This is a genomic window from Amycolatopsis antarctica (genome assembly GCF_002262875.1).
GTDB classification, from domain to species: domain Bacteria; phylum Actinomycetota; class Actinomycetes; order Mycobacteriales; family Pseudonocardiaceae; genus Amycolatopsis; species Amycolatopsis antarctica.
In genome coordinates this window covers 1-57,031 of the sequence record NZ_NKYE01000015.1, presented here as the reverse complement: position 1 = coordinate 57,031, position 57,031 = coordinate 1, and the positions used below count along the sequence as shown (strand labels likewise).

General features: G+C 71.8%; 54 protein-coding genes and 1 tRNA gene (1 of these 55 cut by a window edge). 36 read left to right on the top strand and 19 right to left on the bottom strand.

What is annotated here, in order from left to right; genetic code table 11:
* A protein-coding gene (locus CFN78_RS21685; RefSeq protein WP_133116414.1) for a hypothetical protein crosses the window boundary here: on the top strand, window positions 1-2 show a 2-nt sliver of it. Its footprint begins 439 nt before the window's first position; just 2 of its 441 coding nucleotides fall inside the window; its start codon lies beyond the left edge, outside the window; only part of the stop codon is in view: it crosses the left edge, with 2 bases visible at window positions 1-2.
* 157 nt (window positions 3-159) lie between these two features.
* Here the strand turns inward: CFN78_RS21685 and CFN78_RS21680 are convergent.
* From CFN78_RS21680 to CFN78_RS21665, 4 genes are all read right to left on the bottom strand, one after another.
* A tRNA-Pro gene (locus CFN78_RS21680) sits at window positions 160-233 on the bottom strand.
* Between the two features lie 82 nt (window positions 234-315).
* Window positions 316-1,266, bottom strand: a complete 951-nt coding sequence (locus tag CFN78_RS21675) for an LLM class F420-dependent oxidoreductase (RefSeq protein WP_094864802.1) — start codon at window positions 1,264-1,266, stop codon at window positions 316-318.
* Window positions 1,267-1,289: 23 nt separating this feature from the next.
* Window positions 1,290-3,386 carry a S9 family peptidase gene (locus CFN78_RS21670; protein ID WP_094864700.1) on the bottom strand — a complete coding sequence of 699 codons (2,097 nt, stop codon included), beginning with the start codon at window positions 3,384-3,386 and terminating at the stop codon, window positions 1,290-1,292.
* A 21-nt stretch (window positions 3,387-3,407) separates the two neighbouring features.
* Entirely contained in the window at window positions 3,408-4,274 is an 867-nt protein-coding gene (locus CFN78_RS21665; RefSeq protein WP_094864801.1) for a PPK2 family polyphosphate kinase, read from the bottom strand.
* Between the two features lie 152 nt (window positions 4,275-4,426).
* Between CFN78_RS21665 and rocD the strand changes: the two genes are divergently transcribed.
* On the top strand, window positions 4,427-5,656 hold the full coding sequence (gene rocD / locus CFN78_RS21660) for an ornithine--oxo-acid transaminase (protein WP_094864699.1): 1,230 nt from the start codon (window positions 4,427-4,429) through the stop codon (window positions 5,654-5,656).
* Between the two features lie 244 nt (window positions 5,657-5,900).
* On the opposite strand, the gene CFN78_RS21655 is transcribed toward rocD, so the two are convergent.
* From CFN78_RS21655 to CFN78_RS21645, 3 genes are read right to left on the bottom strand one after another with little or no spacing between them, the layout of a single operon-like run.
* On the bottom strand, window positions 5,901-6,806 hold the full coding sequence (locus tag CFN78_RS21655; RefSeq protein WP_094864800.1) for an NAD(P)/FAD-dependent oxidoreductase: 906 nt from the start codon (window positions 6,804-6,806) through the stop codon (window positions 5,901-5,903).
* Entirely contained in the window at window positions 6,803-7,807 is a 1,005-nt protein-coding gene (locus tag CFN78_RS21650; protein WP_165777656.1) for a quinone oxidoreductase family protein, read from the bottom strand. Before CFN78_RS21650 ends, CFN78_RS21655 begins: the two co-directional genes overlap by 4 nt.
* Window positions 7,808-7,812: 5 nt before the next feature.
* Window positions 7,813-9,435: an ABC-F family ATP-binding cassette domain-containing protein gene (locus CFN78_RS21645; RefSeq protein ID WP_094864697.1), complete on the bottom strand. Its 1,623-nt coding sequence runs from the start codon at window positions 9,433-9,435 to the stop codon at window positions 7,813-7,815.
* A gap of 104 nt (window positions 9,436-9,539) precedes the next feature.
* Here CFN78_RS21645 and CFN78_RS28595 point away from each other — a divergent pair, with 104 nt between their 5' ends.
* Window positions 9,540-10,202 (top strand): phosphatase PAP2 family protein, encoded by a 663-nt coding sequence (locus CFN78_RS28595; RefSeq protein ID WP_133116413.1) that lies wholly within the window; start codon window positions 9,540-9,542, stop codon window positions 10,200-10,202.
* Here CFN78_RS28595 and zapE read toward each other — a convergent pair.
* Window positions 10,153-11,190 carry a cell division protein ZapE gene (gene zapE / locus CFN78_RS21635; RefSeq protein WP_094864695.1) on the bottom strand — a complete coding sequence of 346 codons (1,038 nt, stop codon included), beginning with the start codon at window positions 11,188-11,190 and terminating at the stop codon, window positions 10,153-10,155. The two genes, CFN78_RS28595 and zapE, sit on opposite strands and share 50 nt — an antisense overlap.
* 91 nt (window positions 11,191-11,281) lie before the next feature.
* Here zapE and CFN78_RS21630 point away from each other — a divergent pair, with 91 nt between their 5' ends.
* The 12 genes from CFN78_RS21630 (at window position 11,282) to CFN78_RS21575 (ending at window position 19,108) form a co-directional block, all read left to right on the top strand.
* A complete protein-coding gene (locus CFN78_RS21630; RefSeq protein WP_094864694.1) occupies window positions 11,282-12,058 on the top strand; it encodes a pyrimidine reductase family protein in 777 nt (258 codons plus the stop codon).
* Entirely contained in the window at window positions 12,055-12,639 is a 585-nt protein-coding gene (locus CFN78_RS21625) for an RNA polymerase sigma factor (RefSeq protein WP_094864693.1), read from the top strand. The genes CFN78_RS21630 and CFN78_RS21625 overlap by 4 nt, the downstream gene beginning before the upstream one ends.
* The gene (locus tag CFN78_RS21620; protein WP_094864692.1) at window positions 12,636-13,106 is read left to right on the top strand and encodes a hypothetical protein; all 471 of its coding nucleotides are present in this window, start codon (window positions 12,636-12,638) and stop codon (window positions 13,104-13,106) included. The genes CFN78_RS21625 and CFN78_RS21620 overlap by 4 nt, the downstream gene beginning before the upstream one ends.
* A 213-nt stretch (window positions 13,107-13,319) precedes the next feature.
* On the top strand, window positions 13,320-13,787 hold the full coding sequence (locus tag CFN78_RS21615; RefSeq protein WP_094864691.1) for an Asp23/Gls24 family envelope stress response protein: 468 nt from the start codon (window positions 13,320-13,322) through the stop codon (window positions 13,785-13,787).
* Between the two features lie 84 nt (window positions 13,788-13,871).
* Entirely contained in the window at window positions 13,872-14,243 is a 372-nt protein-coding gene (locus CFN78_RS21610) for a hypothetical protein (RefSeq protein WP_094864690.1), read from the top strand.
* Window positions 14,240-14,569: a hypothetical protein gene (locus tag CFN78_RS21605; protein WP_094864689.1), complete on the top strand. Its 330-nt coding sequence runs from the start codon at window positions 14,240-14,242 to the stop codon at window positions 14,567-14,569. The genes CFN78_RS21610 and CFN78_RS21605 overlap by 4 nt, the downstream gene beginning before the upstream one ends.
* Before the next feature lie 84 nt (window positions 14,570-14,653).
* Complete coding sequence (locus CFN78_RS21600; protein ID WP_094864688.1) at window positions 14,654-14,830, top strand: hypothetical protein; 177 nt, start codon at window positions 14,654-14,656, stop codon at window positions 14,828-14,830.
* Window positions 14,827-15,198 carry an Asp23/Gls24 family envelope stress response protein gene (locus CFN78_RS21595; protein ID WP_165777655.1) on the top strand — a complete coding sequence of 124 codons (372 nt, stop codon included), beginning with the start codon at window positions 14,827-14,829 and terminating at the stop codon, window positions 15,196-15,198. Before CFN78_RS21600 ends, CFN78_RS21595 begins: the two co-directional genes overlap by 4 nt.
* A 24-nt stretch (window positions 15,199-15,222) precedes the next feature.
* A complete protein-coding gene (locus CFN78_RS21590) occupies window positions 15,223-15,759 on the top strand; it encodes a DUF6286 domain-containing protein (RefSeq protein ID WP_094864687.1) in 537 nt (178 codons plus the stop codon).
* A complete protein-coding gene (locus tag CFN78_RS21585) occupies window positions 15,756-16,355 on the top strand; it encodes an Asp23/Gls24 family envelope stress response protein (protein ID WP_094864686.1) in 600 nt (199 codons plus the stop codon). The genes CFN78_RS21590 and CFN78_RS21585 overlap by 4 nt, the downstream gene beginning before the upstream one ends.
* Window positions 16,356-16,375: 20 nt before the next feature.
* Window positions 16,376-17,452, top strand: a complete 1,077-nt coding sequence (locus CFN78_RS21580) for an ATP-dependent DNA ligase (protein WP_094864685.1) — start codon at window positions 16,376-16,378, stop codon at window positions 17,450-17,452.
* A 96-nt stretch (window positions 17,453-17,548) separates the two neighbouring features.
* Window positions 17,549-19,108 (top strand): alpha/beta hydrolase, encoded by a 1,560-nt coding sequence (locus CFN78_RS21575; RefSeq protein WP_240519609.1) that lies wholly within the window; start codon window positions 17,549-17,551, stop codon window positions 19,106-19,108.
* 35 nt (window positions 19,109-19,143) lie between these two features.
* On the opposite strand, the gene CFN78_RS21570 is transcribed toward CFN78_RS21575, so the two are convergent.
* From CFN78_RS21570 to CFN78_RS21560, 3 genes are all read right to left on the bottom strand, one after another.
* A complete protein-coding gene (locus tag CFN78_RS21570) occupies window positions 19,144-20,019 on the bottom strand; it encodes an endonuclease/exonuclease/phosphatase family protein (RefSeq protein WP_094864684.1) in 876 nt (291 codons plus the stop codon).
* A gap of 195 nt (window positions 20,020-20,214) precedes the next feature.
* Window positions 20,215-21,228 (bottom strand): non-homologous end-joining DNA ligase, encoded by a 1,014-nt coding sequence (ligD, locus tag CFN78_RS21565; RefSeq protein ID WP_094864797.1) that lies wholly within the window; start codon window positions 21,226-21,228, stop codon window positions 20,215-20,217.
* Window positions 21,229-21,248: 20 nt separating this feature from the next.
* Window positions 21,249-21,830: a GNAT family N-acetyltransferase gene (locus CFN78_RS21560; RefSeq protein ID WP_094864683.1), complete on the bottom strand. Its 582-nt coding sequence runs from the start codon at window positions 21,828-21,830 to the stop codon at window positions 21,249-21,251.
* Window positions 21,831-21,909: 79 nt separating this feature from the next.
* Here CFN78_RS21560 and CFN78_RS21555 point away from each other — a divergent pair, with 79 nt between their 5' ends.
* The 7 genes from CFN78_RS21555 to CFN78_RS21525 all read left to right on the top strand — a co-directional run bounded on the left by CFN78_RS21555 (window position 21,910) and on the right by CFN78_RS21525 (window position 27,421).
* A complete protein-coding gene (locus CFN78_RS21555; RefSeq protein WP_420807914.1) occupies window positions 21,910-22,608 on the top strand; it encodes a TVP38/TMEM64 family protein in 699 nt (232 codons plus the stop codon).
* A gap of 119 nt (window positions 22,609-22,727) precedes the next feature.
* Window positions 22,728-24,344 carry a serine/threonine-protein kinase gene (locus CFN78_RS21550; protein WP_094864682.1) on the top strand — a complete coding sequence of 539 codons (1,617 nt, stop codon included), beginning with the start codon at window positions 22,728-22,730 and terminating at the stop codon, window positions 24,342-24,344.
* A 72-nt stretch (window positions 24,345-24,416) separates the two neighbouring features.
* Complete coding sequence (locus CFN78_RS21545) at window positions 24,417-24,722, top strand: hypothetical protein (RefSeq protein WP_094864681.1); 306 nt, start codon at window positions 24,417-24,419, stop codon at window positions 24,720-24,722.
* 22 nt (window positions 24,723-24,744) lie between these two features.
* On the top strand, window positions 24,745-25,167 hold the full coding sequence (msrB, locus tag CFN78_RS21540) for a peptide-methionine (R)-S-oxide reductase MsrB (protein WP_094864795.1): 423 nt from the start codon (window positions 24,745-24,747) through the stop codon (window positions 25,165-25,167).
* Between the two features lie 88 nt (window positions 25,168-25,255).
* Window positions 25,256-26,248 carry a TIGR04222 domain-containing membrane protein gene (locus tag CFN78_RS29920; protein WP_240519607.1) on the top strand — a complete coding sequence of 331 codons (993 nt, stop codon included), beginning with the start codon at window positions 25,256-25,258 and terminating at the stop codon, window positions 26,246-26,248.
* Window positions 26,241-27,056 carry an MbnB/TglH/ChrH family RiPP precursor modification enzyme gene (locus CFN78_RS21530; RefSeq protein WP_240519606.1) on the top strand — a complete coding sequence of 272 codons (816 nt, stop codon included), beginning with the start codon at window positions 26,241-26,243 and terminating at the stop codon, window positions 27,054-27,056. The genes CFN78_RS29920 and CFN78_RS21530 overlap by 8 nt, the downstream gene beginning before the upstream one ends.
* The gene (locus CFN78_RS21525; RefSeq protein WP_094864678.1) at window positions 27,053-27,421 is read left to right on the top strand and encodes an SCO6045 C-terminal-like domain-containing protein; all 369 of its coding nucleotides are present in this window, start codon (window positions 27,053-27,055) and stop codon (window positions 27,419-27,421) included. Before CFN78_RS21530 ends, CFN78_RS21525 begins: the two co-directional genes overlap by 4 nt.
* 292 nt (window positions 27,422-27,713) lie before the next feature.
* Here CFN78_RS21525 and hemQ read toward each other — a convergent pair whose 3' ends face one another.
* From hemQ to hemE, 3 genes are all read right to left on the bottom strand, one after another.
* Entirely contained in the window at window positions 27,714-28,406 is a 693-nt protein-coding gene (gene hemQ / locus CFN78_RS21520; RefSeq protein ID WP_094864677.1) for a hydrogen peroxide-dependent heme synthase, read from the bottom strand.
* 78 nt (window positions 28,407-28,484) lie between these two features.
* The gene (hemG, locus tag CFN78_RS21515) at window positions 28,485-29,891 is read right to left on the bottom strand and encodes a protoporphyrinogen oxidase (RefSeq protein WP_094864794.1); all 1,407 of its coding nucleotides are present in this window, start codon (window positions 29,889-29,891) and stop codon (window positions 28,485-28,487) included.
* Entirely contained in the window at window positions 29,891-30,982 is a 1,092-nt protein-coding gene (hemE, locus tag CFN78_RS21510) for a uroporphyrinogen decarboxylase (protein ID WP_094864793.1), read from the bottom strand. Before hemE ends, hemG begins: the two co-directional genes overlap by 1 nt.
* 129 nt (window positions 30,983-31,111) lie before the next feature.
* Between hemE and CFN78_RS21505 the strand changes: the two genes are divergently transcribed.
* From CFN78_RS21505 to CFN78_RS21490, 4 genes are all read left to right on the top strand, one after another.
* On the top strand, window positions 31,112-31,675 hold the full coding sequence (locus tag CFN78_RS21505; RefSeq protein WP_165777654.1) for a DUF3000 domain-containing protein: 564 nt from the start codon (window positions 31,112-31,114) through the stop codon (window positions 31,673-31,675).
* A gap of 71 nt (window positions 31,676-31,746) precedes the next feature.
* Window positions 31,747-32,457, top strand: coding sequence for a type 1 glutamine amidotransferase family protein (locus CFN78_RS21500; protein WP_205660606.1), 711 nt, complete (start codon window positions 31,747-31,749; stop codon window positions 32,455-32,457).
* A 295-nt stretch (window positions 32,458-32,752) separates the two neighbouring features.
* Complete coding sequence (locus CFN78_RS21495; RefSeq protein WP_094864676.1) at window positions 32,753-33,469, top strand: response regulator; 717 nt, start codon at window positions 32,753-32,755, stop codon at window positions 33,467-33,469.
* A 157-nt stretch (window positions 33,470-33,626) separates the two neighbouring features.
* On the top strand, window positions 33,627-34,820 hold the full coding sequence (locus CFN78_RS21490) for a ribonuclease D (protein WP_094864790.1): 1,194 nt from the start codon (window positions 33,627-33,629) through the stop codon (window positions 34,818-34,820).
* Between the two features lie 177 nt (window positions 34,821-34,997).
* Here CFN78_RS21490 and CFN78_RS21485 read toward each other — a convergent pair whose 3' ends face one another.
* The 4 genes from CFN78_RS21485 to CFN78_RS21470 form a co-directional block, all read right to left on the bottom strand.
* Window positions 34,998-35,822 (bottom strand): aldo/keto reductase, encoded by an 825-nt coding sequence (locus tag CFN78_RS21485; RefSeq protein WP_205660605.1) that lies wholly within the window; start codon window positions 35,820-35,822, stop codon window positions 34,998-35,000.
* 21 nt (window positions 35,823-35,843) lie between these two features.
* Window positions 35,844-36,989, bottom strand: coding sequence for a sensor histidine kinase (locus CFN78_RS21480; RefSeq protein ID WP_094864674.1), 1,146 nt, complete (start codon window positions 36,987-36,989; stop codon window positions 35,844-35,846).
* 70 nt (window positions 36,990-37,059) lie between these two features.
* Window positions 37,060-37,731 carry a response regulator transcription factor gene (locus CFN78_RS21475; RefSeq protein WP_165777653.1) on the bottom strand — a complete coding sequence of 224 codons (672 nt, stop codon included), beginning with the start codon at window positions 37,729-37,731 and terminating at the stop codon, window positions 37,060-37,062.
* A complete protein-coding gene (locus CFN78_RS21470; RefSeq protein ID WP_094864673.1) occupies window positions 37,691-39,286 on the bottom strand; it encodes a PucR family transcriptional regulator in 1,596 nt (531 codons plus the stop codon). Before CFN78_RS21470 ends, CFN78_RS21475 begins: the two co-directional genes overlap by 41 nt.
* A 142-nt stretch (window positions 39,287-39,428) precedes the next feature.
* Here CFN78_RS21470 and CFN78_RS21465 point away from each other — a divergent pair, with 142 nt between their 5' ends.
* From CFN78_RS21465 to CFN78_RS29275, 5 genes are all read left to right on the top strand, one after another.
* Window positions 39,429-40,910: a sodium:solute symporter family protein gene (locus CFN78_RS21465; protein ID WP_094864672.1), complete on the top strand. Its 1,482-nt coding sequence runs from the start codon at window positions 39,429-39,431 to the stop codon at window positions 40,908-40,910.
* Window positions 40,911-40,980: 70 nt separating this feature from the next.
* Window positions 40,981-41,937, top strand: a complete 957-nt coding sequence (speB, locus tag CFN78_RS21460) for an agmatinase (protein ID WP_240519605.1) — start codon at window positions 40,981-40,983, stop codon at window positions 41,935-41,937.
* Complete coding sequence (locus tag CFN78_RS21455; protein WP_094864670.1) at window positions 41,934-43,604, top strand: thiamine pyrophosphate-binding protein; 1,671 nt, start codon at window positions 41,934-41,936, stop codon at window positions 43,602-43,604. Before speB ends, CFN78_RS21455 begins: the two co-directional genes overlap by 4 nt.
* Window positions 43,601-45,019: an aminobutyraldehyde dehydrogenase gene (locus CFN78_RS21450; RefSeq protein ID WP_094864669.1), complete on the top strand. Its 1,419-nt coding sequence runs from the start codon at window positions 43,601-43,603 to the stop codon at window positions 45,017-45,019. The genes CFN78_RS21455 and CFN78_RS21450 overlap by 4 nt, the downstream gene beginning before the upstream one ends.
* Window positions 45,020-45,236: 217 nt before the next feature.
* On the top strand, window positions 45,237-45,386 hold the full coding sequence (locus CFN78_RS29275; protein ID WP_165777652.1) for a hypothetical protein: 150 nt from the start codon (window positions 45,237-45,239) through the stop codon (window positions 45,384-45,386).
* Between the two features lie 7 nt (window positions 45,387-45,393).
* On the opposite strand, the gene dxs is transcribed toward CFN78_RS29275, so the two are convergent.
* Window positions 45,394-47,322, bottom strand: a complete 1,929-nt coding sequence (gene dxs / locus CFN78_RS21445) for a 1-deoxy-D-xylulose-5-phosphate synthase (RefSeq protein WP_094864668.1) — start codon at window positions 47,320-47,322, stop codon at window positions 45,394-45,396.
* Between the two features lie 384 nt (window positions 47,323-47,706).
* Here dxs and CFN78_RS29915 point away from each other — a divergent pair, with 384 nt between their 5' ends.
* The 5 genes from CFN78_RS29915 to CFN78_RS21420 all read left to right on the top strand — a co-directional run bounded on the left by CFN78_RS29915 (window position 47,707) and on the right by CFN78_RS21420 (window position 55,607).
* Window positions 47,707-49,596, top strand: coding sequence for a glycosyltransferase family 2 protein (locus CFN78_RS29915; RefSeq protein ID WP_094864667.1), 1,890 nt, complete (start codon window positions 47,707-47,709; stop codon window positions 49,594-49,596).
* Window positions 49,593-50,798: an acyltransferase family protein gene (locus CFN78_RS21435; protein WP_240519604.1), complete on the top strand. Its 1,206-nt coding sequence runs from the start codon at window positions 49,593-49,595 to the stop codon at window positions 50,796-50,798. Before CFN78_RS29915 ends, CFN78_RS21435 begins: the two co-directional genes overlap by 4 nt.
* A gap of 109 nt (window positions 50,799-50,907) precedes the next feature.
* The gene (locus CFN78_RS21430) at window positions 50,908-52,386 is read left to right on the top strand and encodes an aldehyde dehydrogenase family protein (protein WP_094864665.1); all 1,479 of its coding nucleotides are present in this window, start codon (window positions 50,908-50,910) and stop codon (window positions 52,384-52,386) included.
* A 93-nt stretch (window positions 52,387-52,479) separates the two neighbouring features.
* Window positions 52,480-54,033: an APC family permease gene (locus tag CFN78_RS21425; protein ID WP_094864664.1), complete on the top strand. Its 1,554-nt coding sequence runs from the start codon at window positions 52,480-52,482 to the stop codon at window positions 54,031-54,033.
* A complete protein-coding gene (locus CFN78_RS21420) occupies window positions 54,030-55,607 on the top strand; it encodes a GMC family oxidoreductase (protein WP_094864663.1) in 1,578 nt (525 codons plus the stop codon). Before CFN78_RS21425 ends, CFN78_RS21420 begins: the two co-directional genes overlap by 4 nt.
* Window positions 55,608-57,031: the final 1,424 nt, after the last annotated feature.

Genomic DNA, 57,031 nt, shown 5'->3' with positions numbered 1-57,031 from the left:
GAGCCGTTCCGCGGACTCGCGGCGCCCGCCCCTCGGCGATGCGCGGACCCCGATTGCCGGGTAAAGGTGTCGCTGAGTGATCCGCTCGTCTTGACAGCGGCGGTCACGATCAAAGAAAAGGGCCTTCGCAGTGAACAACCTGCGAAGGCCCTTTGCCGGTCGGGATGACAGGATTTGAACCTGCGACCCCTTGACCCCCAGTCAAGTGCGCTACCAAGCTGCGCCACATCCCGGCCTCGCCCTGCGTGCTGGCGATGCCGTCTACTTTAGCGCGCCCGGTTCGGCGGCTCGTCGGCAGGGGCCCGTCACGCTCGGTCAGCGCGGCGCGAGGCCCCGGACCTGCTCGAACGGGTCGCCACCGGTGGGCAGCAGGGCGATCACCGGGGTGTCGAGCCCGTTCTCCACATAGGACTGGACCTTCTCCCTGCACTCGTCGAGGCTGCCGTGCACGATCAGCTCGTCGACGACCTCGTCCGGGATGACCTCGTTGGCACGCTGCCGCTCGCCCGCCGCCCACGCCTCGTGCATGGGCGCCAGTGCCTCGCCGCGGCCGAGCCATTCGTGGAACGCCCGGTAGACGGGCACGGTCAGGTAGCTGCTGATCAGCATCCTGCCGAGTCCCCTGGCCGCGTCGGCGTCCTCGGTGGGGCAGACGAACACCCGGGCCGCCAGTTCGGTGTCCGGGCCGATCTCCGCCCGCACCGTCGGTACGTCCCCGGGTGCGAGCCAGTTGGTGATGGCACCGTCGGCCTCCCGCGCGGCCAGTCGCAGCATTCCCGGGCGCAGCGCGGCGAGCATGATCGGTGGCGCCGGGTCGGGAACCCGTTCCAGCTTGAACTTGCCGACGGAGAACGTCGGGTACTCGGCGGTCACCTTCTCCCCCGCCAGCGCCGAACGCAGGAACCGCAGCGTGTCCCGGGTGCGCGCGTACGGCTGCTCGAACTCGGCGGCGTTCCAGTTGCGGACGATCACCGGTGACGAGGTGCCGATGCCGAGTACGAATCTGCCGGGCGCGCACTCGGCGACGGTCGCGGCACTCATCGCGAGCAGGCCGGGACCGCGGGTGTAGACCGGGACGATCGCCGTGCCGAGCCGCAGTTCCGGCGCCCACTGCGAGGCGAGCACCAGCGGCGAGAACGCGTCGGTGCCCGCGGTCTCGGCCGACCACGCGTCCGTGTAGCCCAGGTCCGGCAACTGCTCCACCAGCTCGCGGTGCGCGGTGAGCGGCACCCCGGTCAGCGGGATGGTGATACCCCAGCGTTGCATGCTCTCCACCTCTCGGCCCGCGGCTATTCGACGCCCAGTTCGCGCTTGATCCAGCGCACCTGGGTCAGCATCAGGTTCTCGGCCATGTCCTCGCCCTGCGGCGACATGTGGGTCGCCCCGGCCAGCGGCAGGAAGGTGTGCGCACGCCCCGCCGCCAGCAGCGCCGAGGAGAGCCGCAGCGAATGGGCGACGAACACGTTGTCGTCGGCGAGGCCGTGCACGAGCAGCAACGCGGACCGCAGTTCCGGTGCGTCGGCGATCAGCGAGTTGCGCCGGTAGCTGTCCGGTTCGTCCTGCGGGGTACCCAGATACCGTTCCGTGTAGTGCGTGTCGTACAAGGACCAGTCGGTGACCGGTGCGCCCGCGACTCCGGCATGGAACACATCGGGACGGCGCAGTACGGCCAGCGCGGACAGGTAACCGCCGTAGGACCAGCCGCGGATCGCGACCTTGCCCAGGTCGAGTTCCGGGTGCTTCGCCGCCGTGGCGCGCAGGGCGTCCACCTGGTCGGCGAGCGTCACCTCGGCGAGCGCGCCGGCGATCTCCCGTTCCCAGGCGGGGCCCCGACCCGGCGTGCCGCGGCCGTCGGCGACCAGCACGGCGAAGCCCTGGTCGGCCAGCCACTGCGAAGTGAGGAAAGCGTTGCGGCTCTGCAGTACGCGCTGCGCGTGCGGCCCGCCGTAGGGGTCGAGCAACACCGGCAGCGGACCATCCGCGGGCTCGTATCCCCTCGGCAGCAACAGTGCGGCACGCAGTCCGCGCTCGCCGACGGTCAGCCAGCGCGGCTCCGGAACGATTCCGGGGTCCACTGTGGACGATGTGATGCCGGCGACCGCCTTGCCGTCGGACAGCACCGACACCTCGGGGCCACTGCGTTCCAGGCTCCACGACGAGAGAACGGTCACCTCGGTGCCGCCGGATCCGATGTGCACACCGTCCGATGTGGACAGACGTTCGACGGAGCCACCGGAAGTGCGGTACACGTGGATCTGGGTCGGATCGGCGGCGGAAGCACTGAACAGCACCTCTTCGCCGACGTGCAGCACCGAGCGGACCTGCAGCACCGGGTCGGTCACCGCGACCCCGTCGACGATCAGCCGGTGACTGCCGTCGGCGGGGCTCACCCGCACCAGCCGCCCGTCTGCTGTCCACGCCGGAACCCCGGCGGTCAGGTCGATCCAGTGCTCGTCGTCCTCGGCGTGCAGGCGCCGCGTCGAGCCGTCCGCGGGGTCGACGGCGTGGATCTCGTACCACTTCTGGTCGCGCGACTGGACGGCGATGAGCGGCGGGCCGCCCACCGACCAGTGCACGGCCGCCAGGTACTCCCAGTCGCCGCGCTCGACGTCGACGCGCGAACCGTCCAGTCCGAGGAACGACAGCGACACGTCCACATTGGACGATCCGGCAGCGGGGTAGGCGACGGTGTCGACGGGGGTGTCCGGGTTCGCCGGGTCGGCGATGTTCCAGCGCGGCACGGCGGACCGGTCGGTGCGCTCGACGAGTACGGCGCGCCCGTCCGGGGACCACCAGTAGCCGCGCGCCCGGTTCATCTCCTCGGCCGCGATGAACTCGGCGAGCCCCCAGGCAATGTCCTCACCGTCCTCACCGTCCTCACCGTCCTCACCGATCAGCAGGGTGTCGGACCCGGTCCCGAGGTCGGCGATACGCAGGCCGCGGTCGCGCACGTAGGCGACGTGAGTGCCGGCGGCGTTCGGCCGCGGGTCGATCGCCGCGCCGTCGACGAGCGTCGTGATCGTGCCGTCGGCGAGGTCGACGGTGAACAGCTTGCCGGACAGGGAGAACGTGGCGATCCGGAACTCGCCGTCCACCGCGTAGCCGACGACCCCGCCGGATGTCTCCCTCGCACGTTCCCGGCGGGCCCGCTCCTCGGGCGGCAGCTCCTCCTCACCGGGCAGCAGTTCGGCGGCATCGACCACCACCGACTCGGTGCCGGTGCCGAGGTCGAGCGACCACAGGCTGTTGCGCCGGTCGGTACCGGACGCCGCGCGCAGGAACAACACCGTGGCCCCGTCCGGGGAGACCCGGAACTCCTTCGGCGCGCCGAGGGTGAAGCGCTGCGTACGGGCCTGCTGCCGGAGGAAGGAGAGCTCTGCGGTCACGGATGGCACTCTGTCAGACGATCAGCCGCGGCTGCCAGTTGCCCGCGCGCTGGTGAGGGTGTCGGCGTCGATACGGGCCAGTTCGGCCACGCGGTCGTACGCGGGTTCGGGGAACCTCGGGGCGAGCTCGCGCAGCGTCTCGACGAGCAGGGCGGCGACCGCCCAGTTCCGGTACCACTTGCGGTCGGCGGGCACGACGTACCACGGCTCGTCCCGGGTCGAGGTACGCGCGATGATGTCGGCGTAGGCCTGCTGGAAGTCCGGCCACCGGGCGCGGTCGTCGAGGTCGGCGGGGCTGTACTTCCAGAACTTGGCCGGATCGGTGAGCCGCTTGCGCAGCCGTTCGAGCTGCTCCTCGGGTGAGATGTGCAGGAACACCTTGACGATCGTCGTGCCCGAGGCGGTGAGCTCACGTTCGAAGGCGCCGATCTCGGCGTACCGGGCCCGCCACTGCTCGGCGGGCAGCAGTCCCCGCACGCGGGGCACCAGGACGTCCTCGTAGTGGGAGCGGTCGAAGACGCCGATCCGGCCCGGATCGGGCAGCCGCGGGCGGATCCGCCACAGGAAGTGGTGCCGCCGCTCCTCCTCCGTCGGCGCGCCGAAGCCCGCCACCCGCACGCCCTGCGGATTCACCATGCCGAGCACATGCCCGACCGTCCCGCCCTTGCCGGAGGTGTCCATTCCCTGGAGTACCAGCAGCACGCTGCGCCCGCCGCCGGTCGATCCCTCCGCGTAGAGCGCCTCCTGCAGTGCCGCCAGATCCCGGCCGGTCTCGGCGAGCCGTTCCCGGCCCTCCGCCTTCGTTCGCGGGCCCACCGGGACCGCGCGTGGTTCGGGGAGTTCCCCGGTGGCCAGCAACGCTTCCCGTACCCGTTCCTCGTGCGACATGCGCGCAGGGTAGCGGGACGCGCGGCGGTGAGCGGAGAGGTACACCCCGCACAATGTTTCCCTGCCAGAACCCCGCAAAGGCGCAACGAACAGCGCCGCGAAGCAACGTTGTCCGGATGAATTCACCGCCCAGGAGGCTCTAACCTGAACGCATGACTACGTTCGCCGAAGACATCAGGGCCGCCGGGTCCGCCGAGTTCATCGCGCTCGACGAGCAGTGGAGCACGCACAACTATCACCCGCTCCCGGTGGTCATCGCCGAGGGAGAGGGCGCCTGGGTCACCGATGTCGACGGCCGCCGGTACCTGGACTTCCTGTCCGGTTACTCCGCGCTGAACTTCGGCCACCGGCACCCGGCGCTGGTCGAGGCGGCCGTCGCACAGCTCGGCCGCGCGACGCTGACCTCGCGCGCCTTCCACCACGACCAGCTCGGCCCGTTCTGCCGGGAGCTGGCCGAGCTGACCGGCACCGACGTGGTGCTGCCGATGAACACCGGTGCGGAGGCCGTCGAGTCGGCCGTCAAGCTGGCACGCAAGTGGGCGTACCGGGTGAAGGGCGTGCCCGCGAACACCGCCGAGATCATCGTCGCCGGTTCGAACTTCCACGGTCGTACCACCACCATCGTCTCGTTCTCCGACGACGAGACCGCGCGCGCCGACTTCGGCCCGTTCACGCCCGGGTTCGTCGCGGTGGAGTACGGCGACGCGGCCGCCCTCGCCGCCGCCATCACCGACCGGACGGCGGCGGTGCTGCTGGAGCCGGTACAGGGTGAGGCGGGCGTGGTCGTGCCGCCGGACGGCTACCTCGCCGAGGTCCGCCGCCTCTGCGACGACGCCGGTGTGCTGATGATCGCCGACGAGATCCAGTCCGGGCTGGCCCGCACGGGCACGCTTCTCGCGCTCGACCACGAGCGGGTGCGCGCCGACCTGTACACCCTCGGCAAGGCGCTGGGCGGCGGCATCGTGCCGGTGTCCGCCGTCGTCGGCACCCGGGAGGTGCTGGGGCTGCTCAAGCCTGGTGAGCACGGATCCACCTTCGGCGGTAACCCGCTCGCCTGCGCCGTCGGCCGGGCGGTCGTGCGACTGCTGGCCACCGGGGAGTTCCAGCAGCGCTCCGCCGCGCTGGGCGCCCACCTGCACGACAGGCTCGCCGGTCTGGTCGGCGACGGTGTCTCCGCCGTGCGCGGCCGCGGCCTGTGGGCAGGCGTCGACATCGCGCCGGGCGGGCCCACGGGCAAACAGGCGTCACTGGCGCTCGCGGAACGTGGCGTGCTGTGCAAGGAAACCCACGGCACGACGCTGCGCATCGCACCCCCGCTGGTGATCACGCAGGAGGAGCTGGACCGCGGGATCGACGCGATCGCCGAGGTCCTCGCCCACTGATCGGTCCGGGCCCGGCCGCCCGCGGACCCTGGACCGGCCCCGCACGGTGGGTGGATCATCCACCGGAGACGGAAGGAGCCGATCGTGGCCACGCGGGCGGTACGGGCCGATCTGCGGACCTTCACCACCTCGGCCGAGGTGTTCGAGCGCGAACGGGCGCTGCGGCAGACCGTGCCGGTCCGGGCGCCGAGGACGAGGAACTGGTGGCCGCAGTCCGATCCGGCCGGGTGGCCGCGGAAGACGGTCAGCCGGCGAGGGTGGCGACCTCGTCGGCGCAGCCCCAGGACAGGGTGATGCCGGATCCACCGTGGCCGTAACAGTGGATGACGTCGTGGACGCGTTCCAGGCGCACCGCGGGCCGGGCCGGGCGCAGGCCGACCCTGGCGCGCAGCACCTCGGCATCCGCGACGGCGGGGACGAGTTCCGCGCACCGGCGCAGGATGTCCGCCGTGGTCGCCTCGTCGACGGTGGCGTCGGCGCTGCCGGATTCCTCCGTGCCACCGCAGACGGCGTAGGAACCGTGCGGCAGTACGTAACTGAAGGCGTCCTCGTCCACCACCCACTCGGTGAGGCCGGGATCGGCGATGTGCACGACCTGTCCGCGAGCGGGTGTCACCCGGGTGTCCCCGGCCAGCGGGCCCGCGCCGAGCCCGGCCGCGTTCACCACCAGCTCCGCGTCCGCACGCACCGCGTCCAGCCCGGGCACCGTCCTGGTCTCGAAGCGCACGCCCGCCGCGGCGGCCCTGGCGCGCAGCCACGGCAGGTACACCGCGGTGTCCACGAGCGGCGGGCGGAACGCGAGGGCGTCCACCCAGGGGCTGCCGAGTTCGGTGCGGGCGATGCCGCCGACCGCGTCCGCCCAGCCGGGTACCGGTCGTTCGGCGCGGCGCAGCAACCTGCCCGGCAACGCCCGCACACCGGTGCCCTCCGCACCGGCCAGCCGGGTGAACTCGGCGACGCTCGCCGCCGTCCAGTCCGCGCACCGCCGCGCGGGCTCGGCGTGCCGCGGATAGACCAGTCCGCCGGCGACCATCGAGGTGGTCAGCTCCACGGGCAGCGCGGACACCAGAACGACGTCGTGGCCGGCCTCGCCGAGCCGCACGGCACAGCTCAGCCCGATGACGCCCCCGCCGGCAATCCCGATCCTCACCCGCACCCACCTGCCGCTCGTCCGTCCATCGCCAGGACGATCTTGCCCATGCCCTCGCCCGCGCGCAACGACGCCAGCGCCCGCTCCGCCTCGTCGAAGGCGAACACGGCAGCGGTCCGCGGCACCGGGATGTCCCTGCCCGGCGGGGAAAGCGTCTCCCGGGCGGCGGTCACGACCCTGGCGCGGGCGGCATCGTCGCGGGTGCGGAAACTGGTGCCCAGCAAACGGATCCGGCGGCGGGCGAGCCGGTCCACGTCCAGTGTCGAATACCGGCCGCCGAGCCTGCCGACCTGGACCAGGGTGCCGCCGACCGCGGTCACCCCGACCAGTTCGTCCAGCAGCTCCCCACCAACATGGTCGACCACGATGTCCGCGCCTCTGCCCCCGGTGGCGTCGAGGACCACGCCGGCGAGGTCGTCCACGCTCGTCACGACGGGCTGTGCTCCCGTCGCGGCGAGCGCGGCGGCGTTCCCGGGTCGCGTGGTGGTGCCCAGCACCGGGGACGCGCCCGCCCAGCGGGCGAGTTCCGCGCCGTAGCGTCCGACACCGGACGTGGCCCCGGTGACGAGCACCGACCGGCCGGGCCGCAGACCGCCCTGGGTGAACAGTGCGTCGTGCTCGGTGAGCAGGGCCGACGGCCAGGCGGCCGCTGCCGTCATCGGCATCCCGGCCGGCACCGGGAGCAGGAGCCGATGGTCGACGGCGACGAACTCGGCGAACGCTCCGTCCACCATCGCGCAGACGTGCTCACCCTCCGCCACCGCGGGCACACCCGGGCCGGCCCGTTCGACCGTGCCGGACAGGTCCGAGCCCGCGATCGCCGCGCCGGCACGCCGCGCTCGCGGCGCGTACGTCCCGTCGAGTTCGTCGGCATCGGCCCGGTTCAGCCCGGCGGCGGTGACCCGCACCAGCACCTCGCCGGGGCCGGGCACCGGGACCGGCACGGCCTCGTGCCGCCAGCCTCCCGGCCCGACCACGACGGCCCGCATGGTGTCGCCCATCGGTGTCATCGCACCCGGTCGACCCGGCCCGCGTCCCACACCGGTTCGTCCACTTCGGACACCGTGCCGTCCGCGGCGAAAAGCAGGTAACGGTCGAAGGTCCGCGCGAACCAGCGATCGTGCGTCACCGCGACGACGGTACCGGTGAACTCGCCGAGAGCCTGCTGCAGTGCCTCGGCCGAGACCAGGTCGAGGTTGTCGGTCGGTTCGTCGAGCAACAGCAGGGTCGCCCCGGACAGCTCCAGCAGCAATACCTGCAGACGCGCCTGCTGTCCGCCGGACAGAGTCTCGAACGGCTGTTCCGCCGAGGCGGCCAGCCCGTATCGGGACAACGCCGCGGTCGCCGTTCCCCGGTCGACCCCGCGCCGGGTGCCCTCCCCCTCACCGAGGATGCCCACCGGGGAGCGTCCGGTCCACTCGGGATGGTGGTGGGTCTGCGCGAACAATCCCGGCACCACCCGGGAACCCAGCCTGCACTCGCCGGTGTGCGCCACCGTCGTGTCGCCGCCGAGCAGACGCAGGAAATGACTCTTACCGGACCCGTTGGATCCCAGCACGCACACCCGGTCGCCGAAGAACACCTCGGTGTCGAACGGCCGCATCAGCCCGGACAACTCCAGCCCGGCACAGGTGATCGCCCGCAACGCGGTGCGCCCACCGTGCAGCCGCGGCCGCACCCGCTGCTCGCGGGGAGGCAACGCGGGCGCCCCCTGTTCCTCGAATTTGCGCAGCCGGGTCTGTGCTGCCCGGTATCGCGAGGCCATCTCGTCGCTCATCGTCGCGGCCCGCTGCAGGGAGCGGACGAGTTCCCGCAACTGCAGGTGCTTCTCGTCCCACCGCCTGCGCAGTTCCGCCATCCGGTCGACGCGTGCGCGCCGGGCGGCGGCCCAGCCGCCGAAACCACCGCCGTGCACCCACGCCGTACGGCCCTCCAGGGTGACGATGTGGGTCGCCGAGGCGGCGAGCAGTTCCCGGTCGTGGCTGACCAGCAGCACCGCCTTCGGCGTCTCCGCGAGCCGGGCCTCCAGCCACCGTTTCCCCGGTACGTCCAGGTAGTTGTCCGGCTCGTCGAGCAGCAGGACCTGTTCCGGCCCGCGCAGCAGGGCCTCCAGGACGAGCCGTTTCTGCTCTCCGCCGGAGAGGGTGCTCACCTCGCGGAACCGGGCGCGGTCGTAGGGCACGCCGAGCGCCGCGACCGTCACGGTGTCCCACAGGACCTCCGCCTCGTAGCCGCCGCACTCGCCCCAGGAGGCGAGCGCCGCCGCGTAGCGAAGCTGGGTGGGCTCGTCCTCGTCCTCCATCATCGCGAGCTCGGCGGCGTCCAGTTCGCCGGCCGCCGCCCGCAGCGCCCCCGGAGCGACGGCGAGCAGCAGATCGCGCACCGTCCGGTCGTCCCGTACCGAGCCGATGAACTGAGGCATCACCGCCATCCCGCCACGGACCCTGGCGGTACCGCCGACGGGATCGAGTTCCCCGGAGATCAGCCGCAGCAAGGTCGTCTTACCTGCCCCGTTGTCGCCGACGAGAGCGACCACATCGCCGCCGCCGACCCGGAAGGAGACGTCGTCGAACAGTTCCCGGCCGTCGCCGGTCCGGTACGCGAGCACACTGGCCTCAAGAAACCCCACGGCTCCATGGTCACCCAGACCGGGCTAGCCTCGCGACCGAATTCCCCGCCGAGGGCCGTGGCGGCCCGGCAGGCTCCACGACAGGCGACGCGGAGGACATGGTGATGACCGGGCCCGGCTCGCCGCGCCTGCTGGTGCTCGTGGTCGCGGGCGTCCTGCTCACCCTGGTGCCGGGACTGCTGTTCGCCGGGGAACGCGAGCCGCGCGGGCCGGACGCCGCGATCGAGGACGCCGTGCTCGGCGCGCTGGCGGAGCAGCGGTCACTGCTGCGGCTGCTGGTGCTGCCGACCGAGGCCCCGGTGCTGCTGCCGGTACTGCTGATCGTCGTCTGCGCCTGCCTCCGGCACCGGGACCGGGCGGGCGCGGCACTGGCCGTTCTCGCCCCGGCCATCGCCGTCGCGGCGAACACGTGGCTGCTCAAGCCCGCCTTCGGCCGGGTCTACGACGACCATCTCGCGTATCCGAGCGGACACACCGTCAGTCTCGTGGCGGTGCTGACCGTGCTGGCGGTGCTCGCCCGGCCCGGCACAGCCACCGCTGTGGTCGTCACCCTCGGCACGGTGCTGCTGCTCGCCGTCGGTCTCGGCATGGTCGGCTCGCGGTTTCACTACGCGAGCGATGTGCTCGGCGCGGCGGGTTTCGGCGTCGCCGTCACGCTCACCGTGGCCTGGGCACTGCACCGGGCGGATCCCCGGTCGCGCGGCGGGACGGCGGCTGTCAGCGATCCCGGGACGCCACCTGACCGGCGTCGCGGGCCAGTGCGGTGAGCCTGCTGACGGCGCGCAGGTATTTCTTCCGGTAGCCGCCGGCGAGCATCTCCTCGGTGAACAGGTTCGGCAACGGCTCTCCGGAGGCGACCACCGGGATCGCGCGATCGTAGAGCCGGTCGGCGAAGGCCACGAAGCGCAGGGCGACGCTCTGGTCCCCGGCGGGCCGGATGCCGCGCAGGTGCACCATGGACGTGCCGTCCAGCAGCCTGCCGTAGCGGGACGGGTGCAGGGTCGACAGGTGCGCGCACAGTGCGTCGAAGTCATCCACAGTGGACCCTTCGTGCCTGCGCGCGGACTCGTCGAGCTCCGCGTCGGTGACCGGCGGCGGCGCGTCGGGCAGTCCCCGGTGCCGGTAGTCCGGCCCGTCCACGCGGACCACGCCGAACCGGGCCGACAACGACTGGATCTCACGGAGGAAGTCGTCGGCGGCGAACCGGCCCTCCCCCAGCTTGTCCGGCAGTGTGTTCGAGGTGGCGGCCACGTACACCCCCGCCTCGGTCAGCTCGCGCAGCAACCGGGTCACCAGCATCGTGTCACCCGGATCGTCGAGTTCGAACTCGTCGATGGCCAGTAGACGGTGCTCGGACAGCCTGCGGACCGCCTCCGCGAACCCCAGCGCGCCGACGAGGTGGGTCAGTTCCACGAAGGTGCCGTACGCCTTGGGTGACGGGGCCTCGTGCCAGGTCGAGGCGAGCAGATGCGTCTTGCCGACGCCGAACCCGCCGTCCAGATAGAGCCCCATCGGACCGGTGTCCCTGCCCCCGCCGAACAGTCCGCGCCAGCCGGCCCGTTTCCGGCCCGCCTCCGCGACCCGCCCGGCGAACGCGGCACAGTCCCGCACCGCGGCGGCCTGGCTCGGCTCCTCGGGGTTCGGCACGTAGGTGGCGAACCGGACCCCGTCGAACCGCGGCGGCGGGACCAGCGCGGTGACCAGCTCGTCCGGGCTGAGGCTCGGTGTCCGGTCGGTGAGGTGCGAGACGGTCATGGCGGACAGGCTAGCCAGCGCGTCCGAGTGACCTGGCACAGGCGCGGCAGGCCGGATCGACGGCGGACACGGGGCGTGCTGGGATGGGCAGGTGCACAGCCTGCTGCCGACGCCGCCGGACGGCACACCGCCGTCCGCGCTCTCCGACGACGACCTGGCCGGCGTCTACGCCTACCCGGATTCCCTGACGAGGCCGTGGATCCAGGCCAACTTCGTGTCCTCGGCGGACGGCGCGGCGACGGTCGCCGGGGTATCGGAGGCGCTGTCGCACCCGGCCGACCGCAGGGTCTTCCTGCTCGGCCGGGAACTGGCCGATGTCGTCCTGGTCGGTGCGGGCACCGTGCGCGCCGAGGACTACCGCGGCGTCCGTGCCACCGGGCGGCGGCGGGAACGCAGGCTCGCCGCCGGGCTGACGCCGGTACCGCCGATCGCGGTCGTCAGCGCGCGTTGCGCGATCGACCCCGGCTCGCGACTGCTGACCGACACCGAGGTCCCGCCGATCGTGCTGACCACCGCGTCCGCGCCGCAGGCACGGCGCCGGGCGCTGACCGCCGCCGGGGCGGACGTGGTCGTGCTGGGCGAGCGCGTTGCCGCGCCGTCGGCGATCGTCGACGAGCTGGCGCGCCGCCGCCTGTTCCGGGTCGACTGCGAGGGCGGGCCGGGCCTGTTCGGCGGGCTGGTCGCCGCCGATCTGGTCGACCAACTCTGCCTGACCGTCTCCCCCGTGCTCGCCGGTGCCGGCCCTGGGCGGATAGTCAGTGGCGTGCACGGCGGCGCGGCGGTGGATCCGCGACGGATGGAACTCGCCTCGCTGCTGCACGAGGACGGCTACACCATGTTCCGTTACCGCAGGACGGGCGGCAGATGAGACCGACGGACGAGCAGCTCGTCACCCGTGCCGCGCGCGGCGACGGGGCGGCGTTCGACCAGCTCGTGCGCAGGCACACGCCGAGGATGTACCGGGTGGCTCTGCGGATCACCGGCAGCCCGGCCGAGGCGGAGGACGTGCTCCAGGACGCCTGGATCTCGGCCTGGCGCGGGCTGGCCGCGTTCCGCTCGGAGTCGCAGGTCTCCACCTGGCTGTACCGGGTGGTGACCAACGCCGCGCTCGCCCACATCCGCCGCCGCAAGCCCACGGTGTCACTGGACGCCGCGCTCACCGGCGACGGTGACGACGAGAGCGGTCTCGGGCTGATGGACACGGCGCTGGTGGCCGACCGGCGAGCCGGGCCCGAACAGCACGCCGTGCGAGCCGAGCAGGCCGACGCCGTCCACCGGGCGATCGCGGGTCTCGATGTGGCACAACGGGTTCCGCTGGTACTGCGGGAACTCGAGGGACTCAGTTACGAGGAGGTGGCCGAGGTGCTGCAGGTGAGCGTCCCAGCCTTGCGTTCGCGGCTGCACCGCGCAAGGGTTGCCCTTCTCGCCCGACTCAAGGAGGTCCGATGACGTCCGCGGACCCGAGCGGTGCGCCGCAGCCATCCGCCCCGGTGCCGGACCCTCGCGACGATCCGGCCTGGGGCCTGGTCCGCTCGGCGGCGGCCGCGACGGTCCCGACGCCACCCGGCCTCGTCTCCCGGGTACTGCGCTCGGTTCGAGGTGTCCGCGGACGTCTGCACGGCGAGCCGGTCGTCGTGGAGCAGGAGGGCGGCCGCCTCCATGTCGGCGAGCGCGCGCTGGTCCTGCTGACGCGCACCCTCGCGACCGAGCTCGGCGCGGCGATCGGCGGCGTGCACGTCTCCGCCGTCGCGCTGGAACCCGAAGGGCTGGAAGTGCTGGCGACCGTGCGGTTCGGGGTGCACGCGGACGACGCGGGGGCCGCGCTGCGCTCACGTCTCGCGGCGGCGCTCGCGGACCAGCTCGGAACCACGGCACCACCCGTCAGTGTGCATGTCGTCGACGTGCATCCGGGCTGAGGCGGCGTACGCTCACCTGCAGCGCCCTGTGTTGTCGGTCACTCGTTAAACCGCAGGTCAACGACTTCACCCGATCGGTTATTAGTCCATTCGAGTGAGTTTGCGAAAGGCCGTCGGCGGGAACGACATCGTAGATCGCACAGGCGCCGATCAAGGCCAGGCACATTCGCCGGCCGGCGGCACCATCTCAGGCTCGGAAAGGAGCACACATTCATGGCGCAGCCCACTGCAACCAAGGCCGGTACCGACACCTCCCCGGTGACCCGGGCCGGTAACTCCGCGGCACTCAACGAGGAGGGCAACGCGGGCAAGACCACGATCTCCTCCTCCGTCGTGCAGAAGGTCGCGGGCATCGCCGCACGCGAGGTCTCCGGCGTGTACGCGCTCGGCGGCGGAGTTTCCCGGGCGTTCGGTGCGATCCGCGAGCGCATCCCGGGTTCGGGCACGGTCACCACCTCCGGGGTCTCGGTCGAGGTCGGCGAGAAGCAGGCGGCGGTCGACCTGGACATCGTCGTCGAGTACGGCGCCCGCATCGTCGACGTCGCGCGTTCCGTGCGCCGTAACGTGATCACGACCGTCGAGCAGATCACCGGGCTCGACGTCATCGAGGTCAACATCGCGGTGAACGACATCCACCTCCCCGAGGATGACGAGGAGCCGGAGACCTCGCGCGTGGAGTGATCCGACATCGTCCGATGTGGACGATCGCCTGGGCGCGGCACGCGCCGCACCCAGGCGTGCCGCCCTCGCGAAGGAGCTGAACCGATGACCGCAGGCGCCACCCCCGATGATCCCGGCCTGCTGGCCGAGGCCATCGCGAACGAGGTCCTCGGCCACCCGGCGGTGGTCCGGCTGGACGGCGGCGCGTTCGGCGCGCTGGCCACCCACCTGCCGGGCCGCAAGGTCGCCGGCGTCAGGGTCACCGAACTCGGCGAACCGGTGGAGATCGGCGTCGTACTGCGCCTGACGGGCAGCCTCCCGGCGGTCACCGGCGACCTGCGCACGCGAGTGCGCGCGATCGCCGGTGACGTCCCGGTACACGTCGAGGTGACCGATGTGGACACCGGCGAGGTACCGTCCGAAGTGGACGGAACAGCGCCGGGAACGCCGGAACAGCCGGGAAAACGGGTGGGATGACCCACGGCCCGCACGAGGACACCGACGCCCGCGAGTCACGCGCGGCGTTCCGTGCGTTCGTGCGGGCCAACCACCCCGACGTCGGCGGCGACCCCGAGGAGTTCGCCGCGGGACTGCGCCGGCTGCGCGCCCAGCGAGATGGCGAGCGCGAGACCGGCACCACGTCGGGGCCGGCCTCCCCCGGTTCCCCGGCAACCGAGCCGGAGAACCTCTCGCGGTACGACGCCCCGATCCACATCGTCGTCGACCGCGGCGGGGTTGCCGGAACCGTCGACCGGGTACGCCGATGGCGGGGCCGCCGCAAACGTCCGCCCCGGGTCATCTGACCCGGACCCGCCTCGCGCCCGACAGCACCGCACGCCCAACCACCGCACGCCCGCGGTGTCGCGCTAGCCAAGGAGCTTGCACACATGAACGCAACACAGACCGGAATCATCGCCGGGCTCGTGCTGGGCCTCGCGGCCTCGCAGAGCTTCATCGCCTTCCTGGTCACCCTCGCCGTCGGCGTGATCGGCCTCGTGGTCGGCCGGGTGCTCGACGGCGAACTGGACCTGAGCGACATGTTCGGCCGGGGCCGGGATCGGTGAGCGGGCTGGAACCGGTACCGCTGCCGGAGCCCGAGGACAGGGGTTCACTCCGGATCGACCACTCGGTCGTGCGCAAGGTGGCGCAGCGCGCCGCCGACCAGGTACCCGGAACCGCCGCGGTGCAGCGCCGGGTCGCCGGCGTGGGCCTGGGTACGCACGGCACCAGCGTGAAGGTGTCCGGCCGGGACAACGACGTGGACCTCAGCGTCGACCTGGCCCTGCACTATCCGGCCTCGGTCCGGACGGTGGTCGGCGACGTACGCGGCCGGATCACCGACGAGGTGCAGAACATCACCTCGTACCAGGTCCGCGCGCTCGAGGTCACGGTGTCCGCGCTGCTTCCCGAGATTCAGCCGCGCGTGCGCTGAGCCGACATGACATGGAGTTGAACCGTGCGGGTATTCGTCCGTCTACTTTCGACACTGCTCGGCCTGGCCGTCGCCGCGGCGGGAGGACTGCTCGCGGTCGAGGTCGGCTGGCACTGGTGGCGTCCCTCCGACGCCCCGCTGCTGCTGCCATGGCCGCAGTGGCGTGACCGGCTCGCCGAGACGGCCTGGGACAGCACGACCGTCATGCTGGTCGCGGGCATCACCGCCGCCGCCGGCCTGATCCTGTTGCTCGCCACGGTCTCCGCGCGCAAGCGCACCGTGCGGATGACCGATCCGGCCACCGAGGTCAGCGTCACCACGTCCCCGCGTTCCCTCGCCCGGCTGGTCGGCCACCACGTGCGCGCCGCGGACAACGTCAGCGGTGCCTCGGTGACCGCCAGCGCGAAGAAGGTCCGTGTCCGCGCGACGAGCAGGCTCGAGACCGAGAACCAGCTCCGGCCGCGACTGCAGGAGACCGTCGGCGAACTGCTCGGCGAGGTCCCGCTCGCCAAGCGCCCGAAGGTCAGCGTCGTGGTCGACTCACCGAAGGACCGCCGATGAGCAAGTCCGTTTCCACCAAGGCACTCGCCCGCTCCTACGGCGCCGAGCGCGGCCTCACGTCCGTGATCGGTCTGCTGGCGCTGGCCGGCGGGGTGGCGGCCCTCGTGGTCGGCCTCGGCTGGCTCGGCGACTTCCGCGCCCGCAGGCCCGTGCTCGATCCGCTGGCCGTGGAATGGCTCGGCGGCCACGCCGTGCCGGCGAAGATCGTCGCGATCGTGCTCGGAGTACTGCTGTTCGTGTTCGGGCTCTGGTGGTTCTTCCGGTCGCTACGCCCCGAAGGCCGCCCGGACATCGAACTCGACCGCGAGGTCGGCAAGGAGCTGACCGTCACCTCCGGCGCGATCTCCAGCGCGGTGCAGGCCGACGCCGAGTCCGTCGAGGGCGTCGCGAAGGCCAGGGCGCGCGCGGTCGGCGACACCACCAATCCGGCGCTGCGGCTGACCCTGTGGCTGCGCGAGGGCACCGACCTGAAAGCCGTGTGGGAAGAACTGGACGCACGGGTGCTGTCCAGGGCACGGGAGTCGCTCGGCGTCGAGGTACTGCCCACCGCCGTGCGCATCGAACTCGATTCCGGTGAACGGCAGCGGGTGCGCTGACCCACGGGCACAATGTCGCCATGGCGCTACCGCTGACACCCCCGGTCACCCCCATGCTCGCCAAGGCGGTGGCGTCGATCCCCGGCTCCGGCGGGTTGCTGTTCGAACCGAAGTGGGACGGATACCGCTGCCTGGTCTTCCGTGACGGTGACGAGCTGACCCTGCAGTCCCGGTCGGGCAAGCCGCTCAACCGGTACTTCCCGGAGATGGTGGTCTCGCTGACGTCCACGCTGCCGGACCGGATCGTCCTGGACGGTGAACTGGTGGTGGCCCGCGACGGCAGGCTCGACTTCGACGCGCTCTCCGAGCGGGTCCACCCGGCCGAGAGCCGGGTGCGGTTGCTGGCCGAGCAGATCCCCGCCAGTTTCGTCGCCTTCGATCTGCTGGCGCTCGGGGACGACTCGTTCCTCGACGAACCGACCGCTTCCCGCCGGGACCGGCTCATCGCGCTCGCGTCCGCAGACGTGCACATCACGCCCGCCACCACCGATCCGGAGACGGCGAAGCACTGGTTCACCCTGTTCGAGGGTGCCGGGCTGGACGGGGTGATCGGCAAACCGCTGGACGCCGGCTACTCCCCCGGCAAACGGATCATGTTCAAGTACAAGCATTCCCGGACCGCGGACTGCGTACTGGCCGGGCTGCGCTGGCACGTCGGCGGCGCACCGGGAGAGGCGGTCGGTTCACTGCTGCTCGGCCTGCACGACGAGGCGGGCGTGCTGCACCACGTCGGCGTGGTCGGCTCGTTCCCGGCGGCACGGCGCCGGGCGCTCGCCACCGAACTCGCCCCGCTGATCACCGGAGGGCGGCATCCGTGGCTCGGCGAGTCCGTGCGGGAGGAGCAACGCGTACCGGGTGCGCCGACCCGCTGGCGGGCCGGTGAACACGCCTGGATCCCGTTGCGCCCCGAACGGGTCGTCGAGGTCGCCTACGAGCACACCGAAGGCGGCCACCCCGCACGTTTCCGGCACACCGCCCGCTTCGGACGCTGGCGGCCGGACCGCGATCCGGACTCCTGCGGGTACGCCCAGCTCGAAGAACCGGCCCGCTACGACCTCGACGCCGTCTTCCGCGGCGAGGTCCGGCGTACCCGCTGACCCGCTCACGCGGCCCTCACCGCGCGCGTGCGAAGGTGGTCGGGCCCGGCCGGTCACCGGGCACAGCACCGTGTCCGAGGAAGTGAGGGCGAATCCGTGCCACGACGTGGTCTCGCCCGGGCGGCCCGCCCGGGGGCAGCCCGGCTGCTACTCGCCGCGCTCGTGCCCGCCCTGCTCGCCGGCTGTACCGCCGGACCGTCCACCCGCCCGCCGGTGGTGGAGAACGAGGGCCCGCCCCCGCAACAGCAGACCGGACCCGCCGAGGACGTGCCGCTGCCGCCACTGGCCGAGCCGAACGAACCCCAGGTGCAGTGGAACGACTGCGACGAGGAGACCCGCCTGCGGCTCGGCGACCCCGCCGTGCCCCCGGAGCTGCGTTTCTCCTGTTCCCGCCTGAGCACCACGCTCGACGCCCCCGATCTGCCGCGCCGCGGACTCACCCGGGTCGCGGTGCTCAAGGTGGGCACCGGTCCGATCCCACTGGCCGTGGTCAACGACGTCAGCGGTGATCCGGGAACCCTGCACGCCGCCCGGCTGGCCGCCACGCTGCCGCCCGCGGTGCTGGAACGGTTCTCGCTGATCGGCATGGACCGGCGCGGCACCGGGGAGTCCGACGCCGTGCGCTGCATCCCCGACGACGTCCGAGCGCGGCTGATCGGGCACGATCCCGCTGCCACCGACGTCGAACCGCTGCTCGACGCGGCCCGCAAGGCCGGCCAGCAGTGCTCGCTGAGCCTGGAGAGCGAACAGGGCGCGATCGACAGCTGGCGGGCCGCGGGCGATCTGGAGGAACTGCGCCAGCAACTCGGCATGGAACATCTCAACGCGCTTTCCCGCGGCGAGGGATCCCGGGTGCTGACCGCCTATGCCGGCCGCTACACCGATCGCGTCGGCCGCTTCGTCCTGGACGGCATCCCGGACCCGGCGCCGGAGGCACCCGTTGTGCAGGAAGGCATCGCGGCCGGGCTCCAGTCTACTTTGGACGCGCTGGGTGCCGACTGCGCGGCACGGGGCTGCGCGCTCGGAGCGGACGCGGCCGGGGCGGTCACCGCACTCACCACCCGGCTGCGTGAGGACCGGGGCGGTTCGCTCACCCCGGCGCTGGCACTCAACGCCGTGGCCACCGGACTCGCCCAGCGCGAACGCTGGCCGGAACTGACCGACGCCATCGTCGCCGCGCGGAACGGGGACACCGGCGGGCTCGAGGCGTTCGCCGAACCGCTGCTGCGCGAATCGCGGGTCGCCCCCTCGCGTCTCGACGGCACCCTGGCGACCACCTGCAACGACACCCTGAGCAGGCTCCCCGCCGACCGGATCGACCAGATCACCGCCGACCTGCGGGCGAAGTACCCGGTGTTCGGGCCGATCGCCGCGCAACCCCTGGCGTGGTGCGGGCCGTGGCCGGTCCGGCGGGAACCGCTGCCGGAACCCGGCGCGGCGGGAACGCCTCCGGTGCTCGTCACCAGTACGGCCGCCGACCCGGTGACGCCCGAACCCGGTACGGCGCGGGCCGTGGCGCAGATGCCCAGCGCGGTGCGGGTCGCCTGGCAGGGCGCCGGGCACGGTGCGATCGGCTCGCCCTGTGTCGCCGACGCGGTGCGCGGCTTCCTGGTGGACGGCACGATCCCGCGAGACGGGACACTCTGCCCGGCGTGACCCCCGGCCCCGCGTGCCGCCGTGACCGGCGCGGGTCAGCCCACCCGCACGGTGGCGAGCACCGGACGATGGTCGGAGGCACGCACGTCCGGCACCGTCGCCGACAGCGCCCGCACCGGGCCCGCGATCGTCACGTAGTCGATCCGCCGCGCCGGCGCGTCCGCCGGAAAGGTGGCCCCCGAGCCGGACGTCCCGGCTGACGCCCAGGTGTCGGCGGTGCGGCCGAGCAGTGGCGCGAGTTCGGGGGCGGCCGGTTCGGCGTTGAGGTCACCCACCAGCACCTGCCGTGCCCGCGGGCCGTCTCCGTCGAGGGTCGCCACCGTCTCCGCCACCTGGGCAGCGCGCACGCCGGGCTCGGGCCGGGAATCCAGATGCGTGACGTAAACGTGCACGGACCGCCCGCCCACCCGCACCACCACCTCGGCGAATCCGGGAGCGGGCCCGGGAACCGACCCGGGGTCCACTGTGGACTGACGAGTCAGGTGGTGGTTGCGGGTGTGCGTCACCGGCTGCCTGCTCAGCACCGCCACCCCGTAACGCCGCCGCTGGGTGTGGCCCGGTTCGGGATCGAGATCGTAGATCGGCGCGAAGAAGACGCGCATTCCCAGCATGGCGGCGAGCTCCCTGGCCTGGTCGGCGTATCCGCTGCGGGCGTCCCAGTGCACGTCGACCTCCTGCAGGCCGACGACATCGGCCCCGGAGTCACGGATGACGGCCGCCGTGCGAGCGAGGTCCGCGCGGCCGTCCGTACCGATCCCGGCGTGCATGTTGAACCCGAGCACACGCAGCGCCCGCGGGTGCCAGGAAGCGACGGCCGGGATACCGGCGGAGGCCCCGGCGAGCAGGACGACGGCGAGCAGCGCACCGAGCGCCACGGGAAGGCGCGTGGTCACCCGGCGCGTTGGGCTCATCACCCGATCCTGCGCCCGGCGCGAACGGCGGGCAAGACGATCACCCGGCCGGTGGGCCGGCGGCTGTCCCCTTCTACGGACGGGTGGTCGCGCGGAGGCAGGAAGCCGATTGGGCGGCGTATGACATGTCCTTCCACGAGGCCGCCCGCGCTGGACGGCGATTCGCCGGGCGTGCCCGCGCTTGGCGTAACGGGCTCAGTCGCGGGCCCTGCTGGGCTGCACCCGCTTCGGCTCCCCTGCCATCTTCGGATGGTCGGGGGGATATGGCATGTCGCCGAGGCCGTGGTCACGTTCGTCGCGGGCGTACCACTGCAGCAGCGTCTCCAGCCCGAACACCTCGTCCTCGATCCCGGCCAGCGTGTCGCCGTGCCCGGCCAGCCAGTCCGGCACGCTCAGCACGTCGAAATCGTCCGGATCGGCTTCGCCGAGTTCGTCCCAGGTCAGCGGGGTGGAGACGGTGGCGCGGGGCGTGCCGCGCACCGACCAGGCCGAGGCGACGGTGCGGTCCCGGGCCGCCTGGTTGTAGTCGATGAACACGCGGCCCGCGCGTTCCTCCTTCCACCACGCGATGGTGGCGTGCTCCGGGATCCGCCGCTCGACCTCGCGGCCCAGCGCGATCACGGCGTGCCGGACGTCAACGAAATCCCACTCCGGCCGGATCCGCACCAGTACGTGCACGCCGCGGCCGCCGGAGGTCTTCGGGAAGCCGGTGAGCCCGGCGTCGGCCAGCACCTCGCGCACCGTTCCCGCGACACGTACCGCGTCGGCGAACCCGGCCTTCTCCGGTGGGTCCACGTCGATGCGCAACTCGTCGGGGCGGTCGAGTTCCGGACGGCGGACCGGCCACGGATGGAAGTCGAAGGTGCCCAGGTTCGCCGCCCAGGCGATGACCGCGGGCTCGGTCGGGCAGACCTCGGCGGCGGTGCGCCCAGAGGGGAAGGTGATGGTCGCGCTCTGCACCCACTCGGGCGCGCCCTTCGGCACGCGCTTGGCGTAGAACGCCTCGCCCGTCACCCCGTCCACATAGCGCTTCAGCGTGGTCGGGCGCTCGCCGATCGCGCGCAGCAGCGGATCGGCGACGGCGATGTAGTACTCGACGAGCTGGCGCTTGGTGATGCCGCGCTCGGGAAAGTACACCTTGTCCGGGCTGGACACCCGCACCGTCCGCCCGTCGACCTGGTACTCGATCGCCTCGCCGTGTTTCGCCACGTCGCAGAGCCTAGCGGCGATCACCGACGATCGCGGTCACCTGACGGGCGCGGATCGGTGGCCAGCACGGCCATCAGGATGCTGTCGTGCCACCGGCAGTCCCAGTGGATCGCCTGCCGCAACACGCCCTCGGCGACGAAGCCGCACTTCTCGTACACCCGCCGGGCGCGCGGGTTGTAGGCGGCGACGTCCAGGCTCACCCGGTGCAGGCCGAGCGGGCCGAACGCGAAGTCGAGCACGCACCGGGTGGCCGTCGTGCCGTGACCGCGGCCGAGGACGTGCGGCCCGGACAGCGCGATCCGGAAGTTCATCGCGTGGTTGGCCGCGTCGAGTTCGTTGAGCACCACCTCGCCGAGGTACGCGCCGTCCCCGGCGGACAGGATCGCCCAGTCGGCACGGTCCTCGCTCACCCGCAGTCCGGCCAGGTAGGCGTGGACGGCCTCCCGGGTGAACCTCGCGTGCGTGTGCGTCATCCGGATGGTCTCGGGGTCGTGCAGCGAACGCCAGACGTCCTCGAGCCGGGTCTCGTCGAGCGGGCGGAGCGCGATCCCGTCCGCGTTCAACTCGGGCGGGTCACGCAGCAGCGCGGAGATGTCGGTCACCGGTCCAGCCGATCACGAGGAACCCGGCCACGTCATCCGAATTGCCACCCCCGGCGGGCGGCGTCCGGCTGCCGATACCGTGGACGCCGTGCGCCGCCGAACCAAGCTGATCGCCGCGACCGTCCTGCTGGCGGCGTTCGCGGTGGCGGCGATCCTGCTTCCGGTGCCCGCTCCGGCCGAGCTGCGTGCCTGGGCCGACGATGCCGGCGCGGTGACCCCGCTCGTGTTCCTCGCCGCCTACACGCTGCTGACCGTTCTGCCCATCCCCCGCACGGTGTTCAGCCTCGCCGCCGGGCTGCTGCTCGGCGAGGCGCTCGGCATCGTCGTCGCGATGACGGCCACCACGATCTCCGCCGGACTGGGTTTCGCACTGGCACGAGGGCTCGGCCGCGAGCCGCTGTCCCGGCTGCTGCACCGGGGAGCCGTGCGCACCGTCAACGAGCGGCTCAGCGACGGCGGGGTGCTGGCGGTGACCTCGCTGCGGCTGATCCCGGTGATCCCGTTCGCGCCGCTGAGCTACTGCTGCGGTCTCGCCGACCTGAGGGTCCCGGCGTACCTCGCGGGTACCGCGCTCGGCAGCCTGCCGGGGACCGCAGCCGTCGTACTGGCGGGCGACGCGCTCACCGGTACCACTCCCCCCGCGTTGCTGCTCTGCTACGGGCTGTTCGCGCTCCTCGGCGGCGCGGGACTCGTGCGGGTTCTGCGGCGAGCGCCCGCGAGTGCCGGAGCCGACGCGGCTGTCTCGGGCGCGAAACCGGCGCCCGGTACAATCGGCTGAGCGTGCGGGGCGGGGTCCGCGCCTTCGAGTAGTCATCCAGGCAGGCTCTCCAGTACAGCAGTTCGTGCGGAGCACGACGTGAGGTTTCGACAGGAGCAGGCGCCATCGACACCGGTCAGCTGATCGCAGGGCACTACCGTCTCGTCGAGCACATCGGTAGCGGAGCCATGGGCGTCGTGTGGCGCGCCGTCGACGAGCGGCTCGAACGCGCGGTCGCGGTGAAGCAGATCCTGGCCCAGCCGGGGCTGTCCGAGGCCGAACGTGAGAACGTGCGCCAGCGTGCGATGCGCGAGGCGAAGAACGCCGCGCGACTGCAGCACCCGAACGCGATCGTGGTCTTCGACATCGCCGAGCACGACGGCGACCCCTGCCTGGTCATGGAGTACCTGCCGTCGAAGAGCCTGTCCGCGGTGATCGGCGAGAGCCCGCTGATGCCGGTGCGCGAGGTCGCCAGGATCGGCGAGCAGGTCGCCGCCGCACTGGTCGCCGCGCACCGCGCCGGAATCGTCCACCGCGACGTCAAACCCGGCAACATTCTCATCGACAGCACCGGGATCACCAAGATCACCGACTTCGGCATCTCCCGCGCCACCGGGGACCTGGCGCTGACGCAGACCGGCCTGATCGGCGGCACGCCGGCGTATCTGGCCCCCGAGCTGGCGCGCGGCGCCGACCCCGCCCCCAGCTCCGACGTGTTCGCCCTCGGCGCCACCCTTTACCACGCGATCGAGGGCCAGCCACCCTACGGCGACAGCAGCAACCAGCTCGCGCTGCTCTACACCGCGGCCAACGGCAAGGTCATCCCGCCGCAGCACTCCGGCCCGGCGACCGCGCTGCTGATGAGCCTGCTGCGGGTCGAGCCCTCGGAACGTCCGTCGATGGCCGAAACCCGGCAGCGCCTTGCCGCGATCGCCAACGCGGAGACCTCGGTGGCCGCCGAGTCCGCGCACCAGGGAACGCTGGTGTCGCCCCCGTTGCCGCCCCACGGCGGCAGGCGCCCGGCGGGTCCGGTGGAGACCCCGGGCCGCGGCATCGAACCGCCGCCGTGGCAACGCACGCCCTCGGCACCGGCGGGAGTGGCCACGCCCCCGCGCACGGCGACCTCCACGTTCCAGCCTGTCCGCCAGGGACCGCAGCGCCCGCCGGCGACGCCGCCGCACGGACACCCCGTCCCGGCAGCCTCTCCGCCCGCCGCGGCCGCCCCCGCCACCGGCCGCAAGCGGAAGATGATCGCGGGGGTCGGCGCGGCGGCGGTGATCGTCGCCGCGGGCATCGTGGTGGCCACCAACCTGGGTGCGGACTCCGGGGACGGCCAGGCGCAGCCCCCGGCCTCGTCCTCCGCCCCCGCGCCCGCACCGTCCGCCGGTCCCCCGCTCGGCGAGGCGACCACCTCCGGGCCGATCGACCTGTCGACGGCGGGCAACGCGCTGATCGACTTCTACGAGAGCGCGGGCAGCGAGACCTCGTGGAACATGCTCACCCCCGCCGCTCAGGCCGTGTACGGCAACCAGCAGGCCTTCGCCGGGTACTGGGGCGAACGGGCGCCGAAGGGCTACCGCTCCGCGCTCGCCGATGAGGGATACAACTCCGACAAGTCCGTCGACATGTACCTCAGCGTCCAGTACGCGGACGGCACCGAACGCGAACCGGTCCGCATCGTCAACAGCGGCGGGTCACTGCGGCTGGACGCCGACACCCGCCGCGAGGCCGACCGGGGCACGCCCGCGCTGGGCTGACCTGCGGCTACCGGGGGTGAGCTTCGGCCTGTCCGCTGCGCTCGCCCGCCCCGGTGACCTACCGTGGGCTGTATGTCCGACAACGGATCCGCCGAACGCCGCCGCAACCCGCGCTTCGACGACGACCTGGTCGGCCTCGATCCCGGTGACCCGGACGCGCAGGCCTTCGCGGCGCACCTGGACCGGATGCAGCGGTGCGAGCCCGCGTTCACCGTGGAGGCCTCGATCAACGGGGTGAGCGAGTTCGCCGAATCGAGCAACCGCGCTGGCGGGCTGCGCTGGTGGAGCGCGGTGTTCATCGTCGCCCTGATCCTGGTCGGTGTGCTGTTCGCCGCCTGGGACACGATCGGACGCGTGATGGTCTGGTTGTCGGGGTAGCCTGGAGAACATGAAACCCGGCATGAAACCCGTGGTCGGCGCCACTCCGCGCGTCGTGAAGTCCGACCAGGAGTGGCGGGAGGGCCTGTCTCCGGAGGAGTACGCGGTGCTCCGGCAGGCCGCGACCGAGCGTCCCTTCACCGGCGAGTACACCGACACCCATGACACCGGCGTCTACGAGTGCCGGGCCTGCGGTGCGGAACTCTTCCGCAGTGAGACGAAGTTCGACAGTCACTGCGGATGGCCCTCGTTCTTCGACCCCGCGGACTCGGAGGCGGTTCTGCTCCGTGAGGACCGCGCGATGGGGATGAAGCGCATCGAGGTGCTGTGCGCCTCCTGCCACAGCCACCTCGGGCACGTCTTCGAGGGCGAGGGCTACGGCACGCCCACCGACCAGCGTTACTGCATCAACTCGATCGCCCTGCGCATGGTGCCGCAGGGCTGAGGCGCGGCCGTTCCGGTCGTTCGCCGGACACGGGACCGTCCCGCCTGGCATGCTCTGCTTCCACACGGACGCCGAGGATGGGAGCGGAATGGATCAGCCGTGGGGGATCTCGGGAGCGGCGTTTCTTGGCATCTATGCCGGAATGCTGGTGGTGCCGGCGTTGATCGGCCTGTTGTGGCAGGCGTCGCTGCGGCGACGGAGCCCGTCGGCGGCGACGACGAGCCTGCCGAGCATCTATCACATCGCGTACCTGGCGGGCGGGCCCGAACGGACCACCGAGACCGCACTGGCCCGGATGCTGGACAACGAGCAGATCCGGGTCAGCTCGGACGGCAAGGTCACCGCGGTCAGTTCACGGCAGCCGCACGATCCCTTCGAGGAATCGTTGTCCCGCAAAGCAACCGTGACCCGGGTCGATTCGCTCAAGACGTCCATGCGGCTCTCGGCGACGATGCGGAACCTGCGCGAGGAACTGGTCAGGCAGGGTTACCTGGTCTCCGGTGAGCAGTGCCGCCAGGTGTGGCGGACGATCATGATCGTCTACCTGCTCGTGCTCGGCGTCGGCGTCGTCCGCCTGCTCAACGGGGCCGCCCAGGACTATCCGGTCGGCTACCTGAGCATTCTTCTGGTGGCGGCCGTGGGCGCCTGTATCGCCACCGGCAATGCACCGGGCTGGAGGACGCGTGAGGGTGGTGTCCCCACCCGGGCCGGAACGGCCTACCTCGACCGGATCCGGCGGGACGGCGGGCACACCACGGGTGGCGGCCGGACGATCGGCCACGCCGGGGACCAGCCACTCGGCAATACCTTCGGCGCCGCCGATGCCGCGGGCGGCCGAAGTCACCGGCTCGGCCTGCTCGCCGGTGTTGGTGGCGCGGTCGCGCTCGGCGGTATCACCATGTACCCGGACGACGAGATCGGTGGCGTGCTGGCCCAGCCGCCGCTGCCGATCGCCACCGGCGGTGGCGGCTGGGGCGGTGGCGGCGGTTCCGGTGGCGGTGGCACCACCTGTGGCGGCGGATCCTCGTGCGGCGGCGGTGGCGGTTGTGGCGGCGGTGGTGGGTGCGGCGGCGGTGGCTGAGCCGCCGTCCCGGCTCGGCGTCGGCATCGGCTGGCGACCGGAGATCGACCGCACCGTCGCGCGCCTGCCCGGCGTCGACTGGGTCGAGGTGATCGCGGAGAACCTGCACGCGCACGAGCTGCCCGCGTCGCTGTCGGACCTGCGCGCCCGCGGCGTTCCGGTGCTGCCGCACGCGGTTTCGCTGTCGCTGGGCGGCGCCGAGGTGCTCGACACGCACCGCGTCGAGCACCTGGCCGCGGTCGCTGCCGCGCTGGACGCGCCGATGGTCAGCGACCACGTTTGTTTCGTGCGCGCGGGCGGGCTGGACGCCGGGCACCTGATGCCGCTGCCACGCACCCGGACCGCGCTGGACGTGCTGGTGGCCAACGTGACCCTGGCCCAGTCGATCCTGGGCCTGCCGTTCGCGCTGGAGAACATCGCCGCGATGCTCGAATGGCCGGACGCCGAGATGTCCGAGGCGGAGTTCCTCGGCGAGCTCACCGAGCGCACCGGCTGCCTGCTGATCGTCGACGTGGCGAACCTGTACGCGAACGCGCTCAACCTCGGCTCGGACCCGGTGCGCTTCCTCGACGAGATCCCGCTGGAACGGATCGCGTACGTGCACGTCGCGGGCGGGGAGAGCATCGGCGGCGTCTATCACGACACGCATGCCCACCCGGTTCCGCCCGCCGTGCTGGAACTCCTCGGCGAACTGCGCTCACGGACGGTCCCGCCGGGGGCGCTGCTCGAACGCGACGACCGTTACCCGACCGACGGCGAACTCGCCGCCGAACTGGCCGCGATCCGGAAGGTTCTGGACGGTTCGTGAACCGCCGTGAGGATCTCGCCGCCGAGCAGGCCGCGCTGCTGCGGGCACTGCTGGCCGGCGGCGAGGTACCGCCCGGTTTCGTCCCGGACAGGGTCGCCGGGGAGGTCCGCGCACTGCGCAACAAGCGGCGCAAGGTCGTGGCCTACCTGGCACCGGAACTCGCGGATCGGCTGGGTGATCGTTTCGCGGAACTGTTCGACGCCTACGCGATCGTGCATCCCCGCGAGGTCGGCACCGGCGCGCGGGACGACCTCGCGGCGTTCGCGGATTGGCTCGTCGAGCGCGGGCACCTCCCCCGGGCCCGCCGCTGGTCGCTCGGCCGGTCGCCCGGCTGGTCACCACTGCGCGGGCGACGATCCCGGTAACCCCGGCCCCTGTGTCCATTGTGGACGATATCCGGCAAGCAGGCCCGGTGGACGCAGATGGGTCAGCGTGCCGAACGGGCTGGACGTCCGCGCGAGCAGATCGGTGACATCCGGCTCCGTGCCGATGGTCTCCTTGCGCCCCAAGGAATCCAGGAACATCGCCGTCCGTGCCAGGGACGACCCGCCCGCACCGCACGACCTGGCAGCGACCAGGACCGGGCGGGCAGGGCCGCACCCGGTCAGTTTGGTCCAGAGTCTCACCGTCGTCTCGGCCGCGCTCATCCTCGTCGGCTCAGGGCAGGTTCAGCACCAGCTCGGCAGGAGGCACCCGGGTTCCGGTGTAGAACGGGGTCTCCTCGCGGACGTGCCTGCGGGCCTCGGTTCCGCGCAGGTGCCGCATCAGGTCGACGATGCGGTGCAGCTCGTCCGCCTCGAACGCGAGCATCCACTCGTAGTCGCCGAGCGCGAAGGAGGCCACGGTGTTCGCGCGGACGTCCGGGTAGTCGCGGGCCTCTTTGCCGTGGTCGGCCAGCATCGTGCGGCGCTCGGCGTCCGGCAGCAGGTACCACTCGTAGGAGCGGACGAACGGGTAGACGCAGATGTACTTGCGCGGCTCCTCCCCGGCCAGGAACGCCGGGATGTGGCTGCGGTTGAACTCGGCGGGCCGGTGCAGCGCCACCTGGCTCCACACCGGGGTGGACGCCCTGCCCAGCGGGGTGCGACGGAAACCGGTGTACGCGGCCTGTACCTGCTCGACCTCCTCGGCATGCCACCAGATCATGTAGTCCGCGTCGGCCCGCATGCCCGCGACGTCGTAGACCCCGCGCACGACGACGCCCTTGCCCTCCAGCGCGTCGAGGTACTCGGTCGTCTCCGCGGCCGCCCGGCCCCGATCCTCGCCGAGCTTGCCGGGCTCGATCCGGAACACCGACCAGGCGGTGTAGCGAATGGTGTCGTTGAGTTCGTTGTAGTTCAGCCGCGCCATGACCTCATCGTCCCACCACCGGCAACGCCCGCCGCCCGCAGGCCGGGTGTGATCCCGGACCCGCTCGCCCCCGGCCGGTCAGCGATTGCCGGACGCGAGCCGGCGGGCGGCGGCGTCCCCGCTCGCGATGCACGCCGGGATACCGACACCGTGCAGGGACGCCCCGGCGACCTCCAGCCCGGCCACGTCGCCGACCGCCCGCTCGATCCGGCCGACCCGGTCGAGATGGCCGACGCCGTACTGGGGCAGGCCACCGCCCCAGCGGGTCACCCGGACGTCCACCGGCCTCGCCGTGACCCCGGCCAGCTCGGCCAGATCCGAGCGCACGCGGCGCACCAGCTCGTCGTCGTCGGTGTGCAGCCCCGAGGGATCGCCGAACCGGCCGACCGAACCGCGCAACACCGGCGGCTCACCCGCTCCGCCGAGGTGCGCCCACTTGCGGGCCGAGTAGGTGAACGCCTTGACGGTGAACGGCGTTCCGTCCGCGCGGCGCTCCCCCGCACCGATCAGCACACCCGAAGCGTCCGGCAGGACGGTTCCCGGCGGGAGGGCGAGTGACACCACCGCCATCGACGCGAGCTCGACCTCGCCGAACGCGGCCGACGCACCGGGAGCGACGTCGGCGAGCAGCTTCCGCGCGGACGGGGCGGGCACGGCGAGGATCACCGCGTCCGCCTCCAGCCAGGCGTCCGGGGGTGCGTGCGAGGAGGCGGCGGCGCCGAGCTCCAGCCGCCAGCCCCCCGGAATCCGGTGCACTGCCCGGACCGGGACACCGGTGCGCACCGTGGCGCGTGATCGGGACAGCAGCCGGTCGACGAGTGCGCCGAGCCCCCCGGTGAGGGTGCCGAACACCGGAGCGGGATTCGGCGTGCCGGGCAGCAGTCCGGCGGCCGCCTCGGTGAGCGAGGGCACCCCGTCGTCGAGTGCCCCGGCGAGGGCGGGCATCGTCGCGCGCAGGCCGAGTCCGTCGGCCCCGCCCGCGTAGACGCCGCCGAGCAGCGGATCGACCAGCCGATCGACCAGTTCGCCGCCGAACCGCTCACGCAGCAGGGCGCCGAGCGAGACGTCACCCGGCGGGAGCCGGACGGGCCCGCGATCCCGCTCTGCCGCGACGCGGGCGTGTCCTTCCGGGGACAGCAGCCCGGCGACGGCCCCGGCGGAGCCCGGCACCCCCATCATCGTGCCCGCGGGCATCCGGCCCGGCCTGCCACCGGCGAGCACGGTGGCGCCCGCGTCCGTCGGGTGGGTCAGCGCGTCGTCCAGGCCCAGCTCACGCACGAGGGCGAGCGCCTCCGGGCGGCGGGCGAGGAACGCCTCGGCCCCGACGTCCACCCGGCGGCCCGCCAGCTCGGCGGTACGCAGCTTGCCGCCGGTGACCCCGGATGCCTCGACCAGGGTGATGTCCGCGTCCGGCAGCAGGGTGCGCACACGGTGCGCCGCCGTGGCGCCGGCGACGCCGCCCCCGACGACCGCGACGCGCGAGATCACGGACGCAGCTCGTGTACCAGCCGGACGACGCGGGTCAGCACCTCGGGATCGGTACCCGGCAGCACGCCGTGACCGAGGTTGACGATGTGTCCTCCGGCGGTGCGCCCCTCGTCGGCGATGCGCCGCACCTCGGCCTCGATCACCGGCCAGGAGGCGAACAGCAGGGCCGGGTCGAGGTTGCCCTGGACGACCGGGACGGGACCGTCCGGAGTGGACAGCCTGCGCACGGCCTCGTCCAGTGGCAGCCGCCAGTCGACGCCGACGACATCGGCGCCCGCGTCGCGCATGGCGGTGAGCAGTTCGCCGGTGCCGACGCCGAAGTGCGTACGCGGTACCCCGTACTCCCCCACGGCGCCGAGTACCGAGGTCGAGTGCGGCAGGACGAACTCGCGGTAATCCCGCGGCGAGAGCGCGCCCGCCCAGGAGTCGAACAGCTGCACCGCGTCGACGCCGGCGTCGAGCTGGGCGATCAGGAACGTACGGGCGATCTTCGCCAGCTTGCCGGCGAGCGCGTGCCACACCTCGGGCTCGGAGTGCATGAGCGACTTGGTGTGCTCGTGGTTCCGGCTCGGCCCGCCTTCGATCAGATACGAGGCCAGGGTGAACGGCGCCCCGGCGAACCCGATCAACGGTGTCCGGCCGAGCCGCTCGACGAGCAGCCGGACGCCGTCGGCGACCGCACCGACCTGGTCCGGGCTCAGCTCGGGCAGCGCGGCCACGTCCGCGGCCGTGCGGATCGGCGAGGCCACGACGGGGCCGGTACCGGGGACGATCTCGATGTCCACCCCGGCCGCCTTCAGCGGGACGACGATGTCGCTGAACAGGATCGCCGCGTCGACGTCGTGCCTGCGCACCGGCTGCATGGTGATCTCGGCGAGCATCTCAGGGTCGAAGCAGGCGTCGAGCATCGAGGTGCCCTCGCGCAGCGCGCGGTACTCGGGCAGCGAACGCCCCGCCTGCCGCATGAACCACACCGGCAGGCGGGCAGGCGTTCCGCCGCGGGCCGCGGCCAGGTACGGCGAGTCCGTGAGCTCACGGCGGGCGGTCGTCGGCCGGGTCTGCGGCGCGGGAGGTGGTGTGGAAGGCATCCCCGTCATCGTGCCACCCGCGTTCACGTGCGCTCTTCCGGGACTGCTCGCGCAGGGCGCGGACACCGTCCGCCGGGCTCTCGGCGCGCCTGCGGCCGTGGAGGGCGGGTAGCGGCTTAAAGTCGGTGGGTGACCGCCATGACGCACGCACCCGAGCTGTTCCGTGAGGCAGTCGCGGCCCTGCGCGCGGTGCGCGCCCGCCCGGAGGTGACGCTGGAGGCGGTCCGGCCACCCCAGCGGCTCGCCCCATGGTCGTACGCACTGAGCTGTGAGGTCACCGGACCCGCCGACGTGCTGGCCTCGGGGCGGCTGGTGCTGCTGCACGACCCGGATGGCCAGGACGCCTGGAACGGCGTGCTGCGGATGGTCACCTACGTCCGTGCCGAGCTCGACCACGAGCTGGCTACCGACCCGTTCCTGCCCGCCGTCGGCTGGTCCTGGCTGACCGACGCGCTGGAGGTCTCCGGCGCGAGCTACACGTCTCTGGGCGGCACGGTCACCGAGACCTCCTCGGCGCGGTTCGGTGACATCGCCGGCCCCGCCCGTACCGACGATCTGGAGGTGCGCGCCTCGTGGACGCCGGTGGACGGCGCCCTCGGCCCGCACGGCGAGGCCTTCTGCCAGCTCATGGCGAGTGTCGTCGGGCTGCCGCCGGTCGGCGTCGCGGTGTTCGGCCAGCGTCAGGGCTCCTGAAGCCCCGGTGACCTGTCCGGGGCATCCGGGCCGTCGCATAATCTCCTCCTCCCGGCCCCCGAGGAGGAGATGTGCCCGCCGACCAGAACGCCCCGGCCGACCCGAACACCGTCGCCGGCTCGAATCCTCCCGCCGGCGGCGCGCCGGCCGCCTACCTCTATGTCATGGACACGCTCGCCGACTGGGAGACCGGCTACCTGACCGCCGAACTGAACAGCGGCCGCTGTTTCGCCGTGCCCGGGACGAACCTGCCCGTGCGCACGGTGGGCCTCACCCCGGATCCGGTCACGACGATGGGTGGCATCCGGATCGTCCCCGAGGTCGTCATCGGTGACCTGCCCGCCGCGGCGGTGGCGGTGCTGATCCTGCCGGGCGGCGAGACGTGGCTGGAGCCGCGGCACGATCCCGTGCTGGCGCTCGCCGCGGACCTGCTGGCGGCCGGCACCCCGGTGGCGGCGATCTGCGGCGCCACGATGGCACTGGGCAACGCCGGGATGCTCGACGAGCGCAGGCACACCAGCAACGACCCGGGGACGCTGCGGGAGATGTGCCAGGGCTACGCGGGCGCCTCCCGCTACGCCGACGAGCCCGCTGTCACCGACGGCGACCTCGTCACGTCGTCCGGGCTGGCTCCGGTCGAGTTCGCCCGGGAGACCCTTGCCCGGCTCGGGGTGTTCTCCCCGGCCACACTGGCCGCCTGGTATCGGCTGATGACGGAACGCTCGCCGGAGGCCTTCGCGGCACTGACCGATTCGCTCCCGCGGACGGACCCCGTCCGGTAGCACGCGAGCCTGCACGGTACTTCTGCACGATACGATCGAAGTGGGTGAAAATATTTCATCGCCCCGGTCGAACGATCCGTTAACACTGACCTGCTGAATAGTCCGATCGTGTTAACCCGATCTCGCTCTGTGACTACTCGATCGAGATACATACCCGTTCGATCCACCCACTGACCCGCTTGGGCGGCTAGAGTGCCTTCGACGACACCACTTTCGGTCTAGAGCTGGCGCGGCTGTTTGGCCGAAAGTCCCGGTGCCGGTCGGGGGGCACGACCGACTCCAGGGAGGTAGTGACGTGGCTGCCGTCGGCTTTTCACAGGCCGTCCGTACCACGCCAGCCGGCGCTTTGCCGGCCAGCATGGTTCCGCACCCGCGGGAAGAGTTGTTTTCCGTGCTGGTGGTCGATGACCACCCGCTCTTGAGGGAGGCAATAGCCGCACGACTCGCACAAATGGGTGCGGGCACTGTTCACGAGGCCGCCACCGTGGCCGAGGCGAGAGCGCGAGCGACGGCCACCGGGCCGTGCGATCTGGCGATTCTCGATCTCGGCCTGCCGGATGGCAGCGGTATCGAGCTGGTTACGGAACTCCGTAGCAACGGCTGGCCTCGTGTCGTGGTGCTCGCGTCCTCGGACGACCCGTACGCGGTTCGTTCGGCATTCCAGGCCGGAGCGCAGGCATACCTGCTCAAGTCAGCATCGCCGGTGGTTGTCACCGACGGTGTGCGCAGGGTGCTCGAGGGCGGCGTCTACGCCGACCCCAGCGTCGCTCCGGTGCTGGCCACCGGTACCCGGGTAGCCGGCACCGACAACACCCCGCGGGAGCTCTCCGCTCGCGAGGTGGAGGTGCTGCAGCTCGTGGCCGACGGTCAGTCGAACAAGGAGATCGGTGAGGAGCTCAGCCTCTCCGCGCTCACGGTGAAGTCTCACCTGTCGCGGATAGGACGCAAGCTCGGCACCGGTGACCGGGCACAGATGGTTGCGCTGGCCATGCGAGCCGGCGTCATCCGCTGAGGCGAACACGTTCCTGCTCCGACGGGCGAACCGGCGCGGTCAGCCCGTCGGAGTAGGGTCGTCGATCGTGGAAATCGCAGATCACGACGCCGACTCCCCAGCAGGTGCGACCCGGACGGACGCGCAGCCGAATGCGGCGCGCCCGGACGAGCCGACGTTGCTGCGGGAGCCGGCGGACGGAACACCACCGGTGGTGGCCGAGGTCGCGGCGCTGGAGAAGGCGTGTGCGGCTCTGGCCGCGGGCACCGGCGCCATCGCGGTGGACACCGAGCGGGCTTCCGGCTATCGCTACTGGCCCAAGGCCTACCTCGTGCAGTTGCGCCGGGAGGGCGCGGGCACGGTGCTGGTGGACCCCATTCCCCTGGAGGGCGAACTCGCCCCCCTCGCGGAGGTGCTCAACGGCACCGAGTGGGTGTTGCACGCGGCTTCCCAGGACCTGCCCTGCCTGACCGAGCTGGGCCTGCGGCCACCGAGCGTCTTCGACACCGAACTCGCCGGACGGCTCGCCGGGTACGACCGGGTCGCCCTGGGGACGCTCGTCGAGCGCCTGCTCGGCTACCAGCTCGAGAAGGGGCACAGCGCGGCCGACTGGTCGAAACGACCGCTGCCGGTCGACTGGCTCAACTACGCGGCGCTGGACGTCGAGCTGCTGCTGCCGTTGCGCGAGAGCCTCGAGGCCGAACTGCACGCGCAGGGCAAGCTGGAATGGGCGCGCCAGGAGTTCGAGGCGGTGCGCACCGCTCCCCCGCCACCACCGAGGGCCGAGCCGTGGCGACGGACCTCGGGCATCCACAAGATCCGCCAGCCCCGTGGTCTGGCCGCGGTGCGGGAACTGTGGCAGGCGCGCGACGAGATGGCCCGTAAGCGGGACCGGGCGCCGAGCCGGGTGCTGCCGGACAGCGCGATCGTGAGCGCCGTGCTCGCCGATCCCACGACGAATGCCGAACTGCAGGCGCTGCCGGTCTTCGGCGGACGGATCCAGCGGCGCTACGCCGGGATGTGGCTGCGTCACCTGCAGACGGCGCGTGGCCTGCCCAAGGACGAACTTCCCAGTGCCGCGCAGCCGAGCGACGGGCCACCGCCGGCGAACCGGTGGGCGGACAAGGATCCGGACGCGGCCGCACGGCTGTCCGCGGCACGGGCGGGCCTGGCCGCCGTCGCCGAGCAGCACGGGCTTCCGGTGGAGAACCTGCTGCTGCCCGACCTGCTGCGCCGGACGTGCTGGCGCCCGCCGGAGGACCGCGGGGCGCACGGCGTGGCCGAGGCCCTGCGGGCAGGGGGTGCCCGGCCGTGGCAGGTCGACCTGACCACCGCCGGGATCAGTGCCGCGCTGCACGAGACCGCGGAGTGACCCCCGCGCCCCTGCGGAGCGGCCCCTACTGAGACCGACGCGGGAATCTCGCCGACCGGGTCTCCGGCAGGAATCGAGTCTCGGCGTCCTCGCGTCGTGTCCCCGGCCGCCGGCAACCGGCCGAGCGGTCGAAGGACTACACAGAGGCGCGGTATAGGGCGTTATACATCCAGCAGGTTAGACATCGAGCTCGTCCGGGTTCGGGCCGAGCCGCCGGTCCAGCTCCAGCGTCGCGAACCCGGCCACGTCCTGCTGGTCCAGCTCGAAGTCGAAGACGTCGATGTTCTCGGCGATCCGCCGCGGGGTCGCCGACTTCGGGATGACCACGTGGCCCATCTCGATGTGCCAGCGCAGGACGACCTGCGCCGGAGTCTTGCCGTGCTTGCGGGCGACCGTGCGCACGACCTCGGACTCCAGCACCTCGCCACCCCGGGCCAGCGGGCTCCACGCCTCGGTCACGATCCCGTTCTGCTCGTGGAACCGGCGCAGTGCGGTCTGCTGCAGGTGCGGGTGCGCCTCGATCTGGTTCACGGCGGGCACCACGTCCGCCTCGTCCAGGAGCCGCCGCAGGTGCGGGATCTGGAAGTTGGACACACCGATCGACCTGGCCCGCCCGTCGGCCTGGATCTTCTCCAATGCCTTCCACGTCTCCACGTACCTGTCCTGTGCGGGGACCGGCCAGTGGATCAGGTACAGGTCGACGTAGTCGAGGCCCAGCTCCGACATGCTCCTGTCGAAGGCGCGCAGTGCGCTGTCGTGGCCGTGCTCGGTGTTCCACAGTTTCGTGGTGACGAAGAGGTCTTCCCGGGGCAACCCGCCGGTGCGCACGGCCTCGCCCACACCGCGCTCGTTGCGGTAGAGCGTGGCCGTGTCGATGCCGCGATAGCCGGCCTCGAACGCCGTGTGCACGGCACGCACGGTCTCCTCGTCCGGGATCTTGTAGACCCCGAAACCCAGGCGTGGCATGTGGTTTCCGTCGTTGAGCTGCACCGTGGGGACCATGTCCAGCACCGTAACCCTGGTTCAGGGCCGCTGCGCGACGGGCAGCCCGGCGGTGACCGACAACCCGCCGCCGACGACCGTCTCGGCGGTCACCGCACCGCCGTGCGCCTGCACCGCGGCCCGCACGATCGACAGTCCCAGGCCCGCGCCGCCACGCGCGGTACGGGCGATCCCGGCACGGGCGAAGGGTTCGAAGAGTTCGGCGACCGCCCCGGGATCCACCAGCCCGCCGGAGGAGCGCACCGTCAGCTCCGCCCACTGGGGGCCGGCACGGGTACCCACCTCGATCCAGCCGCCGTCGACGTTGTGCCGCACCGCGTTCTCCAGCAGATTGCCCGCGACCCGCTCCAGCAGCGCGGGGTCGCCCCGCGTCGGCGCGGGTTCGGTGCGGAAGTCCACCCGGATCCCCCGCTGCTCGGACTCCGCTCGCACCGCCCGCCAGGCACCGGCGGCCAGCGCGGCCAGGTCGACCGTCTCGGTGACCGCGGGCCCGGCACCGTCCGCCCTGGCGAGCAGCAGCAGCGAACCGACGAGCCGCTCGGCACGCTGGGTGGCGTCCTGCACCACCCCGGCCATACGGCGCAGCTCCACCACGTCCGCCCCCGGGTCGGCCAGCGTCACCTCCAGTTCGGTGCGGATCACCGCCAGCGGGGTGCGCAGTTCGTGGCTGGCGTTGGCGACGAAGTGGCGCTGCGCGTCGAACGCGGCCTGCAGCCGGTCGAGCATGGCGTCGAAGGTCTCGGCCAGTTCCGCCAGTTCGTCCTTGGTCGTCATCTCGCCGATGCGCTCCCCCATCGACTCCACCGACAACCTCCGGGCGGCGCCGGTGATGTCGCGCAACGGCCGCAGCACCCGGGAGGTGAACGTCCAGGCCAGGATGGCGGTGGCGGCGACGACGAAGCAGAAGGCAGCGGACCCGGCCAGCAGCACCTCGTCCCGCGCGTTCTCCCGCAGATGCTCCGCCAGTACCGAGGAGTCGACATCGATCCCGTCGACCCGGACCGTGGTCCCCGGCGGCATCCTCGGCACCGCGGCGACCGAGTCGCCGACCAGCGTCCAGGCGAGCCACAGCAGGACCAGGCTGACCCCTGCCGCCAGTCCGGTGGCGAGCAGGGTGATCCTGGCACGCAGGCTGCGCACCGGAATCCCGCCCGACGGGCTCCTCACCGACCGTTCCTCTCCGCGGGGCACGCGGGCGACCGCACTCCGGGGCTCGCTTCGGCCCTGGCCCCCGGCGTCACTTCTGCCCGGCGCCGGACACCCGGTAGCCCGATCCCACCACCGTCTCGATGATGCCGGGCTCGCCGAGTTTCTTGCGCAGGGTCATGACGGTGACCCGGACCGTCGTGGTGAACGGGTCGGCGTTCTCGTCCCACACCCGTTCCAGCAGTTCCTCGCTGCTGACCACCGAACCACCCGCGGAGAGCAGCACCTCCAGGACGCCGAACTCCTTGCGGGTCAGGTCCACCGGCCCATCGGCGCGGCGGACCACGCGCTTGGCCGGGTCCAGTTCCACATCGCCTGCCGTGAGCAGCGGCGGGGCCGCCGGGGTGGCGCGCCTGCCGAGCGCGCGGACGCGGGCGACCAGTTCGGGGAACGCGAACGGCTTGGCGAGGTAGTCGTCGGCGCCGAGCGACAGGCCTTCGACCCGGTCGGACACCGAGCCGCTCGCGGTGAGCATCAGCACCCGGGTGAGTTCCCCGGAGGCGACGATCTCGGCGCACAGCGCGTCTCCCGGCATGCCGGGCAGATCCCGGTCGAGGAGCACCACGTCGTACCTGGTGATGCTCGCCTTCTCGTGCCCGTCGTCACCGTTGAACGCGACGTCCACCGCCATGCCCTCGCGGCGCAGTCCGCGGGCGATCGCCTCAGCCAGGGGTTCCTCGTCTTCGACTACCAGAATCCGCACGACGCCACGGTGCCACAGGATCCTGAGAGTGACCTATGTGGACACCCCGGTGGCCCGGATCCCACCGCAGCGCGAACCACAACTCCATCCGTACCTCCGGGTCGCCGAGATCCACCCCGAGCACCGTTCCGACCTGACGGATCCGGTGCCGGACGCTGTTGCGGTGCACGCCCAGCGCGGCCGCGGTGCGATCCCAGCCGCCGTGCTGGGCGAGCCAGGCACGCAGCGTCGGGATCAGGTCGCCGCCGCGTTCGACGTCGATTTCCCACAGGGGCGCAAGGGTTCTGGCCGCGAAACCGGCCGCCGCGTCCCGGTCGACGACGGTCGCCAGGCCGAGTCCGTCGGCATCGGAGCGCACGGACCGGCCGAGGGCGCGTGCCCGCCTGCGCAGTGCCGGGAGTTCGGCGGCGGCCGCCGCCAGCCCGGTCACCGGGACGGGCGCGGACACCCCGGCGAGCCAGCCGCGCCGCCGCAGGGCCGCCAGCACGTCCTCGCCGGGCGGCTCCCGCAGGATCGCCGTGCACTCGTCGCCGTCCACGCGCACGAGCGGGGTGCCGAGCCGGGCCCGCAGCCAGCCGGGCCCGGACGCCTCGCGGTCGGCCGCGCGGCCGGGCTCCCGCGAGGCCGCGAGCAGCAGGCAGTGGCCTTCGCCCAGGAGCGCGACGGCCGCCGGATCGGCGGGCGAGGCACCGGTGAGCAAGGCCCTGGTGGCGATCGCGGCGGTGTTCTCCTCCCGTTCGCCGGAGCGGCCCAGCAGGCCGAGCAGCGCGGCGCCGACGGAGACGACGGCGCGGTCGGCAGCGTCGAAACGGTCCGGCCTGCCGACGACGAGCAGGTGCGAAGCCGTCGCCTGCGGATAGACCGGCTGGGCCAGCACGACCGTGCCGACGGCGAGTTCGGTGGTGGCGCTGCGGACGCCACCGCCGGATCGCAGCCGGGCCAGCAGCGCGTCGACCGCGGCGGGCAGCGGGGGCGGATTCCCGCCAGTGGCGGCGATTCCGCCGTCGGCACCGACCAGCACCACCCAGCCGGACAGGCTCCGGGCGAGCCCGCGTGCCACCTCGCCGAGCCCGCCCGCCGCGGCTTCGGTCAGCGTTTCCCTGGCGGCGGCGATCCGCCTGCGGTCCCGGCCGGCGGCCTCCGCCACCGCGAGCGTGACGGCGCGGCTCACGGCCAGGAACGGCGTCCGGGGCGGTACCACCAGCAGCGGCATGCCCGCCTCGGCACAGGCGGCGCGCAGCGTGCCCGGGAGCGTGTCGTGCAGGTCCGGGGTCTCCCCGAATCCGAGCGCGCTCACCCCCGCGGCCGCGAGGCCACGGACGTAGGCGCCGACCTCGGACCCGCCGTCCGGCAGGTTGACCCCGGCGGTGAGCAGCAGTTCGTCTCCGAGCAGGTACGGCGCCGGGTCGCGCAGCTCGCTGACGTGCGCCCAGCGGACCGGACGGTCCAGCGCTCCGGGCGGGACGGTCTCGGCGACCACGTCGAGGGCCAGCGCGGCGTTCTCCGTGACGGCGCGCAGTGGAATCGGAACATCGGACACGTCGGTGCTGGCCATTTCGTCCACAGAATACGCCGACCGGGACGAAACATCCCAAGCATCGGCTGGCTTGGCGCTCCTAGGGTTGCCGGAACGCCGACGGCGAACCCCGGCGCGGACGAGCGCGCCGGGACGTGCCGGAGCGGAGAAGGAGGGCACCGTGGTCGCGGACTACGCGGTGATCGGGCTGTACATCGCCGGGATGATCGGCATCGGCTGGTTCGGGCTGCGGCTGGCCAAGACGAAGAGCGACTACCTCGTCGCCGGTCGCAGACTCGGCTGGTTCATGTACTCCGGCACGATGTCGGCCGTCGTGCTCGGCGGCGCGTCCACGATCGGCGGCGTCGGCCTCGGCTACACCCACGGCGTCTCGGGGGCGTGGCTGGTACTCACCATCGGCCTGGGCATCCTGCTGCTGCACGCACTGTTCGCCCGCAGGCTGGTCCGGCTGCGCGTCTACACCGTGTCGCAGATGCTGGACCTGCGCTACGGCGGCTCGTCCACCACCATCGCCGGCGTCGTGATGTGGGGCTACACGCTCATGCTCACGGTCACCTCCACGCTGTCCTTCGCGACGATCTTCAACGTGCTGTTCGACGTGCCGAGCCTCGCCGGGATCGCGATCGGTGGCGCCATCGTGGTGCTGTACTCGGTGCTGGGCGGCATGTGGTCGATCACTCTGACCGACATCGCGCAGTTCGTCATCAAGACGATCGGCATCCTGTTCGTCCTGCTGCCGGTGGCGATCAGCGCGGGCGGCGGCTTCGACGGCCTGGCCGCCACGCTGGACCCGAGCTATTTCGCACTGGACAGCATCGGCGGCGCCACCATCTTCACCTACGTCCTGACCTACGGCTTCGGCCTGCTCATCGGACAGGACATCTGGCAGCGCGTGTTCACCGCCCGGACGCCGCGGGTCGCCACCGGCGGCGGGATCGTCTCCGGCGTGTACTGCCTCGCCTACGCGGTCGCCGGGGCGCTCATCGGGACGGCGGCGAAGGCGCTGTACCCGGCCCTGGGCGACGCCGACGACGCGTTCGCCGTCATCGTTGAGGACCTGCTGCCGCCCGGCGTGCGCGGCCTGGTGCTGGCCGCGGCGCTCTCCGCGCTGATGTCCACCGCGAGCGGGGCACTCATCGCCTGCTCGACCGTCAGCACCACCGACATCCTCGCCAGGTTCCGCCGGAGCGGGAACGAGGGCGACGAGGCGAGCGTGCGGACCAGCCGGATCACCACGCTGGTCCTGGGCGTCGCCGCGATCGGGATCGCGATGGTGGTCGACGACGTCGTGGCCGCCCTGACGGTCGCGTACAACATTCTCGTCGGCGGACTGCTCGTGGCGATCCTCGGCGGCCTGACCTGGCGCCGCGGCACCCGTGCCGGGGCGCTGGTGTCGATGATCGCGGGCTCGGTCGTGGTCGTCGTGTCGATGATCGTCGCGGGCCTCTCGGCGAACGAGCCGATCTACTACGGCCTGCTGGCGAGCCTGGTCGCCTACGTCGTGGTCAGCCTCCTGACACCCCGCACACCCGAGGCCGTACTGACCGCGTGGAACGCGCGCGTCCGCGGCGAGGACGAGAACGAGGGAGTTCCCGCCGCGGAGAACGCCGGCACACCGCCGGGAAACGCACCCGCACCGTGACCGGACCAGCACCCAGCACCGAGTACCCAGCACCGAGTACCCAGCACCGACGAACCCGAGGAGCATGCCCGTGAACGCCCCGCCCCCGATCGGACCGGTCGACTCCTCCGCCGTGCCCCGCTTCGCCGGCTTCGCCACCTTCGCCCGGCTGCCGCGCCTGGATGAGGTCACCCGCGCCGACGTCGTCGTGGCCGGCGCGCCCTTCGACGCCGGGGTGTCCTACCGGCCGGGAGCGCGGTTCGGCCCGGCCGCGGTCCGCGAGGCGAGCAGGCTGCTGCGCCCCTACAACCCGGGACTCGACGTCTCGCCGTTCGCCACCGCCCAGGTGGCCGACGCGGGCGACATCGTGCTCAACCCCTTCGACGTCGGCGAGGCGATCGGCACGCTGGCGGAACGGGCGCGCGAGCTCACCGCGGACGGCACCCGGCTGGTGACCCTCGGCGGCGACCACACCATCGCCCTGCCGCTGCTGCGCGCCGCCGCGGCACGGCACGGGCCCGTGGCCCTGCTGCACTTCGACGCGCATCTGGACACCTGGGACACCTACTTCGGCGAGCCCTACACGCACGGCACACCGTTCCGCAGGGCCGCCGAGGAGGGTCTGCTCGACACCTCGGCACTGTGCCACGTCGGCACCAGGGGCCCGCTCTACGGCAGGGCGGACCTCGACGAGGACGAGCGGCTCGGCTTCGGCATCGTCACCTCCGCGGACGTACTGCGCCGCGGGGTCGACGAGATCGCCGGGGCCCTGCGACAGCGGATCGGTGACCGTCCGCTGTACATCTCGGTCGACATCGACGTCCTCGATCCCGCGCACGCGCCGGGTACCGGGACACCGGAGGCAGGCGGGATGACCAGCCGGGAACTCCTGGAGATCCTGCGCGGACTGCGTGACACCACCCTGATCGGCGCGGATGTGGTGGAAGTGGCCCCGGCATACGATCACGCGGAGATCACCTCGATCGCCGCGTCGCACGTGGCCTACGAGCTGGTGAGCCTGCTGAGCCTGGGAGCGCGGACCCGATGACGGACGAGAACACCACCCGGATCGGCGGGGACCTGGTCGTCGAGACACTGCGATCGCTCGGCGCGGACACCGTGTTCGGCCTGCCCGGCCAGCACGCGCTGGGCCTGTTCGACGCGCTGCGCCGCACCCCCGGCCTGCGGCTGCTCGGTGCGCGGGTGGAGAACAACCTGGCCTTCGCCGCCGACGGGCACGCACGTGCCCGGCTGCACGCCGATCCGCACGGGCCGGTGCCGGTGACCCCGATGATCGTCTCCACCGGCCCCGGGGCGCTGCTGACGCTCTCCTCGCTGCAGGAGTCGCGTGCGGCGTCGGTGCCCGTGCTCGGCATCTCCAGCCAGATCCCGGCCGCCGGACTGGGCGGTGGCAGGCACGGGTACCTCCACGAACTGCCCGACCAGCAGGCCAGTGTCGCCGGCGTGGTCAAGTCTGTGCACCAGGCGCGCACGGCCAGCCAGATCCCCGGCGCCGTGCGCGACGCGTGGGTGTCGGCGGCCACCGCCCCGTACGGCCCGGCGTGGGTGGAGATCCCGCAGGACGTGCTGCAGGCACCGGTGACCCTGCCACCGATCACGGCCGTTCCGGTACGGCGGGACGAGCTCGCTCCCCTGCCGGACCTGCTGGACGAGGCCGTCCGGCTGCTCTCCGGTGCCCGCAACCCCGTCCTGCTGGCGGGCGGAGGTGTCGTCCGCGCCGGTGCCACGGCGGAGCTGACGGTGCTGGCCGAGGCACTGCGCGCGCCGGTGCTGTCGACGTTCGGCGGCAAAGGGTCGTTTCCCTGGGAGCATCCGCTGTCCGGCCGGGAATGGCTGGAGGACTGGCACAGCACCGAATTCCTCGCGGCGGCGGACGTGCTCCTCGTCCTCGGCTCCGGGCTCGGCGAGCTCTCCAGCAACTACCACCGGCTCGCCCCGAGGGGCCGGGTGATCCAGGTCGAGGCCGACGCCGGGAAACTGGAGAGCAACCACGCGGGCCTCGGTATCCACGGCGACGTGCGAGCCGTGCTCACCGCGCTCGGTGACCGGGTGCCCGCACGGGAACCGGACGGGCGGCCGGAGACCGCCGCCGCGGAACTGGTGGAGCGTGTACACCGGCGGCTGGACGGGCAGGGACTCGACCTCGAACGGACACTGCTCGCCGACGTCCGCGCGGCGCTGCCGGAAGGGACGCCGAGCTTCTGGGACATGACCGTTCTCGGGTACTGGGCGTGGTCCGCCTGGGACTCCGGTGGAGCGCCGATCCACACGGCGCAGGGCTCGGGCGGGCTGGGATACGGCCTGCCCGGCGCGCTCGGCGCGGCGGCCGCCACCGGCGGGCCGGTGCTGGCGGTCTCCGGTGACGGCGGGGCGATGTACGGGATCGCCGAACTCGCCACCGCGGTGCAGCACGAACTGGACGTCACCTGGCTGATCATCGACGACGGCGGCTACGGGATCCTGCGCGAGTACCTCACCGGTGCCTTCGGCCGGACACACGCCACCGAACTCGCCCGCCCGGACTTCGCCGCGCTGGCACGGTCGTTCGGCGTCCCGTCCATCGTGTCCACTGTGGACACCGTGGGCGCCGACCTTGCCGCCGCCCTGCGCGCACCCGGGCCCCGGGTCGTCGTGCTGTCAGCGACCCTGCGCATGTTCGCCGCCACCGGACCGGCCGAGGAGGACCCCAGATGACCGTGCCCAACCTCGTCGCCGGCGCCGAGATCGCCGCCACCGGCGACGGTGTGCTCGAACTGGTCGACCCGAGCACCGAGGACCGCAGCGGGACCACCGGGATCTCCGGACCGTCCGATGTGGACGGTGCGCTGCGGGCGGCGCACCGGGCCTTCGGGACGTGGCGGCGGAGCACGCCGGCGCAACGCCAGCTCGCGCTGCTGCGCCTGGCGGACGCCGTCGAGTCGAACGCGGATTCCTTCGCCGAGGCCGAGATCCGCCAGACGGGCAAACCGCGAGCGGTGGTGCTGGACGAGGAGATCCCGGAGAGCGTGAGCGCGCTGCGGTACTTCGCCGGCGCGGCCCGGCTGCTGGAGGGCACCGCGGCGGCGGAGTACCTGTCCGGTCACACCTCCCTGATCCGCCGCGAGCCGATCGGGGTCTGCGCGCAGATCGCGCCGTGGAACTACCCGCTGATGATGGCCGTGTGGAAGATCGCCCCTGCGCTCGCGGCGGGCAACACGGTCGTGCTCAAACCCGCCGAGACGACCCCGGGCACAGCGCTCCTGCTGGCCCGCGCGGCCGCCGAGTTCCTGCCGGCGGGCGCGTTCAACGTGCTCTGCGGCGACCGGAACACCGGCCGGGCCCTGGTCGCCCACCCGGTCACCGAACTCGTCTCGATCACCGGCTCCACCCGCGCGGGGATCGACGTCGCGACCGTCGCGGCCGCGGACCTCAAGCGCACGCACCTTGAACTCGGCGGGAACGCCCCGCTGCTGGTGTTCGCCGACACCGACGTCGCCGCGACGGCCACCGCGATCATCGACGCCGCCTGCTACAACGCGGGGCAGGACTGCACGGCGGGCACCCGGGTGCTCGCCGAGGACGCGATCCACGACGAGCTGGCAGCGGCGCTGGCCGCCGCAGCGGCGGCGAAGCGCACCGCGCCGCCGTCCGATCCGGCCGCGGACTTCGGGCCGCTGAACAACCGTGCGCAGTTCGACCGGGTGCGCGGGCTCGTCGAGCGGCTGCCCGCCGACGCCCGCGTGCACACCGGTGGTTCCCGATCCGGCGAGCGGGGATTCTTCTTCTCCCCCACCGTGGTCTCCGGTCTCACCCAGGACGACGAGATCGTCCGGGAGGAGATTTTCGGCCCGGTCGTCACCGTGCAACGGTTCTCCGGCGAGCCGGCGGCGCTGGACCTCGCCAACGGCGTGCCCTACGGCCTGGCCGCGTCCGTGTGGACCCGCGACCACGCCCGCGCGGTGCGGACCTCGGCCGAACTGGACTTCGGCTGTGTGTGGATCAACACCCATGGCCCGCTGGTCGCCGAGATGCCGCACGGCGGGTTCGGCCACTCGGGGCACGGCAAGGATCTCTCCGCGTACTCGTTCGCCGAGTACACGCGCGTCAAGCACGTGATGAGCAGGCACTGACGCGCCCGTGGCCGGGTATCTCGTCGCCGGAAAGGATCGGGTGAGGGCCTGTGCCGGACGTGCTGAGGTGGGTGGCGTTCGCACTCGTCCTGGGAGTGGCGGTGTTCGGCCTGCTCGGCTGGACCGGCCTGGCGCGCCGCACCGGCTCCGGCGGCCGGGACGCCCCGGCCGACCGGGAACTCGGCCGGGGCGTGTCCATCGCGGCTGTCGGCGTGCTGTGCCAGCTCAGCTGTGCCAGCTCAGCAGCGTCTCCGGGCAGGAGGGCATCGTGTACCTGCCGCTCGGGTTCACCGGGCTCGGGAACACCGTGACCGGCCTGGCGATGCTGGCGGGCCGGTGGCGGAAGTACCGCGGCAGCGTGCGCTGAGCGCCCCTCAGTCGCCTGCCGAGGGAACGTCGGCGCGGCTGCGCTCCGCCGCCGGGCCACCGATCAGCTTCGCGGCCCACTCGGTGACCTGACGCGCCACGTCCTGTGCGGTGAGGCCGATCCCGGAGAGCACCTCGTCCCGCGTGCCCTGGGCGAGGAACCGCTGCGGCACGGCGAGATCGCGCAGCGGGACGTCGCACTCCGCGTCACGCAGCACCGCGGCCAGTGCCGAGCCGAACCCGCCGTGCCTTCCGCTGTCCTCGACGGTCACCACCATGCGGTGTTCCCTGGCCAGATCGACCAGCTCGCCGGGCACCGGCAGCACCCACCGCGGGTCGACCACCGTCACTCCGATGCCCTGATCGGCAAGGCGTCCCGCCGCGGCGAGACCGAGCGCCGCGAAGGCGCCGACCGCGACCAGCAGCACGTCCGCACCCGCCCCGGACGCGGGTGCGCCCAGCACGTCGACCGTGCCGATCCGTTCCCGCGCGGGCACGGACTCCACGACCGACCCCTTCGACCAGCGCAGGGCGCTCGGGCCGTCGTCGATGGCCACGGCCTCCCGCAGTTCCTCGCGCAAGGTCTCGGCGTCCCGCGGCGCGGCCACCCGGATGCCGGGCACCATGCCGAGCAGCGACAGGTCCCACATGCCGTGGTGGCTGGGCCCGTCCGGCCCGGTGATCCCGGCCCGGTCCAGCACGACGGTGACCGGTTGCCGGTGCAGGGCCACGTCCATCAGTAGCTGGTCGAACGCGCGGTTGAGGAAGGTCGAGTACACGGCGACGACCGGATGCATCCCGCCCATCGCCAGCCCGGCCGCGGAGGTCACCGCGTGCTGCTCGGCGATGCCGACGTCGAACCAGCGGTCCGGGTACGCCTCGGCGAAGTGGTGCAGCCCGGTGGAACGCAGCATCGCCGCCGTGATGGCCACGACGTCGGCCCGCTCCGCGCCGATCCGGACCATCTCCTCGCCGAAGACGCCCGTCCAGCTCGGTCCCTTCACCGGGGGGAGGCCGGTGTCCGGGTCGATCGGATCGGTCTGGTGCATCTGGTCGGCCTCGTGGTTGACCGCAGGCGGGTAACCGTGCCCCTTCTCGGTGACCGCGTGCACGATGACCGGGCCGCCGAAATCCTTCGCCCCGGCCAGCGCCTTCTCCAGCGCGACGATGTCGTGCCCGTCGATCGGGCCGAAGTACTTCAGGCCCAGATCGGCGAACATCGCCTGCGGGCTGATCGCGTCCTTGATGCCGGCCTTCGCGGCGTGCAGAGCGGCGTAGACGGGTTTGCCGACCACCGGGGTGTGCCGCAGGATCTCCCGGCCGCTGTCGAGCACCCGCTCGTAGCCGGGTTTGAGGCGCAGCGCGGCGAGGTGCTCCGCGAGCCCGCCGATGGTCGGCGAGTAGGAACGGCCGTTGTCGTTGACCACGACGACCACCGGCCGGTGCGGATCGCCGGCGATGTTGTTCAGCGCCTCCCAGCACATGCCGCCGGTCAGGGCGCCGTCGCCGACGACCGCGACGGCGTGCCTGCCGCCGCCGGTGAGCTGGAACGACTTGGCCAGGCCGTCCGCGTAGGACAGGGCCGTGGAGGCGTGGCTGTTCTCGACCAGGTCGTGCTCGCTCTCCGCCCTGGTGGGGTAGCCGCCGATACCGTCGAGCTGCCGGAGGCGGTCGAAGCCGTCCCGCCTGCCGGTGACGATCTTGTGCACGTAACTCTGGTGCCCGACGTCGTAGACGATCGCGTCGGACGGCGAGTCGAACACCCGGTGCAGCGCCAGGGTCAGTTCGACCACGCCGAGATTCGGCCCCAGGTGACCGCCTGCCTTGCAGACCCGGTCCACGAGGAAGTCCCGGATCTCCGAGGCGAGCGTGTCGAGCTGCTCGTGATCCATCGACTTCAGATCGGCCGGTCCGTGCACGGACTCCAGCAACGTCACGCTCCACCTCGTCAGTTCGGTCGGTCAATTCGGTCGGCTCGGTCGGTCGGCCGGCCCGGTCCGGACGGCTGCCCGGTCCGGGTGCCGGCGGGCCTGTGGAACGGTCGGCTCACCGGCCCGCTCGCGCGGGCCAGCAGGCCCAGTCTACGGAGCGGGACGGTCCTCGCCCCGTGCACGCGGCCGGTGTCACGCGGGTGGCCGCGCGCGAACCGCCTACCTGCGGCTCGTCACGCCGCGTTCAAATGTTAGAAATATTCATGCTAGAATTGCTGTTTGTGAACTAGGTCTCACTTGTTAGCGCGGATCTAGCCAGCAAGGTAATCACTCCTCGTACTGTGTGTTCACTCCATCAGGTGATCGATTCAGTTGGGAGTGTTTCGAGCCTTGCCGATTTCCCCCGCTCACTCCGCGGCGCCACTCACCGAGTCCGAGAACTGGCATCAGCACACGCTCCAGGCTCTGAGTAGACCCGCCGCCCAGCGGAGACCGCCGATCGTCGCGGTCGTCCGGTTCGTGGAGGCGGCTCGGCTGGAGTCCCGGTTCGGACCGCGGGGGCTGGAACGGGTACTCCAGGAGGTCGCCTGGCTGCTGCTGCCGGAGATGTCCGAGCAGGAGCGCATCACCCCCGACCACCACGGCGGCCTGATCCTCACCCTGCGCGGCGCGCCGGAATGGCAGACCAGGGCCCGGCTGGAGACCATCGCCACCCGGCTCGCCCGGCTGCCCATCCGGGTCGGCCGGGAACACCTCTCGGTCACGCCGGTGATCGGCTGGACCGACGCCGCGGACCGTCCCGTCACCAGGGACCCGCGCGCGCTCGTCGAGCGCGCGACGGAGGCGGTCGAGATCGCCACCAACCAGGTGGACCTGATCCCGCGCAAGTGGACCCAGCTCCCCGGCGGCAAGCGCCGCGCCCGGCCCCGCGAGGGAGGGCCGCTCCGCACCGGCCTCCAGGTGCTGGCCACCATCGCCGTCGGCGTGGTCGCCCCCTTCCTCGCACTGGTGCTGCTGCACCGCGGCGGGGTCGACCTCGGCAACACCGCGTACCTGATCGTCACCGCGTCGCTGGTACTCACCGCGGTACTGATCTGGGCGGAGAACCTCTACGCCCTCGACCCGGACCTGCCGCCGGAGCGGCCGCCGGGCAGGGCACCGGCCGCGACGGCGATCATCCCGGCGTACCTGCCGAACGAGGCGGCCACCATCGTCGACACCCTGCGCTCGATGCTCAAGCAGGACTACGACGGCCCGCTGCAGGTGATCCTGTCGTACAACTCGCCGCGCACACTGCCCGTCGAGGACGAACTGCGCGAACTCGCGAAGGCGGACTCGCGCCTGGTGCTGATGAAGGTGCCGTACTCCACGTCCAAGGCGCAGAACGTCAACGCCGCGCTGGAGGTCGTCAAGGGCGAGTTCGTCGGTGTGTTCGACGCCGACCACCACCCGGCCCCGGACGCGTTCGAGCGCGCCTGGCGCTGGATCTCCGGCGGCGCCGACGTCGTCCAAGGCCACTGCGTCATCCGCAATGGCCGCGCCTCATGGGTCTCCCGCATGGTCGCCGTCGAGTTCGAATCGATCTACGCCGTCAGCCACCCCGGCCGGGCGAAGCTGCACGGCTTCGGGATCTTCGGCGGCTCCAACGGTTTCTGGCGTACCCAGGTGCTGCACGAGACCCGAATGCACGGCCAGATGCTCACCGAGGACATCGACTCCTCGATGCGTGTGCTGCTCTCCGGGCGCCGGGTCGTCAACGATCCGGCACTGGTCAGCCGGGAACTCGCCCCGGCGACCCTGTCCGCACTGTGGAAACAGCGGATGCGGTGGGCGCAGGGCTGGTTCCAGGTTTCCCGCAGGCACCTGCTGTCCGCGCTCCGATCCGACGAACTGACCCTGCGCAACAAGTTCGGTGTCGGATTCCTGCTCGGCTGGCGTGAGCTGTACCCATGGCTGGCACTGCAGGTGATCCCGGTGATCGCCTACACCATCTGGCGCGACGGCTTCAGCACGCTCGACTGGGCGGTGCCGGTGTTCCTGCTGTGCACGCTCTACACCCTGACCGCGGGCCCCGCGCAGGTGCTCTTCGCCTGGCGGCTCGCCGCACCGGAGATCCGGCAGCACCCCCGCTGGTTCGTCAGTTACCTCTTTGTCTCCACCGTGTTCTACACCGAGTTCAAGAACCATGTCGCCCGCGTCTCCCAGCTCAAGGAGCTCACCGGCGAGCGCAAGTGGGCGATCACCCCGCGGCAGGTTCCGGTCCGGGGGGAGAACGCGTGAGCGGCGCACCGAACGGCCCGGCACCGAACGGGACCACGGCGGGCGCACCCGCGAAGACGCGCTACCAGCTCGACGTGTACCGGGCACTTGCCGCCACCGCGGTCGCGGTGTTCCACGCCTACCAGTTCAACCGCACCGGCGAGTGGCCGCTGGAAGGCACGGTCTGGCACGAACTGCTGCTCGGCACCGACATGTTCGTGGCCATGTTCTTCGTGCTGTCCGGCTTCCTGCTCGGCATCCCCGTCGCCCGCGCCGCCCTCGGCGACTCACCGCCCCGCCCGGCACGGGTGTTCCTGGCCAAACGTGTCGCCCGCCTGGTGCCCGCGTACTTCGCGGTCGTGCTGATCGTGTGGACGCTGACCAACCCGGAACTGCCGGGCAACTGGCAGGACCTGGTGCTGCACCTGACGTTCACCCACGTCTACAGCGACACCTACATCTTCTGGACCGACGGCCCGGCCTGGTCGCTGGCCGACGAGATGCACTTCTACCTGCTGCTGGCGATCCTGGGGCCACTGGCCTACAAGGCGTGCCGCCGACTCGCGTCCCGGCGTGCCCGGCTCGCCGTGCTGCTCGGCGGGGTCGGCACCCTCGCCGCGGCCAGCCTGACGTACAAGATCGTCGCCGGATTCGTCAACGACGTGCCCAAGGACGCGTGGTCGGTCTGGTTCGGCCCGGTCGCCAAGCTCGACCTGTTCGCGATCGGTTTGCTGATGGCCGTGGCCGCCGCCGGCGGCGTACGGCTGAACCAGCGGTGGAAGCGGGCCGCCTCGGCGATCTGCGGCGCGGGGCTGATCGTCGTGGCGCACCTGACGAAACCACCCGGCAACCAGCCCGAGGTGTTCATGCACACCATCGTCGCGACCGGGTGCGCGCTGGTCATCGCGAGCACCACGCTCATCCCGGGCGCACCGCCCCGGCTGCTGAGCTGGCGGCCACTGGTCACCGTCGGCCTCGCCAGCTACAGCCTGTACCTGTGGCACGAGCCGATCCTGCGGCTGCTCGGTACGTCCGGGCTGCTGCCGGAGAAGGGCTCGGGATGGGCGTTCGGCGTCACCGCCGTGCTCCTGCTCGCACTGGCCATCCCGGTGGCGCTGATCAGCTACCACGCCATCGAGAAGACCGGGATGAAGCTGGCCGCGACGCTGGACTCGCGCGGCCGTGCGCGGGACTACTACCCCGGTCACGCCGTCCACGTCTGAGGTCCCGCCGGTTCGCGCTGGGCCTGGCGCCGGGCCGGGCAGGGCATAGGATGGCCCGCGCACGAGCCGGGCGAGTGCCGGTCCGGCGGTCTTGGGCGAAAGAGGACAGATGGCGGATTTCTTCATCGGTGGCCGGTGGGTCGCCTCCACGAGCGGGCGGCGCAGGCAGATCCACTGCCCGGCCGACGGCTCACCGGTGGCCGAGGTCGACGAGGGGGCGGCCGAGGACACGATCGCCGCGATCGCCGCGGCACGCGAGGCGTTCGACAACGGCCCCTGGCCGGCCACGGCGGCCTCCGAGCGCGGTGACCTGCTACTGCGGGTCGCCGGCCTGCTCGAGCGTGATCTGGCCGCCTTCGCCAGAGCGGAATCGCTGGACACCGGCAAGCGGCTCGTCGAGAGCGAACTCGACATGGCCGACATCGCCGCCTGCTTCCGGTACTTCGGCAAACTCGCCGGACAGGACGCGGGCCGGGTCGTGGACACCGGCTCCCCGGACGCGTTCAGCCGCATCGTGCACGAGCCGGTCGGCGTGTGCGGGCTGATCACACCGTGGAACTACCCGCTGCTGCAGACCGCGTGGAAGGTCGCCCCGGCACTGGCCGCCGGCAACACCTTCGTGCTGAAGCCGAGCGAACTCACCCCGCACACCTCGATCCTGCTGATGGGCCTGCTGGCCGAGGCGGGACTACCGCGCGGGGCCGCGAACCTCGTGCTGGGCGCGGGCCCGGAGGTCGGCGCCCCGCTGTCCGAACACCCGGACGTCGACCTGGTCTCCTTCACCGGCGGCCTGGCCACCGGCAGGCGCATCGCCGCCGCGGCTGCGGCCACGGTGAAGAAGGTGGCGCTGGAACTCGGCGGGAAGAACCCGAACGTCGTGTTCGCCGACGCCGACTTCGAGACCGCCGTCGACTACGCGGTCACCGCGGTGTTCCTGCACTCCGGCCAGGTGTGCTCGGCAGGCACCCGGCTGATCGTGCAGGAGGAACTGCACGACCGGTTCGTGGACGAGATCGTCCGGCGCGCGGAACTCATCCGGCTCGGCGGGCCGTTCGACCCCAAGGCGGAGACCGGACCACTCATCTCCGCCGAGCACCGCGAGAAGGTCGAGGCCTACGTCGCCACCTCCATCGAGGAAGGCGCCGTCCTGCGCACCGGCGGCGGGCGCCCCTCCGGCGCCGAATTCGACTCCGGCCACTACTACCTGCCGACCGTTCTGGACGGGGTCCGGCAGGGCAGCCACGCGGTCACCGAGGAATCGTTCGGCCCGGTGCTGACGGTGGAGACCTTCACCGACGAGGACGACGCCGTGCGCATCGCCAACGACACCTTCTACGGCCTCGCCGGCGGCGTCTTCACCGACGACGCCTCGAAGGCCCAGCGCGTCGCGAACCGGCTGCGCCACGGCACGGTGTGGATCAACGACTTCCACCCGTACCTGCCGCAGGCCGAGTGGGGCGGCTTCAAGCAGTCCGGTGTCGGCCGCGAACTGGGCCCGACGGGGCTGGCCGAGTACCAGGAAGCGAAGCACATCTACCAGAACCTGCGGCCGGAACCGCCGCGGTGGTTCTCCGGCACTCCCGAATAGCGTCGCCGGCTCGCGTACGACAGCAGACGGTCCGGCAGCGGTACCCGCTGCCACGGCATCCGGTTCCCGGTGCCGGGTGACGAGAGGAATGCGATGTCGACGACGGCTTCGGGCGACGCCGAACTCAACGAGTTCGGGTACACCAACCAGCTCAAGCGCACCCTGGGCAGTTTCCACACCTTCGCCGCGGGGATCAGCTACATCTCGGTGCTGACCGGCGTTTTCCAGCTCTCCTACCTCGGCCTGTCCGAGGGCGGCCCCGCCTACTGGTGGTCCTGGCCGCTGGTGTTCGCCGGGCAGCTCATGGTGGCACTCAGTTTCGCCGAACTCGCCGCCCACTACCCGGTCGCCGGCTCGGTCTACAACTGGGCGAAGAAGCTCTCCAACTCGCACGTCGCCTGGATGGCGGGCTGGATGATGCTGCTGGCCTCGATCGTGTCGATCTCCGCCACAGCGCTGGCGTACCAGCGGACGCTGCCGCAGATCTCCGAGTTCTTCCAGTTCGTCGGCGACGGAACCGGCACCTACGACGCGGCGACGAACGCGGTCCTGCTGGCCAGCATGCTGATCCTGTTCACCACGCTGGTGAACGCGTTCGGCGTCAAGCTGATGGCGCGGATCAACAGTGCGGGCGTGGCCATCGAACTGATCGCCGCGGTACTGCTGATCGTCTTCCTGGCGGCGCACTTCACCCGCGGGCCGGACGTCGTCACCGAGACCCTCGGCACCGGAGCCGACAACTCCGCCGGCTACCTGGGTGCGTTCCTCGTCGCGGCCATCGCGTCCTCCTACGTCATGTACGGCTTCGACACGGCGGCCTCCCTCGGCGAGGAGTCGGTCGACCCGCATCGCAACGCGCCGAAGGCGATCCTGCGGGCGCTGCTGGCCTCGTTCGTGCTGGGCGGGCTGATCATCCTGTTCGCGCTGATGGCCGTCAGCGACATCGCCGCCCCGGAACTGAGCGTCGACGGACTGCAGTTCGTCCTCACCGACGCGCTCGGGCCGACGATCGGCAGGGCTTTCCTGTTCATCGTGTTCATCGCGATCACCGTGTGCGTGCTGGCCGTGCACACCGCGGCCATCCGGATCGCGTTCGCGATGGCCAGGGACAACGCCCTGCCTGCGGGCTCGCGCCTGGCGAAGGTCAGCCCGAAGACCGGCACTCCCATCGTCCCGGCGATTCTCATCGGTGTCATAGCGGTGGCTCTGCTGCTGGTGAACATCAACTCGCCGCAGATCTTCTCCGCCGTCACCAGCCTGGCGATCATCCTCATCTACATCGCCTACCTGCTGGTGACGATTCCCTTGCTGGTCAAGCGTTTCCGTGGCGAGTGGCCGAGGAAGGGCGCCCCGGAAGGCCGGTTCTCGCTCGGCCGCTGGGGCCTGCCGGTGAACGTAGTCGCCGTCCTGTGGGGTATCGGGATGGCGGTGAACCTTGCGTGGCCACGCAAGGAGATCTACAACGCCACCGAACCCTTCCACTGGTACCTGCAGTGGAGTTCCGTGCTGTTCGTCGGGATCTTCGCCGCGGGTGGCTTCGCCTACTACTGGTTCGTGCAGCGACGCAAGGTCGGCACCCTCGCCGACCACGCCGCCCTGCCCGCCGCCACCGAACCCGACGCCGACTCCGAGGAGGCCCCGAAGTGACCGAGCCCGCAGCGTCCGCGGCACCTGAGGAGTTCGACTACGTCGTCATCGGCGGAGGCACGGCCGGATCGGTGGTCGCGGCCAGGCTGTCCGAGAACCCGGGCGTCACCGTCTGCCTGCTCGAAGCCGGTCCGTCCGATGTGGACGATCCGGCGGTGCTCGAACTGGAACAGTGGATGGGACTGCTGGAGTCCGGCTACGACTGGGACTATCCGGTGGAACCGCAGGAATCCGGCAACTCGTTCCTGCGCCACGCCAGGGCCAAGGTGCTCGGTGGCTGCTCCTCGCACAACTCGTGCATCGCCTTCTGGGCACCGGCCGAGGACCTGGACGAATGGTCGGCCTCGGGCCTGCCCGGCTGGTCGGCGGCGGATGTCTTCCCGCTGTACCGGCGCCTGGAGACCAACGACGGGCCCGGTGAGCACCACGGCCGGTCCGGCCCCGTCACCATCCGTTCCGTTCCACCCAACGACCCGGCGGGCGTCGCCCTGCTCCGCGCCTGCGCCGAGGCGGGGCTGCCGACGACGGAGTTCAACTCCGGCCGGACGGTCACCCACGGGGCCAACTGGTTCCAGATCAACGCCCGCGAGGACGGCACGCGTTCCTCCGCGTCGGTCTCGTACCTGCATCCCGTCCTCGGTACCCGGGCGAACCTGTCGCTGCGCACCGGGATACGGGCGAAACGGCTCACCTTCGACGGCACGCGCTGCACCGGTGTCGAGTACCTGGACCCCGATCTCGTGCACAGCAGGCAGATCCGGGCCCGTCGCGAGGTCGTGCTCAGCGCGGGCGCCATCGACACCCCCAAACTGCTGATGCTCTCCGGCATCGGCCCCGCCGAGCATCTGCGCGAGGTCGGCGTCGACGTGCTCGTCGACTCCCCCGGCGTCGGGGAGAACCTGCAGGACCACCCCGAGGGGCTCGTGCAGTGGGACGCCCGCAAGCCGATGGTCACCCGGTCCACCCAGTGGTGGGAGATCGGCATCTTCACCAGCACCGAGGACGGGCTCGATCGCCCCGATCTGATGTTCCACTACGGATCGGTACCGTTCGACATGAACACCCTCCGGCACGGCTACCCCACCACGGAGAACGGGTTCTGTCTCACGCCGAACGTCACCCGCAGCCGCTCGACGGGCACGGTTCGCCTGCGCAGCAAGGACTTCCGCGATAAGCCGAAGGTCGACCCGCGCTATTTCACCGACCCGCACGACATGCGGGTGATGACCTACGGCGTCCGGCTGGCCCGGCAGATCGTCGCCCAGCCCGCGATGGCCGAGTGGGCCGGTGCCGAACTCGCACCGGGGAGCGACGCCACCACCGACGAGGAGATCACCGACTACGTCCGCAAGACCCACAACACTGTCTATCACCCCGCCTGCACCGCGCGGATGGGAGCCGACGGCGACCCGGCCGCCGTGCTCGACGCGCGCCTGCGCGTCCGTGGGGTCGACGGGCTGCGGGTCGCCGACGGCTCGGCTATGCCGTTCCTCGTGGCGGTGAACCCGTGCATCACCACCATGGCGATCGGTGAGAAGTGCGCGGACATGGTTGCCGAGGACGCCACTTCCTGATCGGTAGCCGGGGCGGTGTCCGAGCCGCTCGGGTGGGAGCGGGGTCGGCCGGCACGGCAGCCGGTCGGGCGGCCCTGGCCGGGATGAGGGGTTCAGGCGGCACTGTCGGCACGGCTTCGGATCGAGCGGGCGGCCAAGGCCGGCCGAACCGGTCCGGCGGGCAGCCGCTCGGTTGGCCACCCGACCGCATCGGCGTACGCGGGCAGTGCGTCTTTGCCCCGGCGGCCCTTCCACGGCACTTGAGCGAGCCCGCTGATGGCTGGCCTCCGCCAACACGATTGGTCAGTCGCGGTCCGAGATGACGGTTCGCCGATTTTCCATCCGGGTGGCTCGGGATCGGGCTGGGTTCGCCGGTTTGTCCCGCGATTCGGGTGATTCTCGGAGGAACCACTCGGCGTCAGGTGTTTCGGTCCACCGGTTCGGGTAGACCGATGTCACCTGGTTCATTCGGTGAGTGGACGATCCGTGCTCGGACGCCCTGCCCCGAACGTGGTGGAGGCACCGTCGGGTGGTCATGGAACTGAGACTCGGCCGTTCGACTTTCCGGGATACCACGGGATACCTAGGTGGGCACCGTTTCTTCTTCAGCGGTTTCGGTTCGCCTGCATGCTTATGGTTCGTTGGCGAGGGTCCGGGTTGTGACGGTGTTCGAGGACGGGTTGAGTATTGTCGGGGTGTTCTCGGGTTTCGGGCACGCCTTCGGCGAGCCGTGTGAAACTGTCGCTCCTCGGGGCGTTCGCCGTTGCTGGTCATCAGCGACAGTTCCCCACGGGACGGGTTTCTCGGTTCCGTATTCTTCGGTGCGGGTTGGTTGTCGCGTTTGCTTGGCGTGTCTCACTTGGTGTCGTTCCCTTGTTGTGGCGTCCGGTTCTCTTTCGGCAACCTTGGACGTCCGCGCGTGACTCCGGGTGGCATTGCTGTCTGGTTCCTGGCCGGACGGGGGTCTGACTGTGCGGGATGTGCGCGGGGCGTGGGTGCACTGCGGTCCCTCGAGCAGGGGGCATCGTGGTACGTGTCCGGAATACGGTCCCGCCACGCTGTGACGCTGGCCCGTTACCGCTGCTCGAAGAGCAGGGTATGGCGCCACCGGCTGCCAGTACGGCGCCGCATGCCACCATTGTCCCGCAACCAACACCGCCGACAGAAACGGCTCCCATAATATCCCGCATCGGCCCACTGTCGACATTCCGCACGAATGGCACATTCGCGTGTGCGGGGCACCTGATGGTGTGATTGGAATGGTGTCCGGGGTTCGTTAGAATGGGTTCATGATCAGTGGGGGATCTGTTGAGGTTCGGTTGGCTGCGATTCTTGATATGGATTCTCGGGAAACGGTGCGGGTTGATCACGGGGGTCTGACCGGTGTTCGACTGTCTTCGTTGTCGGCGCGGGGGCTTCTTCGGGTGATGCGCGATGCCGAGGTC

Excerpts from the sequence above, each read along its gene's own strand:
- msrB (WP_094864795.1), top strand. The coding sequence starts at position 24,745 with ATGAAACCCGTGGTCGGCGCCACTCCGCGCGTCGTGAAGTCCGACCAG.
- hemQ (WP_094864677.1), bottom strand. The coding sequence starts at position 28,406 with ATGGCGCGGCTGAACTACAACGAACTCAACGACACCATTCGCTACACC.
- CFN78_RS21455 (WP_094864670.1), top strand. The coding sequence starts at position 41,934 with ATGACGGACGAGAACACCACCCGGATCGGCGGGGACCTGGTCGTCGAG.
- CFN78_RS21570 (WP_094864684.1), bottom strand. The coding sequence starts at position 20,019 with ATGAGCCCAACGCGCCGGGTGACCACGCGCCTTCCCGTGGCGCTCGGT.
- CFN78_RS21600 (WP_094864688.1), top strand. The coding sequence starts at position 14,654 with ATGAACGCAACACAGACCGGAATCATCGCCGGGCTCGTGCTGGGCCTC.
- CFN78_RS21545 (WP_094864681.1), top strand. The coding sequence starts at position 24,417 with ATGTCCGACAACGGATCCGCCGAACGCCGCCGCAACCCGCGCTTCGAC.
- CFN78_RS21585 (WP_094864686.1), top strand. The coding sequence starts at position 15,756 with ATGAGCAAGTCCGTTTCCACCAAGGCACTCGCCCGCTCCTACGGCGCC.
- CFN78_RS21450 (WP_094864669.1), top strand. The coding sequence starts at position 43,601 with ATGACCGTGCCCAACCTCGTCGCCGGCGCCGAGATCGCCGCCACCGGC.
- zapE (WP_094864695.1), bottom strand. The coding sequence starts at position 11,190 with ATGACCGTCTCGCACCTCACCGACCGGACACCGAGCCTCAGCCCGGAC.
- CFN78_RS28595 (WP_133116413.1), top strand. The coding sequence starts at position 9,540 with ATGACCGGGCCCGGCTCGCCGCGCCTGCTGGTGCTCGTGGTCGCGGGC.
- CFN78_RS29920 (WP_240519607.1), top strand. The coding sequence starts at position 25,256 with ATGGATCAGCCGTGGGGGATCTCGGGAGCGGCGTTTCTTGGCATCTAT.
- CFN78_RS21665 (WP_094864801.1), bottom strand. The coding sequence starts at position 4,274 with ATGTCGCACGAGGAACGGGTACGGGAAGCGTTGCTGGCCACCGGGGAA.
- CFN78_RS21615 (WP_094864691.1), top strand. The coding sequence starts at position 13,320 with ATGGCGCAGCCCACTGCAACCAAGGCCGGTACCGACACCTCCCCGGTG.
- CFN78_RS21430 (WP_094864665.1), top strand. The coding sequence starts at position 50,908 with ATGGCGGATTTCTTCATCGGTGGCCGGTGGGTCGCCTCCACGAGCGGG.
- CFN78_RS21605 (WP_094864689.1), top strand. The coding sequence starts at position 14,240 with ATGACCCACGGCCCGCACGAGGACACCGACGCCCGCGAGTCACGCGCG.
- hemE (WP_094864793.1), bottom strand. The coding sequence starts at position 30,982 with ATGCCTTCCACACCACCTCCCGCGCCGCAGACCCGGCCGACGACCGCC.
- CFN78_RS21650 (WP_165777656.1), bottom strand. The coding sequence starts at position 7,807 with ATGGGCGACACCATGCGGGCCGTCGTGGTCGGGCCGGGAGGCTGGCGG.
- rocD (WP_094864699.1), top strand. The coding sequence starts at position 4,427 with ATGACTACGTTCGCCGAAGACATCAGGGCCGCCGGGTCCGCCGAGTTC.
- CFN78_RS21485 (WP_205660605.1), bottom strand. The coding sequence starts at position 35,822 with ATGGTCCCCACGGTGCAGCTCAACGACGGAAACCACATGCCACGCCTG.
- CFN78_RS21625 (WP_094864693.1), top strand. The coding sequence starts at position 12,055 with ATGAGACCGACGGACGAGCAGCTCGTCACCCGTGCCGCGCGCGGCGAC.
- CFN78_RS21675 (WP_094864802.1), bottom strand. The coding sequence starts at position 1,266 with ATGCAACGCTGGGGTATCACCATCCCGCTGACCGGGGTGCCGCTCACC.
- CFN78_RS21620 (WP_094864692.1), top strand. The coding sequence starts at position 12,636 with ATGACGTCCGCGGACCCGAGCGGTGCGCCGCAGCCATCCGCCCCGGTG.
- CFN78_RS21580 (WP_094864685.1), top strand. The coding sequence starts at position 16,376 with ATGGCGCTACCGCTGACACCCCCGGTCACCCCCATGCTCGCCAAGGCG.
- CFN78_RS21425 (WP_094864664.1), top strand. The coding sequence starts at position 52,480 with ATGTCGACGACGGCTTCGGGCGACGCCGAACTCAACGAGTTCGGGTAC.
- CFN78_RS21610 (WP_094864690.1), top strand. The coding sequence starts at position 13,872 with ATGACCGCAGGCGCCACCCCCGATGATCCCGGCCTGCTGGCCGAGGCC.
- CFN78_RS21470 (WP_094864673.1), bottom strand. The coding sequence starts at position 39,286 with ATGGCCAGCACCGACGTGTCCGATGTTCCGATTCCACTGCGCGCCGTC.